We start from the raw sequence: 57671 nt of genomic DNA, 5'->3' as shown, positions 1-57671 counted from the left end.
CTCAGCCGCAATCGTGAAATCGTCGTTGTATTTGTAGCGGACTCCAAACCCGACGGGGATGGCCAGCGTCACGAGGGAGTATGGCTTGGCATAGTTGGGCTGTCCCTGCCCTTCGGTACCCAGCGGTTGCAGTTTTACCCAACGGCGTCCGCTGTCGGTAGCATCGGGGTTGTTGGGATCCACGTAATCAACGGGTGTGCGGGCTTCGGGGCTATGGGCCACCAGAGCTAACCCGGCAAATACATAGGGCGATACTTTGGCGCGTTGGTTGGAGTTGCGGCCATCCGGGCGGAACTTGTAAATTCCCGTCAGGGCAAACTCTTTCAGGTCGTTGCGGAAATGCAGGTTTCGGGCGTACTGCACCGGGCCACCTCCATTGCCTTTATTGAACGTGTAATCGTCGCCCGCAATACGTGCCCAGGTGAAGCCAGCCCGGGCGGCAATGCGGGGCGTAAAGTGCCGGGTGTAGTGCAGGCCAGCATTCCAGCGAAGCATGATAAACGTAGCTTTGGGCGCAGCCCGGTAGCCGGCCAAATCGCCGTAATAGCTGGACGTACCTACGCCTACGCCGACTTCAGAGTACGGGGCAAATTGGGTATTCGGTCGGCGTTGCGCCATACTCTCCTGAATGCCCGCGCTCACTAACAACGCCGACAAAATACCCGAGGTCAATGCGTGTATACGCTTCATATATTGAGGATAAAACCACTACGAACTGATTATCGACCGAAGTCGACTATTTCCGAAACGGCTATGAACTGAATTTTATTGGAAATCTCGTACGAAAATTATGCCAAAGGGATAAGGAGGTAGGAGATAGGAGTGAGTAGTGAGTAGTTGCTGACGCACGAGTATTGCTTACGCGTCAGCAACTCCTCACTACTCACTCCTGTCTCCTCACTCCTTCAATTCCGAATATCGAAGCCCCAGTTGAGTTTACTGCGCAGAGTGTTGAGGAAATTGTCGTCATTGAGTTTGACAAGCCGGGCCGAAAAGTCGGCTTTCTGCACACTCAGGCGGGTCGAGGCATCGACCGTACGGGAGCGAGAGTCGAGGGCGACCAGGAAATTGCCACTCCGGCTCGAAACCTCAAACGAAAGCTGGCAGGAATCCATCACGACCATGGGACGCACGTTCAGGTTGTGCGGGCTGATAGGGGTGATAATGAAGTTATTCGTGTGAGGCAACAGCACCGGTCCTCCGCAACTGAGCGAGTAACCCGTTGACCCCGTGGGGGTTGATATAATGAGCCCGTCGGCCCAGTAGGAATTCAGAAACTGCCCGTCGAGGTAGGTATGCACCGTAATCATCGACGACATTTCGGTGCGGGTAATCGTGAAATCGTTCAGGGCGAAGGGGATGCCTTCAAAAATATCCTTGTCGGTTTGCAGGCTCACCAGCGAGCGCTCATCAATCGTGAACTGCCCGTTTACAATGGCGTGAAGCATGTACTTGATAGCCGTAGGGGCCACCGTTGCCAGAAACCCCAGCCGCCCGATGTTGATTCCGACGATCGGAGTTTGTCGGGCACCAACGTGGGCAACGGCCTCCAGCAGCGTACCATCGCCCCCGAGACTGAGCATAAAATCGGCATCAAAAAGCTCTTCGGGCGTGCGGTAGGTGGACTGGAAAGGATGGGCAACGCCCGCAAAGTTGAGAAACTCGTGGTAGCCGTGCGAAATCTGTACTTCCGCCTGTCGCTCGACCAGATCGTCGAACATGGCTTGCACGTACGGCTTGGTTTGTACGCTGAAATTACGCCCGTGAATGGCAATTTTCATGAAAAAACGTTTTCAGTACTCGGTTTTGAACCCCAACGGTAAACCGGAACTCTAAACCGAGAACTCTAAACTACGTATTAAGGTAGCGCAGCAGCAAATCGAGCCGCTCCTGATCAATACTTTCGATGGGGGCATTGGCAAAAGCCGCTTCGATGTTGTAGCCAAAGCGTTCGAGGGTCGAAACAACCGGGCCAATGTCGCGCCGGTTCAATTTCAACGTAAGCCGCGACTTGTCGGGCATGCCGTAAGCCGCGCTGCTAAAATAGCTGCTGATTACTTTCGTGTTGTTCGACTCAATCAGGCGGCTAATTTCGGCCAGTGAATAGTCGCGCTCGTCGATGGTCAGAATCAGAATGGCCCCGGCCTCGGTCATGCCCAGCTCGTTGGCGAAGTTCTTGAGTAGTTCGTTGACCGATACCGTACCCATAAACTCCTTGGCGTCGTTGAGCACGGCCAATACTTCGAGCCGGTGCTCAAGGGCTACGCTCAGCAGCTCAAGGGCGTGCTGGGTTTCGTAGACGTACACTTGCTCAAACAACCGCATCACTTCCGAGAGCGGGCGGTCTTCGTCGGCCACGTCCATCAGCACATCTTCCGACAGCAAGCCTTTGTACTCCGTCTGATCGGTCAGCACCATCTGGCCGATGCGGTGTTCCTGCATCCAATTCAGAGCCTCCCCGACGGTGTCGGCAGGCTTCAGCGCTGGCAGCATAGGATCGATCAATTCAGCAGCAAGCATAACGGGCACAAACAGCTGGAAAAACTGTATGAGGGAAAACTAAGAAAAAGTTGTCAGAGTTTCCAAAAGGTTATTGTAAAAGTTAGTGGGGTAGCAGAGCCGTCGGCGAAACGTAGGATTTTGGTAAGGCCCGGTTGAACACCATCTGGTGTAAGGCATTCTAAGGTTACATCAAGTTATCTGGCCTGCGGGTCTCTTTCTGTCAACGCCGTAAAGGGAGCCAACCGTATGTCAGGCGGCCAATTCGCGCAGGGCTTTTACGAGCGTATCCAGCTCGGCCGTGGTGGTGTACAGGTGCGGGGTCACGCGCACGCCCTGCACATTGGCCCGCTCAATGCCCACCGTCCAGATTCGGTATCGGTCAAACAGGGTTTTGGCCAGGTCGGTCGGTTTCATGCCGCGAATACCCACGTTGGCAATGCCACACATCCGGGCCGGGTAGGCGGGCGTGTTGACTATAATATTGGGCACCGACCGCACTTTCGAAGTCCAGTAGGTTTGCAGGTAGCGCAGCCGGGCCTCTTTGCGGGCAATGCCGATCATCTGGTGAAACCGAATGGCATCGGCCAGGGCGAGGTCGGTATGGACGGGGTGGGTACCAGTATGGTTTAGTTTACGGATGTCGTCGTCGGCAAAACCCGCATCGCCAAACATAGGCCATAGCCCCTTCACCTTGTCGCGCCGAACGTAGAGCATCCCGGCACCGAGCGGGCACCCCAGCCACTTGTGCAGGCTGCTGCCGTAGTAATCGCAGCCGAGGTCGGGCAGCCGGAAATCGAAATGCCCAACGGCATGCGCCCCGTCGACCATCACTTCCACGCCGTGCCGGTGGGCCATATCAGCAATTTTCCGAACGGGCAGAATCTGACCCGTAATATTCACGATGTGGCACAACATCAGCAGTCGGGTCCTGGGCGTGATGGCCTTTTCGTAGAGGCTCACCAGCTCGTCGTCGGATTGCGGGTGGTTGGGCAACTCCACCTCCCGGTTCACTATACCGTACCGCCGGGCCTGTTGGGCAAACATATCGAGCATAGCCCCGTAGTCCTGCACGGCCATCACGGCCTCGTCGCCCCGTTTCCAGTCGATGCCCGAAATCACGGTATCGAGCGATTCGGTCGTGTTACGGGTGATAATCAATTCGTCAGACGAGCAGCCTACTACTTCGGCCAATTGTTTCCGAACGGCGAGTTTATCGTCGAACTGCCGGGTTCGCATATAGTACGACGACACCCGGTTTACGGTGCGGGCGTGGTTCACCAAGGCGTCCATCACCTCGTTGGCAGCCAGGATGTAGTAGCCGTTTTCGAGGTGGATAAAGTCGTTGGTGACCGTAAAGTGCGACCGTAGGCTTTCCCAGAAGGCTTCTTCGCGGGCTACGGTATCGGCCGGGAGGCCCTCGATGGTTTGTAGCAGGTTGTGGAGGGGCGTAAACGGCAGAGCCGCAAGGCCCGTAAAGGAACGGAGAAAGTCGCGCTTGGTCATACGTGCCGTACCCGTAGGCGTGAGGCTACGGAAACGGCTGTAAATAACGGAATTTAGGCAGAATGGGCAAGGCGGTATCAGGGGGTTACTTCGCGGGCAAGTGCCTGCAGGCACTCAGCGCAGAGGCACCCCTTGTAGCGAGAGGCTATGTATTCGCGTTGGGCGGGCGTGAGGGGTACAGCCGCACATTGGCAGGTGCGGATGGCAGCGGCCCGGCACGCAAACGGCCGGTGACAGCGCGGGCAACGGGTTGGTTCGGATGGGAGCATGGCGTCAGAAGTTGAGGAGGGTTAGGTTGAGCAAAATTACAAGGTAAATGTGCCGTAGCCTCATTCGGTGAGGCCAATGGGGAAACAATACGGCCTGTTGGGTTGCCTATTCATTGATAAGTAAGGCTATACACAACTGGCAAAGCCTGGCTCTGCTGGAGTCAGGCTTTCTCTTTTTCGGGCGCGCCAGTGCGGTCTACGAGAGCGCGGGCGGGGGCGGTGTGCGCGGAGCCCCGGCCGGGCGGGAGGTATCGTGCGGCAACGGAATAAACTCGACGTTGTCGTTGGGAGGCAACGCAATACGGCCCGCTTCCCAGTCGGCCTTGGCCTGTTCAATCCGGTCCCGGCGCGATGATACGAAGTTCCACCAGATAAACCGTTCGCCCAGTGGTTCTCCGCCCAGCAGCATGAGGGTACAGGTTTCGTGGGCTATCAGCACCGGATCAATGCCGGGCGTAAACACCAGCAACTGCCCCACGCCATACCGGTGTCCGTTGACCTCTACGCTACCTTTGGCCACATACGCCCCACGTTCGGCATGGCCGCGTGGCAATCCGAACCGCGTGCCGCCCTGCAACACCACATGGGCATAAAACAGGGGCGAGTGTGTTTTTACCGCATTGGTGAGCCCGAAGGCGTCGCCCGCAATCAGGCGCATCCAGACACCCTTGTCCGTAAACACGGGTAGGATTTCGGGCTGGTAGTTCTCAAAGGTGGGGGCGCTTTCTTCGTCAGCTTCGGGCAGGGCCACCCACGTCTGAATCATCTCCAGCTTCCCCCCGGCCAGCATGGCGGGGTCTTCAAACCGTTCGGAGTGGGCAATGCCGCTGCCGGCCTTCATCCAGTTCACCTCGCCCGGCCGGATCACCTGCTGCACCCCAAGGCTATCGCGGTGGGTCACCTGCCCATCGAACAGGTAGCTGACCGTAGAGAGCCCAATGTGTGGGTGCGGCAGTACATCCATGTCGGCCACCCGATCGGGGATGATGTTTACCGGCCCGGCATGATCCATGAAAATAAACGGCCCGAGCATCCGCCGAAGCCGGTAGGGCAGAATCCGCCGGACACTGAATCCGTTGCCGAGTGAGGCCGTACGGGCGTCGATGATCTGATCGAGCATAGGGTGTGGAGTTAACCGATTCGGACCGAGGTCATGGTGAGTGAACCGCCCACGGCCCGGTCGTTAAAAAACGATACAGCGTCTTTACCCGTCCGTAGTCCGAGCGTGTACAGCAAGGGCAGGTAGTGTTCGGGGGTAGGAATAGCAAGGGCTCCTTCGCGGCCAAGGCTGCTGTAGTTTATGAGGGGCTTTACGTCGTTTTGGCTGATGAGCTGCTTAAACGTATCGTTGAGGCTGATGGCCCAGTCATAGCCGTAGCTCGGTTCGTTCAGTTTGTCCCAGGCTACCATCCGCAGGTTATGCACCATGTTGCCGCTACCCATAATGAGCACGCCTTTCCGGCGGAGCGCGTACAGCTCACGGGCGAGGTCGTAGTGGTACTGCGGCCCTTTGGAGAAGTCGATGCTCAACTGAAGCACCGGAATATTGGCCTGCGGGTACATGTGCCGCACAATAGTCCAAGTGCCGTGGTCCAGCCCCCAGTCGTGGTTTAGCTCCACCGGCGTCGACCGGATCAGGGCGGCCGTCTCCTTGGCCAGCGCCGGGTTGCCGGGGGCGGGGTACTGCACATCGAACAAGGCCTGCGGGAAACCACCAAAGTCATGAATGGTCTGGGGTTTGTCCATCGCCGTGATTTTGGTGCCCCGCGTAAACCAGTGGGCCGACACCACCAGCACCGCCGTAGGGGTTGGCATCTCGGTGGCCATCTGTTTCCAGCGTCGGCTAAAATCGTTGTCTTCGATCCCGTTCATGGGCGAGCCGTGGCCCACAAACAAAACGGGCATCAGGGTTTCGCCTTCGGGCAGTGTATCGGTAAATTGCTTGAAAGCCGATAAGGTGTTCATACCAAGGGCTCCGGTCAGGAGCGTTTGCAGAAAGTGTGTACGTTTCATGGTGGTCTACAAACACAACAGCGTAGCCCCGCCAACTGGTTCGGAGCTACGCTGTTAAGGACTAATTCAAACGCAACTAAGTAGAGCAGAATTAAAAGTAAAATGAATAATGTAAAATGTATAATGAAATGGCTGATTGTCAGTAGGTAGTACAATCGTTCATCTTACATTATTCATTCACTTATGTACTGTGACGTGATAGAACGCGGATGACACCGATTGAGTTGATATACGCGGATTACTAAAGGGAATCGGCGTATATCTGCCCAATCCGCGTCATCCGCGTTCTATTTGTTTCACTTAGCCAATTTCTTACCAAAAGCACTTACAACGGTTTTCCCAGGGCCAGTTCGAGCAGCTCTTTGTCGGGGTTGTTTTTTACCTGACACGTATTGTCGAACAGCATGGTGGCACCGGTTTGCGGGTTGTAAGCCGGCCAGTTGGGCAGGCCTTTGTGGTTGGGGTTGCCGGTGCGGGCAAACGCCAGCCAGGCCCGACTCATGCGGTCGGCGAGGAGGTGGGCCTCTTTGCCACCGCCCGTCATCTCTTCGCACCGGCTGATGTTGTCGAATACAAACGGCAACTCCATGCAGTGCATCGACTTGTACATACCGTCGTTTACGGGCGAGGCCCAGCTAAACAGGTACATGTACACAGGTGCGGCATCGGCCACGGCTTTTTGGTTGGCCTGCCGAATAGCCCCCGCCCGGAAGTTGATGTCTACGTCGAGGTAGTCCGATGCTTTGGCGGTTTCGGGGTACGCTTTCCGAACGGCAGCCATGTACGCATCGGTTTTGTCGCCCATTCGCTTTTGCAGGCTTGCTTTGGCATTGTTCAGGTCGGTTTCGCGGTTGGCGGGGTTAAACGGACCAAACTCGGTTTTGGTTGAGCCCACCAGCAGCGGGATATTTTTAGCCAGTTCGCGGGCGGCTGCTTCGCTCGGCTGGTAGGGCAGAAACAGGCCATCCAGTACCGGCCCCCAGCCCAGCCCAAATCCCGAACGCTCTTCAGGTTTCAGGCTTTCGTTGACCTTGCGCAGGGCCCGCTTGCTGGCGGCACTCAGGCGCTCATACGACATAGTCTGCAGCGAATCAACCTGCGAAGGTTGCAGCTTCAGCTCGTCGAGCATGGCGGCTCCTACTTTTTGGGCCAATGCCCGGCTCGTGAAGCTGCTTAGGTAGCTGCCACTTTGCACAATCGCTTTGTGGAACAGCCCTTTGGCCGACGGCGCATTCATCAGGGTGGTCACTTTGCCGCCCCCGCCCGACTGCCCGAAGATGGTGACGTTGTTGGGGTCGCCCCCAAATTGAGCAATGTTTTGTTTCACCCATTGCAACGATGCAACCAAGTCGAGCATGCCTGCATTCGCGGAGTTTTTGTATTTGTCGCCAAACGACGACAGGTCCAGAAAACCCAGCAGGTTGAGCCGGTGATTGACCGTCACGACGACCACATCGCCTTTTTTGGCCAGATTCTCACCATCGTACGACGGCAACTCCACCGATGAACCCGCCGAGAACCCACCGCCGTGGAACCACACCAGCACCGGCCGGGGCGCTTTGCCTGCTGTCAGTTGGGGCGACCAAACGTTCAGGCTCAGGCAGTTTTCGTTCATGTAACCCCAGTTGTGCTGAAACGAGAACTCGATCTCATCATTGACCGTGGTGGTGGGGTCGATGGGGCAAACCGGCCCGTAGGTTGTAGACGAGCGCACGCCCGTCCAGGCGTCGGGTTTGGTAGGGGCCATAAACCGCTCCGCTTTGGCGTACGGAATGCCCTTAAACGTGTAGGTGCCGTTGTGAATGTAACCGCGCACCTTGCCCGACTCGGTAGCCACCACGGCTACATCTTTACCCGCTACAATGGGCGTAGGCGTTTTTGGGGCTTGCGCCTTAGTGAGCAAGGGCATAGCCAGTGCGGCCAGCCACAAAAGGGTTTTGGAGAACTGCATAAACATTGGGGTTGTACGTGAAAACTGAAGGGGTATTAGGGACGAATCATGGTTTTGAACAGGAAATCGAGCGCGGCCTGGTCGGGCAGGGGCTGGGCATTAATCTGGGTGTCGAGCATCAGCACCTGTTTCGAGGCTACCGAGTACACGGGCCACGTGGGTAAGCCTGCGCCGTTGGGGTTGCCGGTGCGGATAAAGTTGGCCCAGTACGCCGACATCTGGCGGGCCAGTTCGTCGTCGGCGGGTTGCAGGGGGCGTAGGCTTTTGTCGATAAACCGCAGATTGTCGTAGGCGTAGGCTACCTCGCCGGTATGGAATGCGCCGTACTGGGCGTACTCGCCCGTGGCGGGTACTTTCCGCCGGAACCGGTACACAAATACGGGTTTCCCCTGCCCACTCTGAAGGTTAGCCCAGGCGTAGTTTTGCGCCCCGAAAATCATATCCCGCGAAACCCGCATCTGTGAGGTAGCCGCTTCGGCATCGGTGGTAGCGGGGTAGTGTTTCAGGAAGTCGGCCGCGTTGGGGCCTTGCTGTTGTTCAATCTGCTTCCGGTACGCGTCGGCGGTTTGGGGTGGCCCAAAGCGCATCCCCTCGTCTTCGTTCCAGCCGGTGAGCAGGGCCACATCGTTTTGTTTCCGGTCGGCAAAAATGGCCGGAATCGGTTCGGGCAGCACGTACCCGTCCACAATTGGCCCCCGGATGCTCTGTGCTTTCTGAATAATCTGACTTGCTGGCAACGCCCGGAGGTCGGCCAGGCTGGTAGCCCCGAGGGCCTGCGCCAGTTTCAGGCCACTTTCTTCGGCTTGTGACAATGAGGGGCCGGGCGCGGCCATGTTGGCACCGCTTTGGGCGATGGCCTTCTGAAAAAGCCCTTTCGCCAGCGGAGTAGCCACCAGACAGTTCACGCTCATCGACCCGGCCGATTGCCCCGCGATGGTGACGTTGGCGGGGTCGCCCCCAAACTGAGTAATGTTTTGCTGCACCCACCGGAGGGCTGCTACCTGATCCATCAGGCCGTAGTTGCCCGATGCCTCCCGGCCCGACTCGCGGGTGAGTTCGGGGTGGGCAAAGAAGCCGAGTGAGCCTACCCGGTAGTTGAAACTCACAAATACGATGCCTTTGCGGGCCATCGCTTCGCCGTCGTAAATCGGAACCCCACTGCCTCCACTATTGAAGCCTCCGCCGTAGACCCACACCAGAACGGGCTGTTTCGGGCCCGACCGGCGCTGTGTCCAGACGTTCAGATAGAGGCAATCCTCGCTTATGGGTTCTTTCGGAATCAGGTATTCGGCACTCCACGGACCAAACGGCGCAGGTACGCCCTGCACGGGGCTTGGCCCGAAGGCGTCGCACCGGCGCACACCCGTCCAGGGCTGTACGGGCTGCGGGGCTTTCCAGCGCAGGGCACCTACGGGCGGGGCCGCAAACGGAACCCCCCGGAAAATCTGAACATCGCCCTGTGCGCTATACGTCCCTGATATACGGCCACCGGTTATGGCAACGGGGTCGGTATCGCGCAGGGTAGGCCGAAACGCCAGCGTAGCCGCTACTGCCAGCAGGCCACCGAGCAGGGGTAGGAGTGTCTTTTTCATCAGGCGAGTTAGGGAACAAGCACCCCGTTGGCGGTTAGAATTTTGCTGAAGAACAGAACCTGGTAGGGCAGGGCGTTGTCCCAGTACGCCCACGTATGCGCGCCCGGCCGTTCGAGGTAGTCGTGCGGAGTTTGGTTGGCTACCAGTTGGCGGTGCAGATCGCGGTTGCCTTCAATCAGAAAATCGTCGACCCCAATGTCGAGCATAATGGGCAGCTTATTGGCTTTGATTCGCTCGGCCAGCGTGACCATCGTGTAGTCGGGGTAGGGGGCATCGCCCGGTTGGGGTGGCCCCAGCAGCCGGGCCAGGTTGTCGGCCCGCGATTTGGCAAACTCGGCCGGTACTTTCCAGGTGGCCGTGTTGATGTTCATTACTCCACTCATGCTCCCGGCCGCTGCGTACAGCTCGGGGTGGCGGCTCGAGATGAACAGGGCTCCGTGCCCACCCATGCTCAGGCCCGCTATCACGCGGCCTTTTTTGTCGCGTACGGTGCGGTAGCTGTTGTCAATTTTTTCGATTAGCTCTTTGGAGATAAATGTCTCAAACTGACTCGACTTGACCAGCGGACTATCGAAATAATAGCTCGTAGGGTCGCCGTCGGGCGTGACAATGATGAGATTGTATTGATCAGCGAGCCGGTGGAGCAGGGTTTTGTCGGGTGTTTTGGTAAGCCAGTCGCGGAAACTGCCCGAGCCGCCATGCAGCAGGTACAGGACCGGAAAGGGCCGGGCGTCGCGTTTTTTGGCTTTCACGTACCGGTCGGGCAGTACCACGGCCGCCCGCAGCGTACGGTTCATGCTGGCGCTTGGCACATCAATGGTATCTACTTTGGCTGCCCACACCGACCCTGCCAGCAGGTAGGTCAAGGTCAGGAGCAGTAGTTTGGCAATGGGGGTTTTCATAGGTTTGTGGTTGATTGTTTTTGGTTTATTGTTTGTCGTTTTTGATTAAGGGGTTGTTTAAGAATCAGAGTGTTGTGCTTTGGTTTGTTGGGGTTTCTACCAAAACCTTCCATCGGAGCGCCGACTCCCATACCCCCAAAACTTCAGTACTGGACCTTCGGACTTTAGACGCTGGACGTTAGACTTACTACCATTCTGTAGGGAGGTCTAACGTCTAATGTCCAACATTTAATGTCCAGTACGGAGACCCAAAACAAAAAACGATAAACGAGCTCAGGGAACCAGCGTACCGTTGGTGCGGAGGATGTTGCTGAAAAACAAGACGTGGTAGGGTAACGAGTTTTGCCAGTAATCCCAGGTGTGGCCGCCGGGCCGCTCGGTGTAGTCGTGCTCTACTTTGGCGTACACCAGCCGCCGGTGTAGCTCGCGGTTGGGCTCAATTAGAAAATCGTCGACACCACAGTCGATAATCAGTTTCTGGCCGTTTGCCTTCATCCGGTCTACCATATTCACCACTGAGTTGGCTGCGTACAGGTCAGGAGTAGCTCCCAGCGACCCCAGAATCCGGCTGAAGCCGCTTTCCACGGCTTTTTCAAACTCAGGGTTGATGCGCCAGTTTTTGTAGTTCAGGTCGAGGGCACCGCTCATGCTACCGGCCGCGCAGTACAGCTCCGGGTGCCGGGTAGCGAGGTACAACGCGCCATGCCCGCCCATGCTCAGACCCGTAATGACCCGGCCTTTGCGGTCGCGGATGGTGCGGTAGGTGTTGTCAATTTTCTCGACCACTTCTTTCGAGACGTAGGTTTCAAAAAGGTTGTCTTTCTGCACCTGACTGTCGAGGTAACCACCCAGCCGGTCGCCCTCGGGCATCACAATAATGAGGTTGTACTGATCGGCCAGCCGGTGCACGGCCATTTTGTCGGGTGTTTGCTTGAGCCAGTCGCTGAATTGGCCTCCGCCCCCGTGCAACAGGTACAGCACCGGGAACGCGGTTTTGTTTTTGGCCGCCGATTTGTACGATTCGGGCAACACCACAGCCGCCCGCATGGGCCGTTTCATGGCCGCACTCGGAATGTCGAGGGTGTCGGCCTGCGCGCACCAGCCCAGCAGAGGCAGGCAAAGCAGCGCGAGTAAGGTAAGGGACTTTTTCATGGTTTCTGCTTACAGGGCTACCCACGCGCCTACGTGTAGCCGCACCGGCCCAATCAGGCCCGCTTCGAGTAGGGGGGCATTTTTATCGTAATGTTTCCAGGTTGTAAAGGTCACGCGGCCGTCGGCGGGTTTGGGCTTGCCTTGTTTGTACCAGTCGGGCAGGGTCTGAATGGCCCCGTTCGACAGGCTGGCGAACCCGCCCGCCCCGGCTCCGGCCGTAAACGAGTCGGCATCGGGCAGTTGGGCGTCGCCAATGAGCCGGTTGGGCCAGCCGTTGGTCACACGGACTTCGAGTGTATTGGCCCCGGCTTTCAGGGCGTCGGTCATGTCGAGTTGGTACGGACGCTTCCAGAGTGTGCCCAGGTCTTTTCCGTTGACGCGCACTTCGGCAATCACCTCTACCCGGCCCAGATCGAGTATCACCCGGCGGTTAGCGGTCAGGCTTGCCCCCGGCATGTTGAACGTTTGGGTGTAGGTGGCCGTCCCCGAAAAGTATCGGACTCCCGGCTCCGAATGCCGATGCAACGACATCAGTTTGGGTAGGGTAACCTGAGCCGGCGCGCCCCGGTTGGCCTGAAAAGCCACCGTCCACGGGGCCGTCAGCTCAATTGGTTTGGGTAGCCCCGACACGTTTTGTACTGAATCACGACCGGTACTATCGAGGAGAGTGTACCGACCATTCTGCCAGATCAGTAAGCCGGCCTTTTCAGTTGCGGCCATATCGATGAGTCGCTTTTCGGGCGGGAGGGGCGGGGTGCCAGCCGCAGCCTGTGCGATGCGTTCGGGCGTGAGGGCTTCGGGGTTGAGTTGGGGCTCGGTCATGTCGCCGTTGTAAAACGAAGCCCCGTCGCTCAGCCGGGCCTGGCCGAGGGCCGGGTGCACAATAGCCGTTCCTTTCTTCCCCTGTTCGATCAGCTTGCCGTTTACGTACACCGCGGGGGCACCGTCCTGATACACGACGGCCACGTGACTCCAGCCCGAAATAGCGGTGGGGGCTGCCAGCACGAGCACAGGTTTACCCGCGCCCCGTTCCCAAACGGCCACCCCGTTGCGCCCGACCGTGAGGCCGCAGGTAGCATGACCCACACCGTACAGGGCCTGCCCCGACGCCGGGTAGATGGCGTAATTGTCGGTCCAGGGGTCGGCAATGCCCTCCATAAAGTTTCGGGTCGTGAGCATGATATTCAGCTCAGGCTTGGCCCAAAAACTAAGGGTAAATGTATTGGTCACCGAATCGTACCGCTGAGTTGGTTGGGTACGGGGCGGCTGTGTACTCAGAATGGGCGTTTTGCCCGCCAGCACCGACTGAATGCGTCGGGCCGGGGCCACCGACCGAAATACCACAAAGATTGAGCCCGATGGCCCCAGCGTGAGTGGCACCTGTACCCGGCCGTCGGCAAGGTCGTACACGCCCACGGGGGCGATGGTGCCCGTGTCGGGGTCCCACAGTTCGGGCTGTTGGTTGGTCACCCGGAAGCTGACCAGCAGGTTTTCGGTGGTTCGGCGCTGATTGGCCAGAAAATAAACCTCCGCGTTGCCGATTCGGCGGTGAATAGAAGTTACCGGGGCATCGCCCGATGAAGACCACACAACGACGTCGGGCGTGATACCCAGTTTTGGCAGTAGTGGGGCGAGGGGCTGTGTGCCAAATACCTGCCCTCGGCCGGGCCGGTTCGGCATAGTGGCCGAGGCTGTCCCCCAGATTTCGCCTACCAGTTGCCCAAATTCAGTAGCGGCATTGGCCCCCCCGCGCAGGCCCAGCCACCGTTCGGGGCGGTTACCGACCACGGTCAACCCCTGCCGCACCAGCTCGCGCAGCTTGCGGAGAAGTGCCAGACTCATTGCCTTCGTATCCTGCAATACCAGCACCCCGTAACTTAGTCCGTCGGGCAGGGTCAGGCGGTTGTTCCGAACACTCGCCCGAGTCAGTAGAGTCTCGCCGTTGATCAGGTCATAATCGTAGCCGACGGGCGGGGGCGGCACCAGGTTTTCGGGGTTGACGAGGGCGTATCCATTGCCGTCTTCACCCGTGAAATACGCGATGTCGGCTACAAAAAGGCCTTGCTGAAGCAAACTTTGGCACCGCGACAGGTAGCTGATCCAGGCTTTGGCTGGTTTCCACCAGGTGTTCGTCCGGTCGAAGTGAATGCCCCAGGGCCCCATGGTCATGCCGGGTTCGGCGGTGGGGTGGGGCTGATGCGCGTACCGGTGAAAAATGACCCGGTTGAGCCCTTCGGTAAACAGCTTGTCGCCCAGCGCTTTCATCGCAAACGGGTACTCCTGCCACCGGGCCGACTCCGGCTCGGCCGTGAAGGCTTCGGCACCGACCACCTGAAAATCGCCGATGCGCTGCCCGTTGATGTGGGCAATCGACGCGGCCAGTTTGGTGGTTCGGCGCATGGTCCAGTTGTTCTGGAAAATGCTCGACAGCCCGTTCCAGAACTCACCCATGTTCACATCCACCCGCGCTCCAATCTGCATCTCTTCCATGGGTCCCCGGTCGTAGGGCTCGGTGTACGAAATAAGGCCGTGCTGGTGGCAGAGCGCGGTGAATTGACCGTAATAATTGTCGGCAATGAGGTCGGCCTGTGTCCGGCGAAAATCCCACAAAAACCGCTCGGTATCGTCGACAGAGCCAACAATGCGGCCTGTCAGCGCCGGAAAATAGCGGAATAGCGGGTAGCCGTTGCGTTGTCCAAAGGTCAGCTCGAATCGGGGTGTCCAGTTTTGCATACCCACCTCGTAGCTGTCGATCAGCAAACCCACCTTGCCGGCCTTAGCCAGCGGTTTGAGGGTAGGCAAGAGTTGTTCCATCATCTTGTTGAAATGGAACGTAATGGCCGTGGCGCTGAATTTGTCGCATTCGAGGCCCACGCCCGTGTCCGGTGCCGACCGGTTGAGGCTTCCGGTAGGGGTGTAGCCTATGCGGAGGACTGTCCAGCGTCCGGCGGGGGCGTCCCACGTGAGCAGGCCGTTCTTGTCGACCCGGCTCGTTAAGTCGATAATCGAGTCAGGCGCAATGGTCGACTCGGCCAGCACGGGTGCCGTTTGAGGTTGCATCCCGGCTACCCCGGCAAAGGTGTAATTGGCTTTTTTGCGCCAGTCGGTCAGGCGGGTAGCGCCCGAAAAGCTCAGTTGTGCCAGTCGGACGGGTGCGGCCGCCGACAGCCGGATGTACCGGACAGCGGTGGCCCCAAATTCCAGCACTGTAACCCCATCGGTCAGGCTTCCGGTTACCAGCTTGCGAAACTGCGTGCCGTCGTCCGAGGCTTCGACGGTTACGGCCGGCCCTCCGCCGAAACCCCCGCCCCCTGTACCGATCCGGGTGCCAGCAAAACTTACCGAGCTGATGGTGATCGCCAATTCGAGGGCTATTTGCAGGTAGGTGGTAGGCGTGTCGAGGGCGACGCCGGTGGTTAGTTGGGTGGGTGTAATGGGCTGGTTACCAAGTATCAGCGATTGGGCCAGTTTGTCCAGAGCGCCTTCGCCAGGCAGGGCCGGAAACGCTACCACCGCTACATCCTGATAGAAACCCAGTTTGGCCGCCGGGTTTGGCAGGACCACCTGCACAGGCCCGCCCCCGGTAAGGCCGGTTTCGCTCCAGGTGAGCTGTTGCATGGCCAGTTCGGGCGTAATCCACGGCCCACCGCTCGACGACCAGCCGGGGCAGTTGTGCATGGTGAACTCAAGCCCCAGCCGTTCGGCCTCGCGAATGGTGTGCTCTTTGAGAGCCAACCACTCCGGGCTCAGGTACTGAACAGGCCCTTTGGGAATACCCGTGCCCGCGTCGAAATTCTGAAACCCGCCCAGCCCGATTTGCTGCATGGCTTCCAGGTCGAGCGTGATGCCTTCGCGGGTCACGTTGCCGTTCATCCAATGCCACCAGGTTTGTGGCCGAGCTGTGTGCGGAGGGGTCTGAAACCGCTCAACGAGCGTGCCGCCCTCGGCCGCCTGCTGCCCAAATTGTACCAGACCGCGCGGGGTAATGAGCGCGACAAGGCCCGCCGTTGAGGTTTTTTTTAGAAATTGTCGACGTTTCATCGAAAAGGCATTGGATTGGGCCGATAAACTGTCCGGGACCTGTTGCTTACGGGTAAGCAGGCCAATGGTTTATCTTTACGTCAAAAGTACGTAAAGGTGTTATTTCTCCTATCTTATCCTTCCTTGATTGTAAAATTTTATGATGGATTATAATCAACCGACTAAAAATTTCCAGAAAGAAGTTGCTGAGCAGTGTATCCGCTACCTGTCTATCGACGGGGTTATTTTTGGTTTTCACCAGAATCAGCTCAACGTGCTGCTTCTGCGCTGGAAAGGAACAAATGAGTGGTGTTTGCCCGGTGGATTCATCAAAAAAACGGAGTCGGTTGACGAAGCGGCCGAGCGTGTGATGCAGGAACGGACGGGCCTAAATGAGCTATTTCTGCAACAATTTTACGTATTTGGTGCAGTGGTTCGGTACGATCAGGACGCGGTTTGGCGTAAAATCAACCTGAACGTCGATGCGGATAGCTGGTCGGAGCGCACCATTTCGATTGGCTACTATGCGTTGGTGGAGCACTCTAAAGTGGTGCCTACGCCTGATTTTCTGACTGAAGAATGCCGTTGGTGGCCGCTCGACGAAGTGCCCGGCCTACTTTTCGACCACAACCACATTATCGAGGTGGCCACTCGGGCGCTGCGCCGTCAGCTCAACGATCAGCCGATTAGCCACCTTCTGCCCGAATCATTCACTATTCCTGAGCTGCAACGGCTGCACGAAACGATTCTGGGCCACTCGCTCGATGCCCGTAATTTTTACAAGAAGATGATGGCGTCGGGTATGCTCGAACGGCTGTCGGAGCGTCGGGCCGGTACCCCCCACAAGGCCCCATATCTGTACCGGTTTGTGTAAGGCAGAGTTTTTAATGGAGAATGGAGAATGAATAATGGACGATGGACAATGAATAATGTATGATGAATGGTGGTGTTATCGGCTGTTTATCAATAAATTGATTATTACATTACACATTACAACAAAAGCTTGCCGCGTGGCTTCAGATTGAAACCTCACGGCAAGCTTTCGTTTAACTAAGTAGTCAGACAGAATTAAATGTAAAATGTACAATGAGATGGCTGATTATCAGCAGGGAATACAATTGTTCATTATGCATTTTACATTGTTCATTCACTTATACCCAATAGGCCGAATCAACGCTACGCCAGTGCGTTTTCTTCGGTCTGAATCGGATGCCGGGCGAGCCAATCGAGCAGAAGCTCGTTGAACCGCTCGGGGTTCTCCATCATGGGTGCGTGGCAGCACTTGTCGATAAAATGCAGTTCCGAGTTTTTGATCAGTCGGTTGAACTCGTGCGCTACTTCGGGGGGCGTAATGGTATCATTGAGGCCCCAGATGAGCAACGTCGGTACGTCGATTTTGTGCAGGTCCTTAGCCACGTTGTTGCGTTGGGCCGACTTGGCAATCTGCACAATGTTCATGCACTTGGGAATACTGCTCGTAATCTCAAACACCTCGTCGATCAGCTCTTTGGTAGCCACCTTGGGGTCGTAGAATGTGTAGGCCACGCGCTCGGCAATGTAGTCGTAGCTACCGCGCTTGGGAAACGAGCCGCCCATCGAGTTTTCGAACAGACCCGAGCTACCTGTCAGCAACAGGCGCTTTACCATATCGGGGTGTTTGAACGTGTACAGCAGGCCCACATGACCGCCGAGCGAGTTGCCGAGCAGCGTGAGGTCAGTGAGATTCCGATACGCCACAAACTTTTCGATAAAGGCAACCAGGCCCTCCAGGCTGGCCTCGCGCATGGGCATATCATAAATAGGCATAACCGGAATCACCACCCGGTACTGCGTCGAAAACGTCCGGATAACACCATCCCAGTTGCTGAGGGCCCCAAAGAGACCATGTAATAACAACAGGACATCGCCCTGCCCCTCGTCGATATAACGGAACCCTTCTTCTTCCCGAACCACGTAGGTTGCTGATGAACTCATAAGTAATGCTGATTCTGTACGGTGTCTGGATTGGTAACTGACCCAAAAGCAAATTGTCTACAGAAAGTTAATCATGTGCCTACACTATAAACCGGTGAAGAGAGACCAAAAACGCACACGGCGGCTAAGGCAATTTACTCAAATGGCTCCCGGTGTAGGCCTTCTGTGTCGTAAACCTAAGGACAAAATAAAGCAGTCTAAGAATAAGAATGAAATACTTTTTTTTGATTGCTGATTATCAGTAGCTTTTGTTTTTGTTGGCCCTGAAAAATTCTATTCTTCTTGAAAAATTACTAAACCTGCCCGTTTCCTCGCTCATATTGGCGTGCACACACTAATTTTGGCGACCAAATCTGACGATCTATGTCCAAGCAACCCATCCTTATTGTCGGGGCCGGAATGGCCGGTCTTAGCTGTGCCGTTTACCTTCAGCAGGCTGGTTACGATACCCTCGTTCTCGAAGCCTCCGACGGGGTAGGCGGGCGCGTTCGTACCGACGTTGTCGATGGATTTCGGCTCGACCGGGGCTTTCAGATTCTCCTGACGGCGTATCCCGAAGCGGAGCGGTTGCTGAACTATTCGGCCCTGCAACTGCGGGCGTTCCGGTCGGGGGCGTTGATTCACGACGGACCCAACGGCTGGATGAAACTCCTCAACCCGCTCCGCGAACCGGCTACCGTGTTTCAAACGCTCGGGTCGGCCGTGGGTACGCTCACCGACAAAGCCAATATTCTGCCACTGCTTCGGCATACACAGGCCTTGCCCCTGGACGAGCTGTTTCGGCAGCAAGCTACCACAACCCTCGACCATCTGCGCGAAGAGGGATTTTCGGACCAGATGATCGAGCGGTTTTTCCGGCCGTTCTTCGGGGGGGTATTTCTGGAAGATGACCTCCGCACATCGAGTAATTTCTTCGATTTCTGCTTCCGCATGTTCTACACTGGCGATGCGGCCGTGCCCGCGCTCGGCATGGGCGAAATTCCGGCGCAGGTTGCGGCCCGGTTGCGGCCCGGCAGCATCCGGCTCAACAGCCCGGTGGTGCGCGTAAGTGCGGGCGAGGTGCAACTGGTATCGGGTGAGGTGCTGACGGCCCCTGCCGTGGTCCTGGCCGTTGATGCGGCTCCGGCGGCCCGGCTGCTGGGGCGGCCCGAATTGCCTTTAACCGCTTTTACGCATACTACCTGTACGTATTTTGCCATGCCTGAGGCCGACAAGCCAGCCGTTAAGCAGGGCGAGAAACTCCTGATGCTGAACACCAAGCGGTCGGGGGCGGTGCACAACCTGGCCGTCATGACCGATGTGTCGGCCGAGTATGCGCCGGCTGGGCAGGCGCTGGTGTCGGTGAGTACGCAGGGACTGGACCAGGTTGATGAGCAGACCCTGACCGGGCGGATCCGGCAGGAGCTAACCGAGTGGTTTGGTGAATCGGTGAGCCGGTGGCGCCATCTGCGTACCTATCATCTTCCACAAGCGCTGCCCGCTTACGGTCCTGATAAGGCCCATCAGCCATTGCAATTGGCCGATGGCCTGTTCCAGTGTGGCGACCAAACGGCTTATCCATCGCTAAACGCGGCCATGCAAACCGGGCGTGAAGTAGCCGAACGGATTATAGCCGGGTAAACGGGTTGGCCGAGGCTCAGCCCAGGGCCTCGGCCATCGCCAAGCCTGAGAGATAGGCCCCTTCAACGTTTCCCGGCCCGAAGCCGTCGCCCCCCACCAATAGCGGGGCGTCGGTATGAGCCCGTAGGAACGGTTCGGGGTGCCGGGTTTCGGTGAGGCTATACCGCCACCGATGTACCTGAAAACTGACCACCTGATCGGGAGAAACCACCGAAACTACTGATTGCAGCAGGGTTTGGCCCACCGTGGTCAGGTCGTCGTCGAAATGGGCGAGGCTAAACGCACTCCCGGCCTGAATCGTGACTGACGGCTGATTGGGCGAGATACCTTTCTGATAATTGTCGGCTACCCACGCTACCGGGCCTTGTTCGGGTCGGAATGCCCCCGGTTTCGGAATGGCGGTTGGTGCTGAGAGTACGGCTATTACCGCAATGCAGGGCGTGTAGGTGATGGCTTGCAGGGCGTTCAGGTCGATGTCGGTGGAGTCGAGACCGCTGTCCTGAAGCAGGGTAAGTACCTGCGGAGCGGGCATGGAGAGCAGTACCTGATCGGCTTCAAAGGTATGGCCGGTTTCGGCAGTGGCGCGCCAGCCGGGTGCACCCGCACGGTCTATTTTTTCGAGCCGAACAACCCGCTCACCCGTTACCACGTTAAGTTTCTGAGCCAGATACTTCGGGATGGCACTCATTCCGTCGCGGCCGATGTACGGCAGCCGGTCGTTGTCCGGACCCGCTACGGGCCAAATGCCCGCTACACTGTTCAGCAGGAGTTCTTCGACGAAGACCGAAAATTTGGGGCTGTGGGCCGTGAAGTACTGAGCACCGTGGTCGGCCCGGCTCTGTTCCATACGGCGGGTAGCCATTCGGCCGCCTACGCCCCGACCTTTGTCGAGAACCGTGACGGTATGGCCTTTTTGCATAAGTTTGCGGGCAGCGGCCAGGCCAGCTATGCCCGCGCCAATCGATAAAATTGAAGGCATAAGACGGGGGTAATCATCGGAAATAACCACGTGTAGGGCCGCTTTGTTATACCCATAATGCGCCGAATTACGCCTTTTTCGCTCTTCGTATCGTTTCTGATTGTGCTGCCTTTGGCCGTGCTTTGGCTATTTCCGGCAGTGTTGCGTTGCCTCACGGTCGGATACGATGACGATTTCGTAGCGGTTCAGTCGGCTGGTAATCAGGTGTATATCAGCCGGCAAACGCCCGCCCGCCAACGGCAGCGGCTGTTGCAGAACGACCGGCAGGCCACCGATCGGATTCGGCAGTTCTGGGGCGACAAAACCGGGCGGGCCACCCTTATTTACTGCCATTCCGTGGAACAATACGCCCTGTATTGCGGCAACGGTTCGGCCGAATCGTCGGCGGGCTGTAGCCTGGGTACGCCTTGGGGTAGCTCGTACATTGTGCTTGGCCCCGAAGGCAACAGCGCGGACGTGATCGCGCACGAGCGATGCCACGACGAACTGCTGGTCCGCGTGGGCTGGTGGCGCACCCGGCAGCAGATTCCGCAGTGGTTCAATGAGGGACTGGCGCTGATGGTCGATTACCGATTTACCGATCCACACACCGACCGGCAGCAACGGGCCCGCGATTTCCGGGCTGAGTGGGAATACCGGGCCTATGGTCGGCAAATGGCTTTGTCGCTCACCGACCTTGAATCGATGCGCGATTTTTTCGGGGGCGACTATCACCACGTTATGCTGGCCTACTACACGGGGGCGGTCGAGGTGTCGCGCTGGCTGGCACGGGTAGGGGATGCTGGCCCGCGCGAATTGGCCCGCCGGGTAGGGGCTGGCGAAGCGTTTGGTTCGGTTTACGGCCCGGTTCCGGCCACACTGTATGTTCCAGAAACAGACTCGTTATACCAACATGACACACACTGAATTTATGCATTCACTGGCCCAGTCGGCCCCGGCTTCGGGTTGGCCGCCTGTGCTGACGGCGCTTTGGTACGATGCCAACGGCGATTGGGAGCAGGCGCACAACATTGCGCAGAGCCGCGAGGGTACCCGCGAGTATGACCGTTTACACGCATACCTGCACCGCAAAGAAGGCGACGAGTGGAACGCGGGTTACTGGTACCGCCGGGCCAAATCGGAGGTGTTCAGAGGTTCGCTCGATGCCGAATGGGAAGAATTGGTCAAGGCTACGCTGGCGGGGAACTAAGCGTTAAACGTTGTGCCTGTATTTTCCCTGCCAGTGGTCGCAGACCCTGGCAGTGGAAATTATTAGTAGTGGAGTGGTCGCAGACCCTGGCAGTGGAAGTTGCTGGTTGGATTCAGTAATCCAATCCATTTGGGTATTCGGAGGTAAGTTTTCAGAAAACCTCTCTCCCTGAACCCCTCAATTCCCCAAAAAGGAGCGGGGTAACTACTGTACAGGCCTGTTGGCCAATACGGTAGTTACCCCGACACCCCGTCTATTGATGAATTACACGGTTTCTTCTTGTTGGAGCAGCTCGGCTACGGGAACCAGCGGTAAACCGAACGCATCGGCTACGCCTTTGTACACCACTTTGCCTTCTACCACGTTCAGGCCGGCTTTCAGCTCGGCATTGTCGCGGCAGGCTTGCTGCCAGCCCTTGTTGGCCAGTTGCATGGCGTAGGGCAGGGTTGCGTTGGTCAGGGCCAGTGTCGACGTGTAGGGTACGGCACCCGGCATGTTGGCCACGCAGTAATGAACCACCCCGTCGATAATAAAGGTGGGGTTCTCGTGCGTGGTGGGCGAGCACGTTTCGATACAACCGCCCTGGTCTACCGCTACGTCGACGAGCACCGTACCGGGGCGCATCAGCTTGAGCATGTCGCGCGTGATGAGGTGGGGCGCTTTGGCACCCGGAATCAGCACAGCCCCGATAATGAGGTCGGCCTGTTTGATTTCTTCCCGGATGTTGTACTCGTTCGACATGATGGTGTCGACGTTTTCGGGCATAATATCCGACAGGTACCGCAACCGGGCCAGGCTGATGTCCATCAGGGTCACGTGAGCACCCAGACCGGCGGCCATTTTAGCGGCCTGCGTGCCCACAATACCGCCACCCAGAATAAGCACACGCGCCGGCTTCACGCCCGGCACCCCGCCGAGCAGAATACCCCGGCCTTTCAGGGGCTTCTCCAGATATTTGGCACCTTCCTGCACGGCCATCCGACCGGCTACTTCCGACATCGGCACGAGCAGGGGCAGGCTCCGGTCGCTTTTCTCAACCGTTTCGTAGGCCAGACATACCGCTCCTTTGGCAATCATGGCGCGGGTCAGTTCCTCCGACGATGCGAAGTGGAAGTAGGTAAACAGAAGCTGATTCTCGCGGATCAGGTCGTACTCAACCGCAATCGGCTCCTTCACTTTCATGATCATTTCGGCAATTCCGTACACCTCCTCAATAGTCGGAAGCATTGTGGCACCAGCCGCAACGTACTCTTCGTCGGGGAAACCGCTGCCTTCGCCGGCAGTAGCCTGTACATACACCGTATGCCCATGCTTCCGTAGTTCCGAAACGCCAGCGGGCGTCAGCGCCACACGGTTCTCATTATTTTTGATCTCCTTGGGAACACCAATAATCATGATCGTCTGTTTTTGCAATGAAGTCTATAAAGAACAAAAGTACAATCGCCTACTTTATTTCTGAATAAGTCAGAAAAAATGGGATTAAGGTCTTATTGGTTGCGTTTTGGTAGGAATATTTCCTGAAACTGGCTTTATTTGGTTTCACTTACCAGAACGTCGTTCGGTTGGGAGATCAACGTCTGTAAGCCTATCCTGTATGCTCGACAAAATAGACCGGCAGATTATCGCCCTGCTTCAGCAAAATGCCCACCTGACCAATGCCGAAATTGGGCAGCAGATCAACCTCTCCAAGACGCCCGTACACGAGCGCATCAAGCGGCTCGAACGCGAAGGCTACATCGACCGGTACGTGGCCCTTGTGAGCCGACGCAAACTCGGCAATCTGCTCACGGTGTACTGTCAGGTATCGCTCGACAAGCAAAACCGTGACACTTTCGCCCATTTCAACGAGATCGTGCGGACCCTCCCCGAAGTGCTGGAGTGTAATCTGGTATCAGGTTCGTTTGATTACCTGGTGAAGGTGATTGTGCGCGATATGGACCATTACAACCGGTTTTATCAGGAAGAGTTTTCGGTCATTGCCGGGGTGCAGCACATCAGCAGTTTTTTTGTGATGGATGAGGTGAAAAACACAACCGCTGTCCCGGTAGCGCTGACCTAAGCCTGCTTCATGTGTACCGGAAAGGAGCGTATATCACCGTTTTGGGTATTTGGTATGACAATTGCGAGGGGCTTGAGCAGGTGCCTGATTGGGTGCCTGCCCACTCTGTTATCATTCGAGAGTCAGCTCCATGCAATTACGTTTACTCGTCATCATTTGCCTGTTGGGCACGTCGGTATTTGCGCAGGCCCCCAAGCCGTTGCTGTACCGGCAGGAGTTGAAAGGGTTGGCATCTACCGCAGGTGAGCTGCCGTTCTGGTTTCGGGCCAACCAATACGGTGTGGTGCCCCGGGCCGAAATGCTTTACAGCCTGCGGTCGGCCTGGCAGATCGACTACCGGAAACCGCCTAAAACGCGTGGAGATAGCCTTTGGGCCAGGCTGCAAAAAATAGACTGGGGCTGGGGCCTCGAAGCCGTAGCCAACTACGGCCCCACCACCCGGCAGGTGCTTTTGCCCGAAGCCTACGTGAAAGCCCGCTACGGGGCATTTGAAGCCTATGCCGGTCGACGCCGGGAGGTGTTTGGCCTGGGCCCCGATTCGGCCCTGAGTTCGGGTTCGTACAGCTGGTCGGGTAATGCCCTGCCTATGATCAAGGTGCAAATAGCTATCCCGCAGTTTTGGCCCGCCAACGGCCGGTTGGCTATTCGGGGTACCTTTGCGCAGGGCTGGTTCGACAACGGCTTTGTCCAAAACTCCCTGCTGCATCAGAAATCGGTATACGTTCGGTGGGGGCGCCCCGGTGCGGTGCTGAAACTGTACGGTGGTTTCAACCATCAGGCGCAGTGGGCCGGGCGTACCAAACGCCTGACCAACGAGTTTATCAAAGGAGATCAGTTTCCGTCGTCGTGGCAGGATTACTGGTACACCATAGCCGGTACGAGCCTCAATACGGTGCGGGGAATCGACACGACGCGCTACAGCACCTTTGACCGGGGCAACCGCGTGGGCAATCACCTGGGTACGATTGATCTGGGGGCCGAGGTCCGGCTCGGGCCGGTGTCGGTGATGCTCTATCGGCAGAGTATTTACGAAGATGGCTCCCTGTTTTACCTGATCAATATCGACGATGGGTTGCACGGACTGCGGCTACAAAACCGGAAACCCAGTACCGGTGGCTTCCGGCTGAATACGTTGGTGCTGGAGTTTCTGAACACCTACAGTCAGGGCGGCAATGCCTTTGTCGATGGCGACCCGAAACGCCGGGGCCGCGACGATTATTTCAACCACGGGCAGTATCGCGATGGCTGGTCGTACCGGGGCCGCTCGCTTGGCACCCCGTTTATTGCCCCCGCTACCGACCTCGACCCTGAGTTGCCTTCGTACCTGTTTACCAACAACAACCGGGTGCGGGTGTACCATGCCGGGCTGTCGGGGCAAGTGGCCGACGCCGTTCGGTTTTCGTTCAAAGCATCGTACAGCCAGAATGCCGGTACGTATCAGGTGCCTTTTCTGGGTGAGCCCACGCAGCAGTCGGGGATTGCCACGGTGAGTGTCCGGCTCCGACCGGCGGGCGTTTGGCTCAACACGGCCATTGCCGCAGACCGGGGCGGCTTGTACGGCCGCAACACGGGTTTTTCGGTTAGTTTGGTAAAGTCGGGCGAGTTATAGGGGTATAAAAATCCCCGTTTCTATACCCTTTGCCTATGTAAGACTCAGAACAACAGAAACGGGGTAGACCTAAAGACCCTTGATACTACGTTACTTACCCACTGAAATCAGGTTGGCAAACAGCCGGTACGCGCCCGGCACCCCGGCGGGCAACTGTCGGAAAAACGCCAGACCCGTGTAAATAAAATGACCTTTGCCGTGCCTGGCGTAAATCAGGCTCCCGTTTTTGGGAGCCTCGCCCGTGTCGGCGGCACTGAAAATGGGTTCGTAGGCCTTATCGAAATCCACAGCGAAATAAAGGCCCCGCTCCTGTACCCATCCGTCGAAATCGCGCTCGGTGAGCTTGTTGGGTGTATTGAGCAGCGGGTGTTGCGGGTTGATAAACGTCATTTTGGCGTCTTCTTCGGTCACCCGGTCGCGGCCGACCGTAAACGGATAGGGGCCCAGTTGATTCACCTTCAGCCCGTTTGACAATACCGCCGAGCCACCCGGCGTCACGTACTGCACAATCATGGTGCCGCCGTTCTGCACATACTGCAACAGTTTGGCCTGATAAAATTTCAGGTAATCTTCGGTATTATAAGCCCGTACGCCCACCACAATGGCATCAAACCGGCTCAGGTCTTTGTTCAGTTCGATGGGGTCGAGCAGGGTTACGGTGCAACCCATCTGCCGGAGGGCCGTGGGTACTTCGTCGCCTGCGCCCATGATGTAGCCAATCTGTTTGGCGGTGGTTTTCACGTCGAGCTGTACCAGTTTGGCTTCGCTGAGGGGGAAGTTGGTCTGGGTCGGAATGTGCTTGTAGTCGACCAGGCGGATACCGCGTGTAAACTGTCCGTTGGCGGTAGAGGCTACGGCCTGAATCCGGTCAATGCGGTCGGTGGCCGTTGTGGCTCTGGCTGTTGGCGTGACTGTAAACGTCAGCCGGGCTTCCTGCCCTTTGTCTTTCAGCTCAAACGGAGCATTGGCGGGCGTAATGTTCCAGCCTGCTGGTACCGACAGCGACAAGGTGCCCGATACCCCGGCCCGGCCGGCTTTTACCACCGTTTCAACAGTTTTAGGGCTGTTGTCGGCAAAGGCGTAGACCTTTTCGGCCACATTAATCATGACATCGGGCTGCACCACAAATGGTCGGTAAATTTCACCATCCACGGGGTCGGTAAATTTGTAAACCCACGGCCGTGAGAACGTAAATTGTTGCCCCGCAATATCAAACGTAAACTCGGTAGTCAGGGCGGGCGGGTTTTCGGGCAGGCCAATCAGGCGCTGATCGTCGACCTGAAACAAGCCTTTCTGCATAGGTTTTTCGAGCCAGTACGGTTGCGAAATAGCCTGTTTGGCCGGAATGGTGAGTTGAGCCGTCAGGGGCACCACCTCATTGGGCTTGAGGGTCAGGTTCAGGGTGGTATCGCGGCCGGCTTGTGGGTCACGCACGCGCAGCAGCCGAACGGGCACCTCGGTGGTTCGGCCCACCACAGTACTGTTTACCCGGATGCGTTCGCCGGGTGTAGCTGCATAGTCGGCGGGGTTGGTTTCGAACCACAGGCCCAGACACTGCTGAATGAGCAGCTCTACATCGGCCAGTTTGGTCCGCACGTTAATATCGGTAGTGTCGAGTTTGCCCAGCGCCTTGTGGAGCTGCACCAGCAAAGGTACCGAAGCGGCCGGGCGGTCGGGTCGAAACTGCCCGATCAGTTGGTTTACCAGCGTTTGTACCGACTCACTCCCTTTGATACGCTTCCAGGTCATATCGACCCCGTCGAAAGGGTCCTGCTGCATGGGGTCGCCGGCTTTGGTGAGCAGGTAGTCGATGCGGGCGCCCCGGTTGGCGGCTACCCCGAATCCCTGACTTTTGTGCTGACTGCGGCTCTCGGCGGCAATTTCACCGTACGATTTACCCAGCAACGGATTGAACAGACCCGTTTCGACGCCAATCAGGTTGCCGGCCTCGTCGGGCTTTTTGTTGCTCATAAACGCGCTCGGAATAAACACGTTCCACATAATCCGCCTGGGTTGCCAGGGCTTGGTGTAGGCCAGTTGCTCGGGGAATTTGGTGGGGTCGGCTGCAATTTTGAAAGCCTCTTCGGCCAGGTACCCTGAGGCACTGTGGTGCCCGTGACCCGCACGGGGGTCGGGCGGAAACCGGGTGATGATAACGTCGGGGCGGAACGTGCGGATACGCCAGACCACATCGGCCAGCACCTGGTCGCGGCCCCAGGTACGCACGGCCTCGTCGGTCGATTTAGAGAATCCGAAATCGTAGGCCCGGCTAAAAAACTGCTCGGGGCCATCCACGCGCCGGGCCGCCAGGAGTTCCTGCGTCCGAATCAGGCCGATGTATTCGCCCTGTTCGGCTCCAATGAGGTTCTGGCCACCGTCGCCCCGCGTGAGGGAGAGGTAAGCCGTGCGGGCCAGCCGTTCTTTGGCCAGATACGAGAGCATGAGCGTGTTCTCGTCGTCGGGGTGCGCGGCCACGTACAGCACCGAGCCCACTACGTTTAGTTTTTTGAGGTTGAGCAGAATCTCACCGGGAGGAGCGGGCCGGGCCGGGCCGTAAGGCACCTGAGCGGAGGTCTGAAAAACAGATACGAATAAAAGGCAGGCAGTTGACAGCGAGCGAAGTGTTTGAAGCACGGTCGTAGCAGCTTGTGGGTTATGATGGACGTAAAGATACGATTTTTCGGGCGTGAGGGCGGTAAACAGCAAGGGGCCAAACCGGTTCGTTTCGGTCTGACCCCTGGTCGATCATTACTGGACATTTGTCCAGTAGTAAGGAATTGGCACGCGGACGACGCGGATTAGACGGATTTTCGCGGATTAACAAAGGTAATCGGCGTACATCTGCCCGATCTGCGTCGTCCGCGTTCAATTCATATTAAAATGGCATGCAGAGTTAGTCGAGCTTCATGATTTTAAACGTCTGCGTTGGGCTACCCTGCGGAGTTACCTGCCAGAGATAGATACCCGTGGGGAGTTGCCGCAGGTTGAGCCGCAGACCGGTTGGCGTGGCTTCCGGGGCCGACACGTTCAGCTCGTAACCTGACGCCGACAGCACCCTACTGCTCCAGGTGGAGTTGGCCGCGCCGGGCCAGCGTAGCTGCACCTCGTCGGTGGTGGGGTTGGGGCCTACTACCCACTCCATAGCGGACTCAGCCGCCGGGGCCAGCCGGGCCGAGGTGCCCGAGATAGAACCGCCCGTGCAGGCCCCCCGTATGTTCCAGACAAGCGACACCTGCTTACCATCCTGCCGGGCGTAGATCGTGATGGTTTGGGCATCGCGCCGGATGCCCTCGCCGATGACGTGTGTGGGCGTGGTGGTCCAGCCGGTAATACCCGGAGCCATATATTCAACGACGCTCCCGGTGCCACCGATGGTCGAGAAGGTAACCTGCCCCGACCCACAGTTGTAGATCGGTACGAGTAAAACCAGATCGATACTTGCCGATGGTGTGCTCGGCTTCGGGGTCGATTCGCTCGCGGGGGGCGTGGTGGTTGAGGGCGGTGTAGCTGGGGCTGATCCATCGCAGGCCGCCCGGATGTTCCAGTTGAGCGAGATCTGCACACCGGACTGCCGGGCGTAGATCGTAATGGTTTGGGCATCGCGCCGGATGCCTTCGCCAATCAGGTGTGAGGCATTGGTCGTCCAGCCGGTAATACCGGGTGCCATAAATTCTACGGCGCTGCCGTTGCCGCCCGTTGTTCGGAATATAGCCGCCCCCGTCTGGCAGTTATAGAGTGGCGTTTGCAGCGCCAGAGCTCCGCCCGTGATCGGTGGTGCGGGCGTCTGGGGCGCGGTGTTGGATGCGGGTTGGCCCGTGCTGGGGGGCGTGCCGGGCGACGTTGTCGGGGCCGAGCCATCGCAGGCCGCCCGAATCCCCCAAATTAACGAGATCTGCCCGCCCGACTGCCGGGCGTAGATGGTTAGGGTCTGGGCATCGCGCCGAATCCCTTCACCAATGGTATGCACGGGATTGGTGGTCCAGCCCGTAACGCCCGGAATGGCAAACTCGATTCGGGTGCCGTCGCCCCCGCTTGTGTTGAGCACAATAGCCCCCGTCTGGCAGTTGTAGGTTGGCGTGGTCAGGCGGAGCGCGTTGCCCACATTTTCTTTCGACGGATCGGGAGTGGTGGGTGTTTGGGCTACCGGGTCGGTTTGGTTGGAGGCTGCGGGCGAGGCCGGGCCGTAGTTGGGCAGCGAGGGTTGCGACTGCCGGAAGTAGTCGGTGGTCAGCGAGCTGTTCCAGAGGTCGGCCAGGAACCCGTACGCATTTTCGGTAAAGTGCAGCTTGTCGGCGCGGTAGCTGGGACCGTAGTATGGGTCTGTGTAGGGACCGGCAAAGGTGTTGCTCGTGCTACCGATGAGGATATTCTGCGCCGTAATGATGTTGGGGTCTACTTCTTTACCCGTGTAGAATGGGTAGTAGGAAGCCCGCGCAATCATCCACGAGAGGTTCCCGAAACCGCTGTCGTTCCGGGTTTGGCTAATCACCACGCGCATGTTGTTTACGTAGCCCTCGGTGGTCTGGTACGAGTTGTCCGACTCGCCCTGATGCCATAGAATGCCCCGGATACCGGTTTTTCGGCCGTAGACCTGCAAGGCCAGCCGGAGTGGCTTGTACGGGATATTGCCGGTCCAGTCGCGGCCACTTACGTTTTCAACCCCCTGCGCGGCTTCGCGCCAGTTGTTTGTCGATGCCCCCGGCCCGGCTGCGCCCAGAAACAGGACCGGAACGCCCAGTTTAGCCACCAGCCGGTCGCCCAGCCCACCCCAGATGTAGAGTGGGTTGCGGGGGGCACAGTTGGTGCCGGGGCCAGCCTGCGAGAACACCATTGGCAGGGTACTTTCGCTCACGTGCCCTTCGAGCCCCGGCCAGTAGTTGACTACCGACACCCGGTCGTCGGCGGCCGGTAGTCCCTTGCCGGGTTCGCCGTAGTTGTTCGATTGGCCCGAAACAATGAATACTTCGCCAACGCCGATACGCTCGCGCCGTTGCCGGGCTACTTCGGTACTACCCGCGAGGGCAACAACCTCGAGGTCGTAAAAACCGCCCGTAGCTTGAATGTTGATCTGAAATGTGCCGTTGCTGAGCGAACCTTCGCGCCAGTCGGTGGTTTGTCCGCCCTGCCGCGCAATCAGCCGTCCCTGTATGCGGGTGGCTGAGCCGGGTGCCTGCCCCCTGACCGGGACAATGGCTGTGTTGGAAGAAGAACGCTGGAAAACCATCCGGCTCACCGGTGAATCGAGCGTTAATGTTTGACCCATGAGTTGAAATCCTAATAAACTCAACAGGCTTACTAAGAGGTAGTTGCGCACGTTCATGGACGTATCTTGTAGTTTTAAATCAAATGGTAGTTGAAACAGGGTGTATTCACTTGCATTAATTATTCGGATTCTGTTTTGTTCCAAAGGGTTGTAGAGGTAAAGCGTAGTTTTGATTAAACGGCGTGTTTTGTTTAAGATGACCTCTACAAGGCCTTGATAGTGAGGATAATTTGTTTTGATGCCGTTTGTTTAATTTTTTGTGGACAAAAGGCCGCTTTTTTACCGATCGTTTTGTGGAGGCTTTTGTATTAATTAATCCACAAAATAAGTAGATTATTTAGCCGATAGGACAAACAAAAAGGCCGGGTTCATCAGAACCCGGCCTCTCAAAAGCGCGTATGTGCGGTGCTTTTATTTTTTCGTCACCCGAACAGAGATCCGGCGGTTTTGCGCGCGGCCCTCTTCGGTGTCGTTGCTGGCTACGGGGTGCTCCTGACCGTATCCTTCTGATTCCAGCCGGCCACCGTCAATGCCAAGCTTTACCAGTTCACCTTTTACCGAAGCAGCCCGGTCGCCCGAGAGTTTCAGGTTGCTGTTGGCGTTGCCGGTGTTGTCGGTATAGCCACCCAGCTTGATGTTTACGTTGGGGAACGCCTTCAAAATTTCGGCAATGTTTTTCAACTGCTCCTGCGATTCGGGCTTCAGTGTGGCGCTGCCCGTTTCGAACGTCAGCCGGTCAAAATCAAACCAAGTCTCCTTGTCAACAGCCTTGTCCGACTTGATAAAATCGAGCAGGTTGGCCTCGATGCCCTCGGCGTTTACACCTTTCAGCGACACGCCCCCGTCGAGGGTCAGGTCGGTGAGTTGCACATCGGCGTTCGGCGTCGATACGTCGGCATTGTCGGCAGCAGTCGATTTTTCCAAGTCCACCCCCTGCACACCGCCAACGGCTTCGATGCCTTCGGTAGCATGACCCGCGTGGTCACTTGATTTGATAGCGATGTATGGCGCAATCACGAGCGATACAATCGACATCAGCTTGATGAGGATGTTCATCGAAGGGCCCGACGTGTCTTTGAACGGATCACCGACGGTATCGCCCGTAACCGAAGCTTTGTGCGGCTCCGACTTTTTGTAGTACGTCTGTCCGTTGATTTCAACGCCTTTCTCGAACGATTTCTTGGCGTTGTCCCAGGCACCACCGGCGTTGTTCTGGAAAATACCCATCAATACGCCCGATACCGTAACCCCGGCCAGCAAACCACCGAGTACTTCGGGGCCAAAAATGAAGCCCACAATCACCGGCACGGTCAGGGCAATAGCGCCCGGCAGAACCATCTCCCGAATAGAAGCCTGCGTTGAGATAGCTACGCATTTTTCGTACTCAGGCTTACCGGTACCTTCCATAATGCCCGGAATTTCACGGAATTGCCGACGTACTTCTTCAACCATGCTCATAGCGGCCCGACCTACGGCGGCAATCGCCAGCGACGAGAAAATAAACGGAATCATGGCCCCCACAAACAAGCCCGCCAATACGTCGGCCTTGTAAATATCGATAGCCGAAATGCCCGAAATACCGACGAAGGCTGCAAACAGAGCCAGGGCCGTCAGGGCAGCCGAAGCAATAGCGAAACCTTTACCCGTAGCGGCTGTAGTGTTACCCACAGCGTCGAGAATATCCGTGCGGCCCCGTACCTCTTCGGGCAGGTAGCTCATTTCGGCAATACCACCGGCATTGTCGGCAATCGGCCCGAAGGCATCAATGGCCAGCTGCATCGCCGTAGTGGCCATCATACCCGCGGCCGAAATAGCCACGCCGTACAGACCCGCAAAGTGGTATGAGGTATAGATACCAGCCGCCAGCACCAGAATAGGCAGTACCGTAGACTCCATACCTACCGACAGACCACCGATGATGTTGGTAGCTGCCCCCGTAGCCGACTGACGAATAATGGACAGTACCGGCCGGCGACCCATAGCGGTGTAATATTCGGTGATGATCGACATCAGCGCGCCCACAACCAGACCCGTAACAATCGCGTAGAATACATCCATCCGGGTAAACTCAACCCCCCGAATCTGCATCGTAGTGTCAGGCAGCATCGTGGTTACGAGGAAATACGAAGCAATCACGGTGAGGATAATCGAACCCCAGTTGCCCATGTTCAGGGCACCCTGTACGTTGCCATTGTCGTCTTTCACGCGCACGAGGTAGCACGCCAGAATCGAGAAAATCAGGCCCAGACCGGCAATCACGATGGGCAGAACAATGGGAGCATGGCCCAGAATCGGGTCGTTGGGGATAATGATTTCGCGACCCAGTACCATCGTGGCCAGAATCGTAGCCACATACGAGCCAAACAAGTCGGCACCCATACCAGCTACGTCGCCCACGTTGTCGCCTACGTTGTCGGCAATGGTAGCCGGGTTACGCGGATCGTCTTCGGGGATACCGGCTTCTACCTTACCCACGAGGTCAGCGCCTACGTCGGCCGCTTTGGTGTAGATACCACCCGCCACGCGGGCAAACAGGGCAATCGACTCCGCACCGAGCGAGAAACCGGCCACTACTTCGAGGGCGCGTTCCATCTCGATACCATTCACGTTGCCAGAACCGCTAACGAAGTAGTTATAGACAATAATAAACAGCACGCTCAGGCCCAGCACCGCCAGACCCGCCACACCGATACCCATAACCGAACCGCCCGTAAACGATACATCGAGAGCGCGGGTGAGGCTCGTGCGGGCCGCCTGCGCCGTCCGTACGTTGGCTTTGGTGGCGATTTTCATACCGATATAACCGGCAAGGGCCGAGGTGAACGCACCAAACGCAAACGCGATACCAATGCTCCAGTGTGAGTTTTCGACCAATGAGCCTGACCACGACAACAACACGGCCACAATAAGCCCGAAAACGATCAGAACGCGCCACTCAGCTTTCAGAAAGGCAATGGCTCCATCGGCGATGTAGCCGGAAATCTCCTGCATCCGGGCGTCTCCGGCATCCTGCCGCGAGACCCACATAAACTTGGCGGCCATCACGACCAGACCAATCACGCCCAGAATGGGAACAAGGTAAAGACTCGAATTCATGCGAAAAAAGTTGAATAAAAGTTAATAGGCTTCGATTGTTAGCGCCCAAATATAGCGGTTTGCCGTTCGAATCGACAAGAAATTGCCCGTGTTATTGGCTTCAGGCAAGGATAAATTGGTTTTTATGGTGAGGTAACGGCCCCTAAACATGGTCCTAAAAGAGGTTTGTCGCTCATTTTCACGGCAAACCGCCCAAAAGCGGTAAGCCCGGTCATCGGTAAGCCCTGTCTGAGCGTATATTTGGGCACTGTCTTTTCCCTGCTTATGCGCTCCATTGTCATTATTGGCAACGGAATTGCGGGTATAACTGCCGCCCGCGAAATCCGTAAACGTTCCGACGATTCGCTTACCGTCATCTCGTCGGAAACTGACCATTTCTTTTCCCGCACCGCCCTGATGTATGTGTACATGGGGCAGTTGGAGCCGCATCATCTGAAGCCCTACGAGGATTGGTTCTGGCCCAAAAACCGGATTAACCTGCTGCGGGCGCATGTGGAAAAAATAGACTTTGACCAGAAAACTCTCTTCCTTTCCGAACGGTCGGAAGGTGAGCGAAGCCGTGAGATGCCCTACGACGTGCTCATACTGGCCCTTGGCTCAACGCCCAACAGCTTAGGGCTGCCCGGCGAGCAGCTGGCCGGGGTGCAGGGGCTGTATGGCCTGCCCGACCTGGCCCGTATGCAGGCCGATACCGTCGGGGTGCGCGAGGCTGTTGTGGTTGGGGGCGGGCTCATCGGGATCGAACTCTGCGAAATGCTCCTGTCGAAAGGGATCCGGCCGACGTTTCTCGTTCGCGAAAAAAGCTACTGGAACAGTGTCTTACCCGACGAGGAGTCGGCGCTCGTAACAAACCACATCCGCGAACACCACGTCGACCTGCGTCTGAGCACCGAACTGACCGAGCTGGTTGACGATGGCTCTGGCCGGGTGGGGGAGGTGGTTACCTCGGCGGGCGAAACCCTACCGGCGCAGTTTGTAGGGGTATCGGTGGGGGTACGGTCCAACATCGATTTTCTACGCCATACGGCCCTCGAAACCGACCGGGGTATTCTGGTGAACCCATATCTGGAAACGAACCTGCCCGGCGTGTATGCCATTGGCGATTGTGTGCAGCACCGGACCCCTCCGCCGGGCCGGAAACCGCTCGAACAAATCTGGTACACGGGCCGGATCATGGGCGAAACGCTCGCCCAAACGCTCACGGGAAACCAAACGGCCTACCAACCGGGCGTATTTTTCAACTCGGCCAAGTTCTTCGACATCGAGTACCAAACGTACGGCATGGCCCCGGCCCGGCCCGCCGAGTTTCCCGACTTGCAAAGCTTCTACTGGCAGCACGAAACCCGCAAACTGGCCCTGCGGATTTATTTCCGGGCCGATACCGGCGCGGTGGTGGGTATGAATACGCTCGGTATCCGGCAACGGCAGGCGGTCTGGACCGAATGGATCGCGACCGAAAAGCCAATTGGCGTGGTGATGGGCCATTTGGCCGACGCTAACTTCGACCCCGAATTTTTCCGGCGGTATGAGCCTGATATGGTCGCGCAGTTTGCCCGGCAATTTCCGCAGTGGCCGGTCGAAACACGGGCCAAAAAACGTTCATTTTTCAGTTGGTAAGGGTTCCGCATGAATGTTTTTCTCCTCAAAATAACCCTGATGCCGTCGATTATTGCCCTGGTTACGCTGGTTGCCCGGCGTTGGGGCAACCGAATTGGCGGGCTCATTGGCAGTATGCCCTGGATAGCCGGGCCTATTCTTTTCTTTTTTATCCTCGAACAGGGCAAAGCCTTCGGGGTGCAATCCATCGAGGGCGTGCTGATTGGGGTTTTGTCGCTGCTCGGCTTTTGTTACACATACACCGCCCTGTCTAAGCGATTACCGTGGTTTCCTACGTTGCTCGGTGCGTACGTGCCTTACGCGGCTACGGTCTTGCTTTTCAGTTACCTCCGGCCGGGGCTATGGCCTTGCTATCTGCTCATTCTGGGTGGGGTGTTTGTTACGTTGCGGTATTTTCCCAAACCCACCACGGAGCCGGTCAAACCCCGACGGTTACCGTTCGAGATTCCCATCCGAATGGTCGTGGCTACCGTGTTTGTGGTTCTGATCACGCATCTGGCCGAAGTGCTGGGGCCTACCTGGAGCGGTATTCTGACGCCCTTTCCGATCATGACGTCGATTCTGGCCATTTTTTCGCACACACTACAGGGAAGTAACGCGGCTATTCATACGCTACGCGGGCTGGTAATTGGCCTGTTTGGGTTCAGCACCTTTCTGTTTTTACAGGCTTTTCTGTTGCCTCATTTTTCGGTGGCGGTTTCGTTTGGGCTGGCGTTGGTAGTCAACGCGGTTATTAATATGGTAGCCAATCGGGTGTGGTAGCGGAATAAAGCGCTCTCATTCCAACCGTTTCGGGTCTGATGGAATCTATACAGCAACGGCAGTTCAAATGCATAATGTATAGTACTGGACATTCGGACTTCAGACACTGGACATTAGACTTACTGCCTTTATAGATGGAGGTCTAACGTCTAGTGTCCAGCATCTAATGTCCAGTACTGAGTGTACATTACCCATTGTGCATTCGCTTACGAGGGGCCGTTGTTTATAAACTTGTCAGGTAAACATGAAAAAGGTATGGTTTGCAGGATTACTGCTTGGGCTGGCCAGTTGCGCTGGCAACGAGATGACCGCTAACCCGGCGGAGGTCGACGTGGCCTATGCTGAAACCCAGTGTGCTGATCCGTGGCTGCGCCCGACTAACACCAGCGCTATTGGGTACGTAGCCGACGATATGCGGGCTACGGCTATTCTGGGTTATCTCAAAACGAACGGCGTCCCCTCAGCACGCGATGTCCGGTTTCAGACCCCGCCCCCGGTTGGTTTCAACTGCCAGGCATGTACGTGCCCATCGGGCCGAACAATTCGGGTTACTATCAGTTCCGTTGATTTGGAGAATGCCCGAAAAATAGGCTTTAAACGCGAATAACGCGGTTTTTCTGGTTTTGTAGCCCGATCGGAAGCGGTATGCCCGGTCGGGCTTTTTTTGTGTTGGTAGGAGCAGGAGTTGTCAACGACCGTAAATCGAGTTGATACAAAGCCGATGCACCCATCGGTAAAAAGGGCCGATTCGTCGGTGTTTGTTACCATTCCCTCGGTTTAATGATCGGTGGGCGCAACGTCTGTCGTATTAATCGTGTACTAATGATTAGTTAGCGTCCGGTACAAACCGGAGTCTGCTTCTATCCACCATGAAATCAGGAGTAAAATGCAGCAGTCTTACTTATCGGTTGTTCTGATTACGCTTAATGCCGAACGGACTCTACCCCGGACGTTGGCTTCGGTAGCGAATTGGGCCGATGAAATTGTGTTGGTCGACTCGGGGAGTACCGATGCCACGCTCGACATTGCCCATTCGTACGGGTGCCGGGTGTTGCACCGTTCGTTTGATGGTTTCGGGACCCAGAAACAGTTTGCCGTTGACCAGGCAACCCACGACTGGGTGCTTCTGCTCGACGCCGACGAAACGCCCGACGAAGCCCTGAAAGGGTCAATTATGGATGTACTCCGGCAGCGGCCCGACCCTCAGCAGGGGTTTTGCCTACCCCGGAGTTTGGTGTTCATGGGGCAGTTGTTGCGGCATGGTGGCGAGCAAAACCGCCCGGTACTGCGGCTGTTTAACCGGCAGCACGCTCATATCTCGCCCGCCCTGGTCCACGAATCAGTAGTGACCACCGGCCCCGTGACTGTGCTCCAGGGAACGCTTTGGCACGATAGCTACGGTTCCCTACACGAGTACATTACCAAAATGAATCAGTACACCTCGCTCAACGCCCGGCAGATGGGTGGGCGTCAGCGCAAGCAGGGTGCTTTGGAGGTTTCGGTACGGTTTGGGTTCAAGTTTGTGAAGGTCTACTTGCTCAAAGGCAGCTTTCGCGATGGCCTGCCCGGCTTTGTGTGGGCCTTCTTTTCAGCCGTTTACCCGGTTCTGAAATACACCAAACTGTACGAGGCCACCCAGAAGAAAACGAAAAAGGAGTGGATGTCGGGCAGCAAACGACTGTCTGTCAGTGGTTTCTGAGGAATAGTTCTTAAGTGAAAATAGACTGGGGGTTAGACTTTGCTAGAAAGAAGAAAGTCTAACCCCCAGTGTCTTTTTTCCACCTACTACAAATTCTTACGCTTCAGTTCACCGACGGCAAAGTTGGCCGCGCGGGCTGCCAGGGCCATAAACGTGATCGAGGGGTTTTGTGAGCCCGTGGAAGTCATGCTGGCTCCGTCGGTCACGAATACGTTTTTGCACAGGTGCAACTGGTTGTGCGCGTTCAGAAGCGACGTTTTGGGGTCGCGGCCCATTCGCACTCCGCCCATCTCGTGAATATCCAGACCGGGGTTCCGCTTATCGTCCGACGGCCGGATGTTTTTACAACCCGCCTTGTCGAGCATCTCGGCGCCCTGCGTCAGAAAATCTTTCATCATGTTTACGTCGTTGTCGGTGTACCCCACCGACGTTACCAGCTGCGGAATGCCCCAGGGGTCTTTTTGGTCGGTGCTAAGCCGGACGTGGTTTTCGTAGCGCGGTACGGTTTCGCCCTGCATCATCATGTACACATGCCACGGGCCGGGCTGGGTGAGGCTCTCCTTAAAATCGGCCCCAAACGTGGCTGTTGTGGGTTGCCCTGTGCCTCGGCCCGCACTAAACGCCACCATGTAGCCGCGCTGAAAATCAGGCATCTCCTGCTTGTCGACGTTGCGGAAGTTGGGCATAAAGGCCGTGGTGGGGCGTCGGCCGTAGTAGTAGCCATCTTCAAACCCCTCGTAACTGGCATTGAGGCTGCCCCGGTAGTTATGAAACGCCACGTAGCGGCCCAGCAGACCGTTGTCGTTGCCGAGCCCGTTGGGAAACCGGCGCGACGTGGAGTTGAGCAGAATCAGATTGGAATTAAGGCAGGCCGCATTCACAAAAATCACCCTGGCAAAATATTCGGTGGCTTTGTTCGTAACGGTGTCGATGACGCGCACCCCCGATGCCTTACCTGCTTTCTCGTCGTAGATAATCGAGTGCACCACCGAGTTTGGGCGCAAGGTCAGCTTGCCGGTTTTGGCCGCCCAGGGTAGGGTGCTGGAGTTGCTGCTGAAATAGCCGCCATAGGGGCAGCCCCGATAGCAGAGGTGCCGCGCCTGACACCCGGCCCGGCCCTGCGCGTAGTGAATGGGTTGCGGGTCGGTGAGGTGCGCGCACCGACCGATAATTACGTGACGGTTTTTGTAGTTAGCAGCTACCGATTTCTGGATATGTTTTTCGAGGCAGTTCAGTTCCCAGGGCTTCAGAAACTCGCCGTCGGGTAGGGTTTCGAGACCGTCTTTGTTGCCGCTGATGCCCACAAATTTTTCCACATGGCTGTACCAGGGGGCCAGGTCGTTGTACCGGATAGGCCAGTCGACGGCAGCCCCGTCGCGGGCGTTGGCTTCAAAATCGAACCGGCTCCACCGCTGGGTCTGCCGCGCCCAAATGAGCGATTTACCTCCCACCTGATACCCCCGAATCCAGTCGAACGGTTTTTCCTGCACGTAGGGGTGCTCAGCGTCTTTGACAAAAAACTGCTGGGTAGCCTCGTCGAGGGCGTAGCATTTGGTGGCAATGGGGTTGGCTTCGTCGAAGGCGAGCGGCATCCGGTTACGGTGCGGAAAATCCCAGGGGTTGCTCGTAGCGGTGGGGTAATCGGTAATGTGCCGAACGTCGCGCCCGCGCTCCAGCACCAGGGTGCGCAAGCCTTTTTCGCACAGTTCTTTGGCCGCCCAGCCCCCGCTGATACCGGAGCCAATCACAATGGCGTCGTAACGGTGTTGTGATTGGTTATTATGCTCTTTACCGGGTCCGTTGATATACATAGTGGCGTTGATTTATTCGATTTCAACCTGAAAAGGCAGGGCATACTGGTAATTAATGGGCGTGCCGTTGACACGGGCGGGTTCCCAGCGCGGCATTCGGTTGAACGCCTTCATCACGCTCGTGACGTATTCGCTCATTTCTTCGGCTACGTCGGGGGGGGTAGGCCGCGAGGTAACCTCTACATTCCGTACCCGACCGTTGGCCAGCACCAGAAACTTCACCGTGAGTTGCCCGGCGTTGAATTTCTTGCGTCGTAACGATTTGGGATATTTGACGTGATCGGCAATGTACATCATCAGGGCATCATGCCCGCCCGGAAACTGCGGTTTCTGGATGGTTGGATCAACGAGCGTGTCGGTCTTGGCCGAAGCCGCCCGGCCGCGCATTACATCAACGGGGCCTTGCGCACACACACTGAGAGCATACCCCCAAAACAGGGGAATCAGGAGAAACAAACGAGACCAAACAGGGAAATTCATGGGGTAAAGATACCCAGATTTTGCGCAGGTGGTAGTGCTTCGGTTAGGCAGCCGCTAAGTAAATGCACAATGTAAAATGTATGATGAATAATAGGTTTGTCTGTTGACAGTCACCTGTTTCGTTATACATTTTACACTGTTCATTATACATTTAATTTTTCCTGACTATTTACTGAAGTATAGCCACGGGCCACTGCCCCAACAGCGTGTTCAGGTCAAGTTCTGAAACAGTCGCGCCGGTGAGAACGCTGGTCCAGTTGTTCGGGGCTCCGTCGGGCAACAGAACCCGCGTGCCCTGCCAGTCGAGTTGGGTTGGGTCGGTTATCCCCTGCTCGCGGCATAGGCGGGCTGTGTACAGAGGCACAACCACCACCAGCCAACGATCTTCGTGTTGCCGGGCAAATGCCAGCGCGTACTCACGCAGAGGGCCGTTGAGGGTAAGGGGAATATAGGCCCCGTACCCGAACAGATCGGGGTTTTGCCGACGGGCCTGCAAGAGTTTGTACGTCAGGTAAAACTTAACCTCACCACTCCACCGTTCGCGCCATAGGGCTGTTGGGTTGGTCGTGTCTTTGTTTGCCTGCGCGAGCCACGCCCGGCGCTGATCAAAATCGACGGGTCGCCGGTTGTCGGGGTCCACAAAGCTCAGGTCCCAGCCCTCGGCGCCCTGATACAGGTCGGGTATGCCGGGACAGGTATTCTTGAGGGCTACCTGTGCCAGCGAGTGGGTGATGCCCGCATCGGCAATACGGATCAGAAACGACTCAAACCGGTTCCAGAACGGCCGACTGGGGTCGAGCAACCCGCGGGCAAACGCCCTCGTGGCTTCAATGTAGGCATCGTCGCCGGGTTTGTGTTGCTCCGAAACATGCCGTTTGGCTTCGTGCAGGGCCTTTTGCAGAAAACTGTCGAACCGCTCGGCAATAGTATCCGGGTCATCGCCATCGGCCGTTACACGGGCTACGGCAATAGCCTCGCCCGTACCGGTGGGCATGGGATAACTCGCCAGCAGCGACTGGTACAGCAAATATTCGTCGTTGGGGTCGGGGGCGTTGTCTGTTTTCAGGTCGGCGTTGAGCGTTTGCCATTCCTGTACTTCGGCGAGCCACTCGTGTGGCAGGGATGTGAGCACGTTGAGCCGGGCGCGGGCATCTTCGCCCCGCTTGGTGTCGTGGGTCGAGAGGCCGTTCATACTCAGTGGTAGGTGCTGCTGCCGCTCCTGCATGGTCTGGTGAAAATCGGCCACCGACAGCCCGAACCGCCCCGGTGAGTCGCCTACTTCGTTGTGCCCAATAAACCTGTTGTAGGTGTACATGAGCGTGTCTTCTACGCCTTTGGCCATCAGTGGTCCCGTAAACTGCATTACCCGACTGTAAAACCGCTGGGCCCGGTCGCGGTAGTCCGCATCGGCCACGGGTGGCTTGGTCAGCAGCACCTCTTCCAACAGATCGCCGGCCGATTTTAGGTCCGGTTTTTCGGTGCGGATGGCCGTAAACAACTTTCGCAGAGCCGTTGCCTCGGCGGGTTCGAGCGGCAGTTGGTTGCCGTAATAGCGGTACACCGGGCAGTGAATGAGCAGCTCGCCAATGGCCAGCCGAAGCGCGGCATCGGTTACCCCGGCGTCGGGTTCGGCCAGGTTGAGATCATGGAAGTGGTCGAGGAGGTTGTTCAGTTCTCCGCCCATGTGCGCGTACAGGATGTAAGCCTTACGGTCGCGGATGCGTTTGTCCATGGGCGTATGCGTACCCACGAGCGACTCGAAAAACTCGGTCAGCGGAGCCTCGCCGGTAGGGTCGGTGAGGAGGTTGTTCACCTGCGCCAGAAAATCGTAGCCGCTGCTGCCCTGAATGGGCCATTGAGCGGGCATGGGCTCGTCTGCCTGCTGAATTTTTTCGACCACCACGTAAGCTTCTGGGCCCACCAGCTCGCGGAGTCGGTTGAGGTAGGTTTCGGGGTCGTACAGGCCATCGACATGGTCGACCCGAACGCCCTGAAACAAGCCTTTTTTGACCAGTTTGGCAATCAGGTCGTGGTACTGATCGAACACGTCTTTGTTCTGCATGTTGAGGCAGATCAGCCCGTTGACCGTAAAAAAACGGCGGTAATTGATCCGGCGCATCGCTTCGGTCCAGGCACAGAGTTCGTAATGCTGCTCATGCACCAGCGCGGCCAGCGTTTCGGGCTGGTTATTGACCGCTTGCAGCCGGGTATCAATCCAGGTCCGGCCGCTGTCGGTTTTGGCCAGAGCTGTCAACTGAGTCAGGCATTCGTCCCAGGCAATGGCCAGCGTTTCGGGCTCGTCAATGGCGTGTAGCTGTTCCAGGAGAGCAAGCCATTGATGTTGGGCGTCGGTTTGGGCTTCGGGCCCCAGCACCGTGACGTACGAGCCGGGTTTGAGCGGAAACTGGTTGTCGAAACACTGGAGCATGAGCCGGTCGCGGTCGTAAATCACACGCAAGGCCCCCTGTTCGAGCGTTTTTTCGAGCGATTCGCCCAGAAAGGGGGCCATGAGCCGCCCGTGGTACATATCGCTGGTATAGGTCAGGTCAAAAAAGTCTTTGTAGCGCGAGAGAGGGCCTTTTTCGAGCAGGTCGACCAGCCAGGTATTGTGTTGGTGAAACGCCATGTGGTTGGGCACAATGTCCTGAAGCCAGCCCATGTCGGCGTCGTTCAGTTGCCGGGCAAGGGCTTCGAGCTGCTCGGTTGTGCCAATTTCGGGGGCAATCCGGGCCGGGTCCACGCCATCGTACCCGTGCGTACTGCCGGGGGTAGCTTCAAAGATGGGCGCTGCATAAATCGTTTTGATGCCCAGATCGCGCAGGTAGGGCCAGAGCTTTTCGACGGCCGCCAGCGGAAACGAATCGTTGAGTTGTAATCGGTAGGTACTGAGAGGGTTGTACATGAGTATTGAATAGCGTTGAGTCCATAAAAAAAGCCCGCATGGGGCTTTTGTACTACTGTCACAAACGCGGTGGTGAGTGGCGTGTTTGAAAAAGTTATCGGCTGGGGGCTTGCCCCAGCTCACGTTACATCAGCTTATCGAGCGTGATGGGAAGCTCGCGGACGCGCTTGCCCGTTGCGTGAAAAATAGCGTTGGCAATGGCGGCCGGCATACCCACAATCCCGATTTCGCCCACGCCTTTCACGCCCAGCGGGTTCACCACATCGTCGTGCTCTTCCACAAAAAGAACATCCAGCTCGTGAATGTCGGCGCAAACCGGAACGTGGTACTCGGCCAGGTTATGGTTCATAAACCGGCCGTAGCGGTGGTCCATCACGGTTTCTTCTTCCAGTGCTTTGCTGATGCCCCACACCATACCGCCGATAATCTGGCTGCGGGCCGTTTTGGGGTTCAGAATCCGCCCGGCGGCAACGGCCGTTACAGCCCGTGTCACCTTCACTGTACCCAGTTCTTCGTCTACCTGCACCTCCACAAACACCGCCGAATGAGCGTAGCGGGTGTATTTGCCTTGTTTGAGGGTGTTGGTCATCGAGGTAGCCGTTGTCCGAATAGCCCGACCGCCGTTCTGATCAACCAGGGTTTGCAGGTCGATGCGGACTGAGGGGTCCGCTTTCAGGCGCATCTGTTTCTCCACGAAAAATACCTCGTCGAACGTTGCTTTGGCAAAGGGCGAGTTTGGCATTTTCCGGGCGATTTTAAGTAGCTCCTTGCCGAGGTCTTCGCACACGATCTTGACCGCCGAGCCTACCGTACCGGCCGTAAGTGACCCGCCCTGAAACGGGGCCAACGGCATGTCGGAATCACCGAGCCGGAACAGCACATCCTCAACGGGCAGGCCCAGCGTATCGGCTGCAATCTGCGTCATGATCGTGTACGTGCCGGTGCCAATATCGGCGGTGGCACTGCTCACGCGTAGCTTGCCGTTTACCGTCAGCACGGCTTCGGCGCGGGCCGGGAGCTGATTGGCATCCCAAACGCCCGTGGCCATGCCCCAGCCAATAAGGGTGTGGCCCTCGCGCATCGACCGGGGCTCGGCTGAGCGGTTGGCCCAGCCAAAGCGTTCGGCGGCCTGTTGGTAGCAGGCCCTGAGTTGCTTGCTCGAAAAGGGTCGCTTCTCGTTCGGGTCTTCTTCGGTGTAGTTCTTGAGCCGGAGTTCGAGCGGGTCCATGCCAAGTTTGTACGACAGCTCGTCCATGGCACATTCAATAGCCGACATCCCCGTGACACCCCCCGGTGCCCGCATATCGAGTGGCGTGTACTGATCGAGCGGTACCACTTTGTAGTCGAATTGGGCGTTGGGCGCCTTGTAGAGTGCCCCCGACCAGTTTACTACCACTTCGATATAGTCTTCAAAGCGCGAGGTTTCGGCCGTAGCGGTGTGCCGCAGTGCATCGAGCGTACCATCGGGTTGGGCTCCCAGATCGATGTGCTGCACCGTGGCCGGGCGGTGCCCAAACGTAAACATCTGCTGACGGGTGAGCGACACCCGTACCGACTGTTTTAGTTCGCGGGCCGCCATCACGGCCAGAAATAGCTGGTATTGGGGGCGCAACCCCGACCCGAAACCACCGCCTACATAGGGCGAGATCACCCGCACATCGCGAAACGGAATGTTGAACACCTGCGAGACGTAAAACTGACTGTTGGGGGCACCCTGCGTTTTGTCGTAAATGGTCAGTTTACCGTCTTTTCCGTACACCACTGTCGAGCTGAACAGTTCCATCGGGTTATGGTGCTCAAACCCGTGCACGTATCCGGTCGAAAGTTGTACGGGTGCCTCGGTAAACGCCTTGTCGAAATGACCGCGTGCCTTGGGCGGGGGCGGTTTCAGGAGCGAGGCCAGTCCGCTCGCGGGTTTGCGGGCTTCGTCGAGATGATGCTGCAAATCGGTTTCGTGCGGCTCCTCGGCGTACTCAATTTTGACGAGTGAAGCCGCGTACCGGGCCTGTTCGAAGGTCTCGGCCACCACGAGGGCCACAGGTTGCCCGTTGTACTTGATGCGGTTGTCGTGCAGCGGCCGGAAGGGCGAACCCGGCGGGGCATCCAGATCTTTATAGCTCATGTCGAACCAGGCCAGCTTGGGCCGGTTCTGATGTGTGAATACCTTCACTACGCCGTCGAGAGTGAGGGCCTCGCCCGTGTCGATATGAGTGATGCGGCCCTTGGTGACTGTGCTCGATACAACAACGCCGTGGAGCAGGTCGGGCGCGGTAAATTCGGCGGCATACTTGGCCTTGCCCGTTACTTTGGCCCGGCCGTCGACGCGGCTAATGGGTTTTCCAATTACCTGATTGTGCATAACGGGGTTATTCAGTTGGTTCAAGTTTGGCTGCCTGGCTCAGAGCGCGTACAATGGCGCGTTTGGCCAGCTCAATTTTGAAGGTGTTGTGCCCATACCCCTGAGCCCCGTTGAGCAGGGCATCAGCAGCCCGCCCGAAGACCTCGCGGGTGGGTCGTTGGCCAATGAGCAGAGCCTCGGCTTCGGGTTTGCGCCAGGGCTTGTGGGCCACGCCCCCCATGGCAAGCCGGGCACTGCTTATCTGATCGCCCGAAGCGTCGGACCGTTCGAGTTCGAGTGCGGCTGCTACCGACACCAGCGCAAAGGCATACGAGGCCCGGTCGCGGAGTTTGAGGTAGCTGTAGTATTGGGCAAAGCCGTTGGGGGGCAGATCAATAGCCGTAACCAGCTCGCCCGGCCGGAGCGTGTTGTCGTGCTGGGGAGCATCGCCCGGCAGGCGGTGAAAATCAGCAATCGGGATTGTGCGCTCACCCGCCGGCCCCGATACCCGGATGACGGCTTCGAGGGCCGCCAGTGCCACGCACATGTCGGAGGGGTGGGTGGCAATGCAATGCACGTTGCCATCGGCCGACTCGGTACCCAGAATTGCGTGAATCCGGTTGTAGCCGTGCAACGCTCCGCAACCCGCCGGACCCTGACTGGGGCCGCTGTGTCGTTTGTTGCAGGGCATGGAGGTGTCGTAAAAATAGTAGCACCGCGTACGCTGAAAGAGGTTGCCGCCGTTGGTGGCCATGTTGCGCAACTGCGCCGAAGCCCCCGCCAGAATCGCCTGCGACAAGAGCGGGTAGCGTTGCTCGACCAGTGGATGGTAGGCCGTGTCGGCATTGGTGACAAGAGCTCCGAGCCGGAGGCCACCATCTGCAAGCTCTTCAACGGTGGCCAGCGGCAGGCGGTTGATGTCGACAAGTGTAGTGGGTTGCTCCACCTGCTCCTTCATCAGGTCGATCAGGTTGGTGCCGCCCGCAATGAATTTGGCGGCATCGGGTTGGGCGGTCAGGTCGCGCACGGCTGCGTCGACGCCGGTTGGACGTAGGTACTGGAATGGCTTCATCGGGTCAGGCGGTTGGGTTTAGTTGCATCACATCCCGAATGGCATCGACAATATGGGGGTAGGCCCCACAACGGCAGATGTTGCCGCTCATGAGTTCCCGGATATCGGCATCGGTTTTCACCCGCCCTTCGTTGATCATTCCTACGGCCGAGCAGATCTGCCCCGGTGTGCAGTAGCCGCACTGAAACGCGTCGTGGTCGATAAAGGCCTGCTGTACCGGGTGAAGGTCGCCGGTTTGGGTATCGGCCAGCCCTTCGATGGTAGTGATCTGATGGTCTTCGTGCATCACCGCCAACGTCAGGCAGGAATTAATTCGTTTGCCATCGACCAGCACCGTACAAGCCCCGCACTGCCCATGATCGCACCCTTTTTTTGTGCCTGTCAGGTCGAGGTATTCACGCAGGGCGTCGAGGAGCGTGGTCCACGGGGCTACGTTGAGCTCATAGTCGGCTCCGTTGACATTGAGCGAGAAGGAACGAACACCGGTACCGACGGGCTCGGGCGGGGCCGGGTGCGGCTTGGTGACCGGCGTTGGGAGAGTTGCCGTTTGCATGGATAGAGACATTGATTAGTCCATGCAAAACGTGGGGTACAAAGTGATGTTTCAGAAAGGGCTGCAATGGTCCGGCTATCTGCACGAAGTAACTGACAGGATTACAGGATAGACAGGATTTAGAAGCTGTTTGAGTTATGAATTTGATCCCGAAACCTGCGCTTTTTGGCCAAAGCAATTAACTCAAACAGCTTCTTATGTAGGCCCAGGACAATCGTGTTTATCCAGTAATCCTCCGGGCCGTCCCAAAAAATCTGCCGTAGTCAATTTGTCCTATATCTAAGGCTCAGATGTACTTCTTGAACATCAAAGTTTTAGTTTGATTCCGAGCTGGTTGAGCCGCCCGGCTACCCATACGCACAGGAGCGCAAACGCAAACGATTTGGCCAGTCCCACACCGCCCGCCAGCAGAAACGCGGGTAGGTGCAGCCCCAGCCCGACCACCAAGGCGTAGGCAAAATGGGGCATCAGGTAGCAAAGCAGGGTGTCGGTACCGGCGGGTTTGATGAACCGGAACCAGTATTTTTTGCCGGCTACATCAACGAGCCAGTACAAGGCCGTAAAAGCCAGCAACGTAAAGGCACTGCACAGAAAGAGCCAGGCCGGGGTAGCTGCCAGTTTGGAGAGGCCCCAAAAAGGGCGCGTGTACACCGACAAGCCAATCAGCACCCCGCTCATGACCAGAAACCCGATCGTCATGGGGCGGGTCAGTTGGTGCAGGTGGCAGTAGCGAAAAACGGTGGCTGTGAGCACTCCACCGAGGGTTAGGCCGGCTAAGGTTCCGCCAATGATTGGCTCAGGAATTAACAGCAGGGCTTTCGGGACAAGGCCCGCCCCAAACGCCATGCTCAATCCACAAAAAGCAATCCACACCAGAGCCAGTATGGCCATGCGACCCCGCGCCAGCAAGGTGGTGACGGCACCCACCAGATACGACCAGCCAATCAGCCCCAGAATACCCCACCAGTGCGATTCAAACCGGGCGGTGCCATCGCCACCCCGGTACAGAATGGCCAGGGTTAGCAGCGTGCCAGCCCCCAGTAATCGGGCCCCGGTCGTTAGCCATTGGGGAGCTGTTTCTGGATAGGTGTTCCAGATCAGGATAAACGAAATACAGGATAGCGTGTTCCAGACTAGCCGGTGCATGCCCGTAGCGGCCTCGTTGATCGACTCGCCATTGACGAACCAGAGCCCCATAACCAGCAGGGCGATGGTGCGGCTCAGAATATGGCCCAGAATGGCCCGGTCAGAGTCGCCCCGACTGCTACGATGGGCAATGGCGAACGGGGTAGAAAGACCAACAATAAACAGGAAGGCCGGAAAGATGACGTCGGAGAAGCCGATACCGTCAACGCCGGGCGCTACGTGTTCGAGCCAAACCGGTACGCCCGTGAGCGACCATAAATCGTTGACGAAAATCATAAGGACCATCGTGATGGCCCGTAGAACATCGATGGAACCGACGCGCAAAGCCATCGGGAGGGTAGGAGTGGCCGGAGCCTTAGGCAGTGAAGTAGACAGCATAGGTTGGGCGTATATCCCCAAAAGTACCGGAGCCGTCTGGTTTAATGAACGGACTCAGGCAATTGCCTCTACGCGGTACTCTATTCTGTTGAACGTAGCGGAGTCGCCCACGCGCTTTCCCAGCAACAGGGCCCCGATGGGCGAGGCTGGCGATACCGCGAAATAGTCGGTGCCGTCGAGGAGGATTTTGCCCGCGCTTATACTGATGTAAAACCTGCCCCGCGACGTTTTTACCAAACTGCCGGGAATGGCCACCGCCGACTCCGTAGCGGGGTCGAGTTTTTCCAGATCGGCTTTCATGCGCTGGGCTTCGGCGAGGAGCTGGGCGTGGCGGTCGCGTTCGAGCTGGGCCATGGCCCGGCCGGTTTCATACTTGTCGCCCGCCGAACTTTTGGTTTCGGAGTTGGCCGATTCCTGCGCGGCCTGCATGGCCTCGGCCGCATTGTCGATGCGCTCCTGCACGTAGGCGAGGCAACGGTCGTATAGTTTAGCTTTGAGCGAAGTAGTCACGAGGGAAGCGAGCGAATGGAAACTTAAGATGTTCGGTTTATTTTTCGTAGTACGTTTTTTGCGTCGGTATGATTCCTGCCCACCTGCCAAACCTATACCTGCCGGATTTCGTTTATACACCGAGTAGAATAGTACAATTTTGTACTATATTGCCGAGTAGAGCGTAACGACTTTTGTTATCGAATGAAATACGGACTAATCCGCCAACTGATCGACTATGCCGAGGCCTACGAGCGCGAAACCGCTCACACGGGTGGGGCCGCCGAAGTCACCGATTCGGAAATGGTGTATTTTCTGGCCTGGCTGAATGAACGCGTAGCGGCCGAAAAACAGGCCGATCAGGCGGCCGATGGCCCGGTGCAGTCGGTTTCGGGCGCGGCACCCGATACACTCATTGGCAAGCTCGTAACCTACCTTTACCGATATGCCCGCTCGCTGACCAAACGCGCCCTGAACGATACCCCGCTGGTTAGCTCCGACGATTTTGCGTACATGATTTCACTGATGTACAAGCCCTTGCAGACGAAAGTGGAGCTGATTCAGTACAACATTCATGAGAAAACAACGGGTATGGAAATTATCCGCCGACTGATTGCCAACGGGTTGGTGGAACAACAAAACGACGAGACCGACAAACGCAGTAAACGCCTGAAACTGACCGATGCGGGTGTAGCTATGTTGCACCAAATCTGGCCCCGAATGGTGCAAACCTCAATCCTGATTGGCGGGCCTCTGTCCAATACCGAGAAGTTGCAGTTGGTGGGCCTGATGGAGCGGCTGCATCAATTTCATAATCCTATTTTTCTGAGCGACCGGTCGGAGTCGACAGAAGAGCTGGTGCGGGAGCTACAGAAAAAATAGTACGAAAACGTCCAACATTTTTTGGGTTAGCGTGTTAATGTTCCGAATCCCATTCGGTACTTAACTCATGCGTTTTTTATACAGTCTGGTCTGTCTGCTGCTCATCGGCACGGTACAGGCCCAAACCCCCGACCAACGGGTTGGGAATATCATCGGAACGGTGCGCGACGCGGCCACACAGGAGCTGCTTATTGGCGTGACCATCAAAGTGGCCAACGGTACACAAGGGGTAGTGACCGACACCGAAGGCCGGTATAAGCTGACCCTGCCCGTGGGTACCTACAACCTACAGGCTTCGTATGTGGGCTATCAGTCGCTTGAGAAGTTCAACCTTGTGGTGACGTCGGGCAACGACAATCAGGCTAATTTTGAGCTGACCGAAGAAAATCAGCGGCTGTCGGAGGTGACGGTTAAAGCCAACCGGGCTACCGCGGCCGCGTCGACTATCTCAAGCCCCAATTCCATTCAGCGGCTTACGACCGAAGAAATCAAGACCAATCCCGGCGGCAACTTCGATATTTCGAAGGTGATTCAGACCCTGCCGGGCGTGGGTGGCTCGCCGGGCGGCCTCCGCAACGACATCATTATCCGGGGGGGCGCACCCAACGAAAACGTGTTTTACCTCGACGGGATCGAGATTCCGGTTATCAACCATTTCCAGACGCAGGGTGGCACAGGTGGCCCGCAGGGAATCCTGAACGTGTCGTTTATCGAAGACGTGACCTTGTCGTCGAGCAGTTTCGATGCCCGGTACGATAACGCTCTGGCGTCGGTGTTTCAGTTCAAGCAGCGCGAGGGCAACCGCGAGCGGCTTCAGGGTAACTTTCGGGTAAGCGGCACCGAACTGGCCCTCACCACCGAGGGGCCGTTGTCCGAAAAAACGACCTTTCTGGCCTCGGCGCGTCGGTCGTATCTGCAATACTTTTTCCGGCTCATCGACCTGCCCATCCGGCCCAATTACTGGGATTTTCAGGCCAAAATCACCCACCGGTTCAACAAAAAAACAACCCTGACGGCCGTAGGCGTGGGCGCGCTCGATGAGTTTAGTTTTGCCGTGCCCCGCGAGGTGACGCCTGACAAAGAATACACCATTCGGCGGGCTCCGCTTATTAATCAATGGAACTATACGGGGGGGCTGGCCCTGCGGCACCTGATCGAAAATGGCTACCTCAACATTGCCCTGAGCCGCAACGCGTTCGACAATGCGCTCGATCGGTTTGAGGATGCCCGGCAAAACGACGAGTCGGCGCGGGCGTTTCGGTTGCGGTCGCGGGAGATCGAAAACAAGCTCCGAATCGACGTAAACAAGTCGGTAGCGGGCTGGCGGTACTCGTACGGGGTATCGGCGCAGTACGCACAGTTTACCAACGACATTGCGGGCAAGATTCGGAATGCCGTGTTCGACCCGTCGGGGCAGCTGGTGTCGCCCGAAGTTCGCATCCGGTCGAACACGAGTCTGGATCTGGGCCGCTTCGGGGCGTTTGTGCAGGTAAACCGCAACGTGCTGAACAACCGACTGGGTGTTTCGGCGGGCTTGCGCACTGACATGAACACGTTTACGACCACAGGCATGAATCCGCTGCAGACGCTGTCGCCCCGACTGGCGTTGAGTTATGCTCTCAACGAGCAGTGGAACCTGAATGCGTCGGTGGGTCGCTATTTCAAAATGCCGATTTACACGGTGCTGGGCTACCGCGACGCGCAGGGGCAGTTTGTCAACCGCGACAACCGCTACATTGCCTCAAACCATTACGTGGCGGGTATCGAGTTTTTGCCCAACCCCACGCGCCGGTTCACGGTCGAGGGTTTCTTCAAACAATACAGCAACTACCCGGTGTCGGTACGGAATGGTATCTCGCTGGCTAATCTCGGGGCCGACTTCAACGCGATTGGGAATGAGGCCGTCACGAGCACCGGCAAAGGACAGGCCTACGGGGTGGAGGTATTTTTTCAGCAGAAATTGGTCAAGAACCTGTTTGTGGTGGCCTCGTACACCTACGTGCGGAGCCTGTTTTCGGGAGCCAATGGTGTGCTGGTACCCTCGGCCTGGGACAACCGGCACTTGTTTTCGGGCTTGCTCGGGCGTAAGTTCAAACGCGGCTGGGAAATGGGCCTGAAATACCGGTTTGCGGGTGGGGCGCCCTACACGCCGTTCGATATTCCGGCTTCGCAGGCTAACTTCCTGGCATTGGGGCAGGGAATTCCCGACTACTCGAAGCTGAACACCCTGCGACTGAGCCCCCTGAATCAGTTCGATTTTCGGCTCGACAAAAAGTGGAACTTCCGCCGGACGACGCTCGATCTGTTCCTCGATGTGCAGAACGCCTTTGTGCTGCCCACGCCCGGCCTGCCCGACTTTGTGCTGAGCCGCGCCCTCGATGGTTCGGGCTACCTGACTACCGACGGAGCACCCCTACGCGCCAACGGCAGCAATGGTATCCCGGAGGTGTTGCCCAACAACAACCCATTCGTAACCCCGACTATTGGGTTTATGGTAGAGTTTTAGGAAGTTGCTTTACTGTAATTAACCACCCCCTAACCCCCTCCTGAAAAACAGGAGGGGGACACGATAATGCCAGCCTTGACTCACGAGAGGTTTGTTTTACAGTTACACGTTAGAAAACTGTCGACACGATAACGCCAGCCTTGAGTCATGAAAAAAGAGCATGTGGTAGCACTGTCTGACTGATGAGATTTTATCTACGGCTTGCTGGCGGGGGTAAAAGTGAGCTTTATCTCCTCGAAATGTCCCCTGTAGTGGTACTGCCAGTCTGGTAAGTTTCCCCCTCCTGTTTTTTCAGGAGGGGGGGCAGGGGGTGGTACTCAGATAAACCTTTTCTCCATTCGTTCAGTAGATTTATCTGAACAACCCCAAAACCACAGCGTTGGAAGCTTGAGATCGTTCGTTTCAAGCTTTCAACGTTATGGAGAATCAGATTCCGCCCCAGCATCAGGACCCGCAGCCGGGCATTGAAGGGCAAATGACCCCCGAACCGAAGTACATTCGGTACAATTACCGGGGGGCCAACAAGCTTAAAAATAAAGTGGCCCTCATCACAGGGGGCGACTCGGGCATTGGCCGGGCCGTGGCTATTCACTTTGCCCGCGAAGGGGCCGATGTGGCCATTGTGTACACGCCCCGCGAGCAGCAGGATGCCCAACACACCAAAGACCTTGTGGAGGCCGAAGGACAGGATTGCCTCCTGCTTTCGGGCGACCTGACCAATCCGGACTTCTGCCGGCAGGTGGTTGAGGATACCGTCCGCGAGTACGGCCAACTGAATATTCTGGTCAACAATGCCGGGATTCAGTACCCCCACGACCACTTCGAGCAAATCCGCGACGAAGACCTGCTCAAAACCTACGAAACCAACATTTACTCGTTTTTTCGGGTCACACGGGCAGCCTTGCCCCACCTGAACGAGGGCGACGCCATCATCAACACCACGTCAATTACGGCGTATCAGGGTCGTGCCGACCTGATCGATTACTCATCGACCAAAGGGGCAATTATGGCCTTTACGCGGGCGTTGGCGGGCAACCTGGCGTCGAAAAAGATACGGGTCAACGGAGTGGCTCCCGGCCCCATCTGGACTCCGCTCATTCCGTCGTCGTTCGATAAGCAGAAGGTGGCCATGTTTGGTAAAGATGTGCCCATGAAACGCCCCGGTCAGCCCTGCGAGGTGGCCCCGGCATACGTGTACCTGGCCTCCGACGATTCGTCGTACGTGACGGGCGAAGTAATCCATCCCAACGGTGGCACCATCATCAATGGCTAACGAATCAGTTTGATACAAGACGTTATGGAAGACATGAAACTAGAAACCAAACCCCAGCACCAGGATGCACAGCCGGGTTTGGAACACCAAATGGACCCGCGCCCGATTTACATTCGGGAAGGCTATGAAGGGGCGGGTAAGTTAGAAAACAAGATCGCGCTCATTACCGGGGGCGACTCAGGTATTGGGCGGGCCGTATCGGTGCACTACGCCCGCGAAGGGGCCGATCTGGCCATCATGTACCACCCCCGCGAGGAGCAGGACGCCCAGGAAACCAAACGGCTGGTCGAAGCCGAAGGGCGTCGGTGCCTGTTGCTGCCCGGCGATTTGCGGAGTATCTCGTTTATCCGGGAGGCCGTGGGTAAGGTGGTGAGCACCTACAAGCGGGTGAATATTCTGGTGAACAATGCCGCTAATCACGTGGAGCAGCAGGAGTTTACGAACATCTCCGACGAGCAGATGAAAGATACGTTCGAGATCAATATTCTGGCCATGTTCCGGCTTACGAAAAACGTACTGCCTCACATGGCGGCCCACGATTGCATCATCAACACCTCGTCGGTGGTGTCGTACCGGGGCAGCGAATCGCTCATCGATTATTCATCGACCAAGGGGGCTGTTACTTCGTTTACGCGGTCGTTGTCGCAGAATCTGGCCGACCGCGGCATCCGCGTGAATCAGGTAGCGCCGGGCCCTATCTGGACTCCGCTCATTGTCTCAACCAAGACCCCCGAAGAGGTGGCGAAGTTTGGGCAGGATGTGCCGCTTGGCCGGGTGGGTCAGCCCGCCGAATTGGCTCCGGCTTACGTGTTTCTGGCTTCGGAAGATGCCAGTTACATTACCGGCCAAACCATCCATGTGAACGGGGGTGAGGTGGTAAACTCGTAAAATAATGTGAATTAAGGATACGGCTCGTCGTAACTGATTGTTTGATAGTTAGTAGCTGACGCGCGGGGCTTCGACAAGCTCAGCCTGACCACAAACTTGAGAGTACCCAGTCAGGCTGAGCCTGTCGAATCTGAACGCCGAAGCGAACCTACGCGTCAGCTACTTTTCATAGCACACGTTTTTCATTGGTAAACCTCCGACAAATCCAGATTGAATTCTTTTTCGATAGCGGTGATGAAGCTTAACATCTTTCGGTGCCGAAGCAAATACGCTTTTTGCTGTTCTTTTGAGTACTGGGCGTCGGCGAAGGTTTGGCGGAGCAGGTCAATATGATTGGCCCGTTCCGAGTAAAGCCATTCGTCATTTATCGAAAGATAGTCTATCAGTTGCTGGGCCTCCGTATCGGCCTTATCGACCGGGCTGTAGTCGTTGTCGATGTATTCAACACGGTTTTCCAGTTCGACCCGATTATGAAAAAACAGGCTCTGGAAGAAAGAAGCACCAGCAAATTGTTTGTCTTTCCGAAGCTTTGATAGGTTCGCTTTTCGGATAGCCGCGTAATAGTTGAAATAATCGTCGTGCCACTTTCTGGTGGAATCAAAGTGTTCAATTTCAGCACTCTCGGTGTCCGTAATGTATTTTTCCGTATAGGCGCAAAATTGTTTCTGCTCGGCCAAAAGCCGCTGCCTGAGTTGCTGGTTTTTAGCTGAATCGTTCGAATAAACTAAGCCATCTGAGAGGATGGCCGACTGTGGATTTTTCGGCAAAAACTTCATGGTTACGGCTTGGGCTGGTCGCGGGGGAAATTATACTCCTGTCCGATTTGGAGCACTTGAGTAACGAGGGCTTCTTTTTGGTCTTCGTCGGCGGTTTGTCGTAATTGACGTTTTAAGTTGAGGTACTTCTCCCACATTTCGACGCCCGCCGTAGGCATCAGGCTGCTAATCTCAAAATCCTTGATCAACACATCGTTGGGGTCGTCGCCAATGGGGGCTGTACCCCGCCGGGCCGTTACGAAGCCGTCGTCGGCCCATTCGAGAATCACGCGTTCGTAGGGCTGAAACTGTGCGGCCACAATGGGGTTGTGGGTGGCAAAGAACATCTGCGTGTTCCGGTGGCCGTTTTTGTCGGTGGTTACTTCTTTGTAGATGTCCAGCAGATCGAGCAGGAAGTCAGGAAACAAGCTGTTTTCGGGCTCGTCGACAAACAGAAAGCCGTTTTCAATCTCCCGGTTGAAATAGAGTGAATAAATATGTCCAATCCGGAAAATGAAGTTGCGAATACCGGTACTAAGTTGGTTGTAATTGATTCGCTCGCCCGTAGCTTTCAGCTTGATGTAGGCATACAGATTATCCGTGAGCTGAACGGGTAGCTTAGCATTATCTACGTCGAACTCCAGGCCTGCTTTCTCCAGAATCCGGTTCCAGATATGGGCCAACCGGTCCAGAATTTTGGGGTTTGCCGAATCGAACTCATCAATCAGTTGCCGCTTGGTTTTGTTCAGGTTCTCAGGCTGATTTTCAAATTCGTTGCGCTCTCGCTCGCGTTGGGCTGTGTGGAAGATTAAATTCTTCCAGAATGTAGCCACGTTTGATTGATTGACGAGTTCAAGCCCAACTCTACTTGTTTGAGGAGTGTTAATCACGTCATTTAGCCTGCCAGAAGGTACATCGGTTGTCTGTTTATAGCTGTTGACGTCGGACTCTGCCTCAACTTTTACCACTAAAGAGTTTCCGTTAAGAGGGGTTTGACAGAAAATCTCACCCAATCCGCTCTCAACATCTGGTAGTACAGTATGTGGAGTTCTGATAGGAGTAGGAAAGGGAGTTGTCAAAAGTTGATTATCCCATGTATTGTTAGCTCTAAAAAAGCTCTTTCCTAATGTACGGCCGAACTTATACCGTCTATTTTCATAGTCAAGTTCTATTGTTAACAGAAGGAGCTTCTGGTTTAGCGTAGTCTCTCTTGAGAATCCAAAGGTTAATATATCCAGCAAAGTCGATTTGCCGGTGCCGTTGCTGCCGATAAAGCAGATTTGCTCCAGCGGCTCGCCGGTCTCGGGGTGCGTAAAATCAAGTTCGAGGTGTTTGAACTGTTGGTAATTCTCGATAACAACCTTGCAAATCTTCATATCTAAGGGCCGAGTAGTCGTCGTGCCTGGTCAAGCATCGGGTGGCAAGTTAATGAACAACCGGCTGGATTCCTTTCCGTAAACATTCGCCGTCGACACCCGGTTTATAATGGGTGTAAAGCTATTTTACACTACACGTTATGAAAAATACAGAATTACCAACCGACGGCTCGTCGGCGGCTAACCCGTCGGCACCGGTTTCCCCCAACGACTACACCACCCGCCCCGGCAAACCCTATCCGCTGGGCGCTACCCCCGACGCCGAAGGCACCAACTTCGCTCTTTTCAGTGGCAATGCCACGGCCGTTTACCTCTGTTTGTACGATCCGCAGGACCCCGGCCGCGAGCTGGTGAGTATCCCCGTCACGGAGCGTACGGAGTTGATCTGGCATATTTACGTCAACGATATTCAGCCCGGTCAGTTGTATGGCTATCGGGTGGATGGGCCGTATGACCCCGAAGCCGGCCATTATTTCAACCCCTACAAACTTCTGCTCGACCCGTACGCCAAGGCGATTCATGCGCCTGTGGTGCACGACGACTCGTTTCTGGGGTACGACTACAAAGAAGAAGGCGAAGAGCGCGTGCTCGTGATGGACACCGAAGACAGCGGCCCCCATATGCCTAAAAGCATCGTGGTCGACTCGACCTTTGACTGGGAAGGCGATACGGCCCCCGACGTTCCGATGGCCCGGTCGATTATTTACGAGGTCCACGTGAAAGGGTTCACCCATCAGCACCCGACCATCCCCGAAGAAATTCGCGGCACCTACGCCGGTATGGCCGCCCCCGAAAGCATCGATTACCTCAAAAAACTGGGCGTAACTGCCGTGGAGCTTCTGCCGGTGCATCAGTTTACGGACGAGAGCTACTGGGGCTACAATTCCATCGGCTTTTTTGCCCCGCAAAACACGTACTCGGCATCGGGCATGATGGGCGGGCAGGTGACCGAGTTTAAGGAGATGGTGAAAGCCCTGCACAAAGCGGGTATCGAGGTGATTCTCGACGTGGTGTACAACCATACGGCCGAGGGTAACCAAATGGGCCCGAC

General features: G+C 56.8%; 43 protein-coding genes (2 of these 43 running past the window's edge). 15 read left to right on the top strand and 28 right to left on the bottom strand.

Annotation, left to right across the window (positions count from 1 at the left end):
• From RUDLU_RS0109480 to RUDLU_RS0109425, 12 genes are all read right to left on the bottom strand, one after another.
• On the bottom strand, positions 1–690 hold the 5' portion of the coding sequence (locus RUDLU_RS0109480) for a DUF6089 family protein (RefSeq protein WP_027302909.1). Its footprint begins 297 nt before the window's first position; 690 of the gene's 987 nt are visible here — the first part of the coding sequence; it begins with the start codon at positions 688–690; its stop codon lies off the left edge, out of view.
• A gap of 215 nt (positions 691–905) precedes the next feature.
• Entirely contained in the window at positions 906–1781 is an 876-nt protein-coding gene (locus RUDLU_RS0109475) for an NAD kinase (protein WP_019988138.1), read from the bottom strand.
• 70 nt (positions 1782–1851) lie between these two features.
• Positions 1852–2520 carry a CBS domain-containing protein gene (locus RUDLU_RS0109470; RefSeq protein WP_019988137.1) on the bottom strand — a complete coding sequence of 223 codons (669 nt, stop codon included), beginning with the start codon at positions 2518–2520 and terminating at the stop codon, positions 1852–1854.
• Between the two features lie 231 nt (positions 2521–2751).
• Positions 2752–4005 carry an aminotransferase class V-fold PLP-dependent enzyme gene (locus RUDLU_RS0109465; RefSeq protein ID WP_019988136.1) on the bottom strand — a complete coding sequence of 418 codons (1254 nt, stop codon included), beginning with the start codon at positions 4003–4005 and terminating at the stop codon, positions 2752–2754.
• A gap of 77 nt (positions 4006–4082) precedes the next feature.
• The gene (locus tag RUDLU_RS29250; RefSeq protein WP_083940552.1) at positions 4083–4274 is read right to left on the bottom strand and encodes a cysteine-rich CWC family protein; all 192 of its coding nucleotides are present in this window, start codon (positions 4272–4274) and stop codon (positions 4083–4085) included.
• A 196-nt stretch (positions 4275–4470) separates the two neighbouring features.
• Entirely contained in the window at positions 4471–5394 is a 924-nt protein-coding gene (locus RUDLU_RS0109455; protein WP_019988135.1) for a pirin family protein, read from the bottom strand.
• An 11-nt stretch (positions 5395–5405) separates the two neighbouring features.
• Positions 5406–6239, bottom strand: a complete 834-nt coding sequence (gene ygiD / locus RUDLU_RS0109450) for a 4,5-DOPA-extradiol-dioxygenase (RefSeq protein ID WP_019988134.1) — start codon at positions 6237–6239, stop codon at positions 5406–5408.
• Positions 6240–6612: 373 nt separating this feature from the next.
• Entirely contained in the window at positions 6613–8244 is a 1632-nt protein-coding gene (locus RUDLU_RS0109445) for a carboxylesterase/lipase family protein (RefSeq protein ID WP_019988133.1), read from the bottom strand.
• A gap of 29 nt (positions 8245–8273) precedes the next feature.
• Complete coding sequence (locus RUDLU_RS0109440; RefSeq protein ID WP_019988132.1) at positions 8274–9830, bottom strand: carboxylesterase/lipase family protein; 1557 nt, start codon at positions 9828–9830, stop codon at positions 8274–8276.
• 8 nt (positions 9831–9838) lie between these two features.
• Positions 9839–10732: an alpha/beta hydrolase gene (locus RUDLU_RS0109435; RefSeq protein ID WP_019988131.1), complete on the bottom strand. Its 894-nt coding sequence runs from the start codon at positions 10730–10732 to the stop codon at positions 9839–9841.
• Positions 10733–11005: 273 nt separating this feature from the next.
• Entirely contained in the window at positions 11006–11884 is an 879-nt protein-coding gene (locus RUDLU_RS0109430) for an alpha/beta hydrolase (RefSeq protein WP_019988130.1), read from the bottom strand.
• Positions 11885–11893: 9 nt separating this feature from the next.
• On the bottom strand, positions 11894–15925 hold the full coding sequence (locus tag RUDLU_RS0109425) for a glycosyl hydrolase (protein ID WP_019988129.1): 4032 nt from the start codon (positions 15923–15925) through the stop codon (positions 11894–11896).
• Positions 15926–16064: 139 nt separating this feature from the next.
• Here RUDLU_RS0109425 and RUDLU_RS0109420 point away from each other — a divergent pair, with 139 nt between their 5' ends.
• Positions 16065–16778, top strand: a complete 714-nt coding sequence (locus RUDLU_RS0109420) for an NUDIX hydrolase (protein WP_027302907.1) — start codon at positions 16065–16067, stop codon at positions 16776–16778.
• Between the two features lie 302 nt (positions 16779–17080).
• Here the strand turns inward: RUDLU_RS0109420 and RUDLU_RS0109415 are convergent, their stop codons facing one another.
• Positions 17081–17878, bottom strand: a complete 798-nt coding sequence (locus tag RUDLU_RS0109415; RefSeq protein ID WP_019988127.1) for an alpha/beta fold hydrolase — start codon at positions 17876–17878, stop codon at positions 17081–17083.
• Between the two features lie 363 nt (positions 17879–18241).
• Between RUDLU_RS0109415 and RUDLU_RS0109410 the strand changes: the two genes are divergently transcribed.
• Entirely contained in the window at positions 18242–19498 is a 1257-nt protein-coding gene (locus RUDLU_RS0109410; protein ID WP_027302906.1) for an NAD(P)/FAD-dependent oxidoreductase, read from the top strand.
• Between the two features lie 16 nt (positions 19499–19514).
• On the opposite strand, the gene RUDLU_RS0109405 is transcribed toward RUDLU_RS0109410, so the two are convergent.
• Positions 19515–20477 carry an NAD(P)/FAD-dependent oxidoreductase gene (locus tag RUDLU_RS0109405; protein WP_019988125.1) on the bottom strand — a complete coding sequence of 321 codons (963 nt, stop codon included), beginning with the start codon at positions 20475–20477 and terminating at the stop codon, positions 19515–19517.
• 57 nt (positions 20478–20534) lie between these two features.
• Between RUDLU_RS0109405 and RUDLU_RS0109400 the strand changes: the two genes are divergently transcribed.
• Complete coding sequence (locus RUDLU_RS0109400; protein WP_019988124.1) at positions 20535–21383, top strand: hypothetical protein; 849 nt, start codon at positions 20535–20537, stop codon at positions 21381–21383.
• Positions 21370–21666 (top strand): hypothetical protein, encoded by a 297-nt coding sequence (locus RUDLU_RS0109395; RefSeq protein ID WP_044129392.1) that lies wholly within the window; start codon positions 21370–21372, stop codon positions 21664–21666. The genes RUDLU_RS0109400 and RUDLU_RS0109395 overlap by 14 nt, the downstream gene beginning before the upstream one ends.
• 264 nt (positions 21667–21930) lie before the next feature.
• Here the strand turns inward: RUDLU_RS0109395 and ald are convergent, their stop codons facing one another.
• Entirely contained in the window at positions 21931–23061 is a 1131-nt protein-coding gene (ald, locus tag RUDLU_RS0109390) for an alanine dehydrogenase (protein ID WP_019988122.1), read from the bottom strand.
• Between the two features lie 199 nt (positions 23062–23260).
• On the opposite strand from ald, the gene RUDLU_RS0109385 reads away from it, so the two are divergent.
• Together RUDLU_RS0109385 and RUDLU_RS0109380 are read left to right on the top strand one after the other, a co-directional pair.
• Positions 23261–23725 carry an Lrp/AsnC family transcriptional regulator gene (locus RUDLU_RS0109385; protein ID WP_019988121.1) on the top strand — a complete coding sequence of 155 codons (465 nt, stop codon included), beginning with the start codon at positions 23261–23263 and terminating at the stop codon, positions 23723–23725.
• 130 nt (positions 23726–23855) lie between these two features.
• Positions 23856–25334 carry a capsule assembly Wzi family protein gene (locus RUDLU_RS0109380; RefSeq protein ID WP_019988120.1) on the top strand — a complete coding sequence of 493 codons (1479 nt, stop codon included), beginning with the start codon at positions 23856–23858 and terminating at the stop codon, positions 25332–25334.
• 90 nt (positions 25335–25424) lie between these two features.
• Here RUDLU_RS0109380 and RUDLU_RS0109375 read toward each other — a convergent pair whose 3' ends face one another.
• From RUDLU_RS0109375 to RUDLU_RS0109365, 3 genes are all read right to left on the bottom strand, one after another.
• Positions 25425–27968, bottom strand: coding sequence for a PIG-L family deacetylase (locus tag RUDLU_RS0109375; RefSeq protein ID WP_157580145.1), 2544 nt, complete (start codon positions 27966–27968; stop codon positions 25425–25427).
• Positions 27969–28227: 259 nt separating this feature from the next.
• The gene (locus RUDLU_RS28715; RefSeq protein ID WP_169578036.1) at positions 28228–30597 is read right to left on the bottom strand and encodes a sialate O-acetylesterase; all 2370 of its coding nucleotides are present in this window, start codon (positions 30595–30597) and stop codon (positions 28228–28230) included.
• Positions 30598–31008: 411 nt separating this feature from the next.
• A complete protein-coding gene (locus RUDLU_RS0109365; protein WP_019988117.1) occupies positions 31009–33693 on the bottom strand; it encodes a sodium-translocating pyrophosphatase in 2685 nt (894 codons plus the stop codon).
• Positions 33694–33957: 264 nt separating this feature from the next.
• Here RUDLU_RS0109365 and RUDLU_RS0109360 point away from each other — a divergent pair, with 264 nt between their 5' ends.
• The 4 genes from RUDLU_RS0109360 (at position 33958) to RUDLU_RS27220 (ending at position 37771) form a co-directional block, all read left to right on the top strand.
• Complete coding sequence (locus tag RUDLU_RS0109360; RefSeq protein WP_044130156.1) at positions 33958–35310, top strand: NAD(P)/FAD-dependent oxidoreductase; 1353 nt, start codon at positions 33958–33960, stop codon at positions 35308–35310.
• Between the two features lie 9 nt (positions 35311–35319).
• Positions 35320–36072 (top strand): hypothetical protein, encoded by a 753-nt coding sequence (locus RUDLU_RS0109355; RefSeq protein WP_019988115.1) that lies wholly within the window; start codon positions 35320–35322, stop codon positions 36070–36072.
• A 244-nt stretch (positions 36073–36316) separates the two neighbouring features.
• On the top strand, positions 36317–36679 hold the full coding sequence (locus RUDLU_RS0109350) for a hypothetical protein (protein ID WP_019988114.1): 363 nt from the start codon (positions 36317–36319) through the stop codon (positions 36677–36679).
• A 279-nt stretch (positions 36680–36958) separates the two neighbouring features.
• Positions 36959–37771: a glycosyltransferase family 2 protein gene (locus RUDLU_RS27220; protein WP_019988113.1), complete on the top strand. Its 813-nt coding sequence runs from the start codon at positions 36959–36961 to the stop codon at positions 37769–37771.
• Between the two features lie 86 nt (positions 37772–37857).
• Here RUDLU_RS27220 and RUDLU_RS0109340 read toward each other — a convergent pair whose 3' ends face one another.
• The 8 genes from RUDLU_RS0109340 to RUDLU_RS0109305 all read right to left on the bottom strand — a co-directional run bounded on the left by RUDLU_RS0109340 (position 37858) and on the right by RUDLU_RS0109305 (position 48961).
• Positions 37858–39582, bottom strand: coding sequence for a GMC oxidoreductase (locus tag RUDLU_RS0109340; RefSeq protein WP_019988112.1), 1725 nt, complete (start codon positions 39580–39582; stop codon positions 37858–37860).
• A gap of 12 nt (positions 39583–39594) precedes the next feature.
• Positions 39595–40062, bottom strand: coding sequence for an energy transducer TonB (locus tag RUDLU_RS0109335; protein ID WP_083940551.1), 468 nt, complete (start codon positions 40060–40062; stop codon positions 39595–39597).
• Between the two features lie 169 nt (positions 40063–40231).
• Positions 40232–42964 (bottom strand): malto-oligosyltrehalose synthase, encoded by a 2733-nt coding sequence (gene treY, locus RUDLU_RS0109330; protein ID WP_019988110.1) that lies wholly within the window; start codon positions 42962–42964, stop codon positions 40232–40234.
• 124 nt (positions 42965–43088) lie between these two features.
• Positions 43089–45323, bottom strand: coding sequence for a xanthine dehydrogenase family protein molybdopterin-binding subunit (locus RUDLU_RS0109325; RefSeq protein WP_019988109.1), 2235 nt, complete (start codon positions 45321–45323; stop codon positions 43089–43091).
• Positions 45324–45330: 7 nt separating this feature from the next.
• Complete coding sequence (locus RUDLU_RS0109320; RefSeq protein WP_019988108.1) at positions 45331–46374, bottom strand: FAD binding domain-containing protein; 1044 nt, start codon at positions 46372–46374, stop codon at positions 45331–45333.
• 4 nt (positions 46375–46378) lie between these two features.
• Positions 46379–46927 (bottom strand): (2Fe-2S)-binding protein, encoded by a 549-nt coding sequence (locus RUDLU_RS0109315; protein ID WP_019988107.1) that lies wholly within the window; start codon positions 46925–46927, stop codon positions 46379–46381.
• A 306-nt stretch (positions 46928–47233) separates the two neighbouring features.
• Positions 47234–48451 carry a DUF5009 domain-containing protein gene (locus tag RUDLU_RS0109310; protein WP_157580143.1) on the bottom strand — a complete coding sequence of 406 codons (1218 nt, stop codon included), beginning with the start codon at positions 48449–48451 and terminating at the stop codon, positions 47234–47236.
• Between the two features lie 54 nt (positions 48452–48505).
• The gene (locus RUDLU_RS0109305) at positions 48506–48961 is read right to left on the bottom strand and encodes a hypothetical protein (protein ID WP_019988105.1); all 456 of its coding nucleotides are present in this window, start codon (positions 48959–48961) and stop codon (positions 48506–48508) included.
• Positions 48962–49144: 183 nt separating this feature from the next.
• On the opposite strand from RUDLU_RS0109305, the gene RUDLU_RS0109300 reads away from it, so the two are divergent.
• The 4 genes from RUDLU_RS0109300 to RUDLU_RS0109285 all read left to right on the top strand — a co-directional run bounded on the left by RUDLU_RS0109300 (position 49145) and on the right by RUDLU_RS0109285 (position 54489).
• Positions 49145–49822, top strand: a complete 678-nt coding sequence (locus RUDLU_RS0109300; RefSeq protein ID WP_019988104.1) for a MarR family winged helix-turn-helix transcriptional regulator — start codon at positions 49145–49147, stop codon at positions 49820–49822.
• Positions 49823–49889: 67 nt separating this feature from the next.
• Positions 49890–52328, top strand: coding sequence for a TonB-dependent receptor (locus RUDLU_RS0109295; protein ID WP_019988103.1), 2439 nt, complete (start codon positions 49890–49892; stop codon positions 52326–52328).
• Between the two features lie 418 nt (positions 52329–52746).
• Positions 52747–53601: an SDR family oxidoreductase gene (locus RUDLU_RS0109290; RefSeq protein WP_019988102.1), complete on the top strand. Its 855-nt coding sequence runs from the start codon at positions 52747–52749 to the stop codon at positions 53599–53601.
• A gap of 24 nt (positions 53602–53625) precedes the next feature.
• Positions 53626–54489 (top strand): SDR family oxidoreductase, encoded by an 864-nt coding sequence (locus RUDLU_RS0109285; protein WP_019988101.1) that lies wholly within the window; start codon positions 53626–53628, stop codon positions 54487–54489.
• A 182-nt stretch (positions 54490–54671) separates the two neighbouring features.
• Here RUDLU_RS0109285 and RUDLU_RS0109280 read toward each other — a convergent pair whose 3' ends face one another.
• Both RUDLU_RS0109280 and RUDLU_RS29245 read right to left on the bottom strand, forming a co-directional pair.
• Positions 54672–55265, bottom strand: a complete 594-nt coding sequence (locus tag RUDLU_RS0109280) for a hypothetical protein (RefSeq protein WP_019988100.1) — start codon at positions 55263–55265, stop codon at positions 54672–54674.
• Between the two features lie 2 nt (positions 55266–55267).
• Positions 55268–56620 carry an AAA family ATPase gene (locus RUDLU_RS29245; protein WP_083940550.1) on the bottom strand — a complete coding sequence of 451 codons (1353 nt, stop codon included), beginning with the start codon at positions 56618–56620 and terminating at the stop codon, positions 55268–55270.
• Between the two features lie 140 nt (positions 56621–56760).
• On the opposite strand from RUDLU_RS29245, the gene glgX reads away from it, so the two are divergent.
• Positions 56761–57671, top strand: the 5' end (the start) of a protein-coding gene (glgX, locus tag RUDLU_RS0109265; RefSeq protein WP_019988097.1) for a glycogen debranching protein GlgX. 1234 nt of this gene lie beyond the right edge of the window; 911 of the gene's 2145 nt are visible here — the first part of the coding sequence; its start codon is at positions 56761–56763; the stop codon falls past the right edge of the window.

Source organism: Rudanella lutea DSM 19387 (genome assembly GCF_000383955.1).
In the GTDB taxonomy this organism is placed as follows: domain Bacteria; phylum Bacteroidota; class Bacteroidia; order Cytophagales; family Spirosomataceae; genus Rudanella; species Rudanella lutea.
The sequence above is the reverse complement of the archived record's forward strand: the minus strand, read 5'-3'. Positions and strand labels throughout refer to the sequence as shown.

Bases quoted from the DNA above. Each gene is read 5' to 3' on its own strand.
- RUDLU_RS0109475 (WP_019988138.1), bottom strand. From the start codon at position 1,781: ATGAAAATTGCCATTCACGGGCGTAATTTCAGCGTACAAACCAAGCCG.
- RUDLU_RS0109470 (WP_019988137.1), bottom strand. From the start codon at position 2,520: ATGCTTGCTGCTGAATTGATCGATCCTATGCTGCCAGCGCTGAAGCCT.
- RUDLU_RS0109465 (WP_019988136.1), bottom strand. From the start codon at position 4,005: ATGACCAAGCGCGACTTTCTCCGTTCCTTTACGGGCCTTGCGGCTCTG.
- RUDLU_RS29250 (WP_083940552.1), bottom strand. From the start codon at position 4,274: ATGCTCCCATCCGAACCAACCCGTTGCCCGCGCTGTCACCGGCCGTTT.
- RUDLU_RS0109455 (WP_019988135.1), bottom strand. From the start codon at position 5,394: ATGCTCGATCAGATCATCGACGCCCGTACGGCCTCACTCGGCAACGGA.
- ygiD (WP_019988134.1), bottom strand. From the start codon at position 6,239: ATGAACACCTTATCGGCTTTCAAGCAATTTACCGATACACTGCCCGAA.
- RUDLU_RS0109445 (WP_019988133.1), bottom strand. From the start codon at position 8,244: ATGTTTATGCAGTTCTCCAAAACCCTTTTGTGGCTGGCCGCACTGGCT.
- RUDLU_RS0109440 (WP_019988132.1), bottom strand. From the start codon at position 9,830: ATGAAAAAGACACTCCTACCCCTGCTCGGTGGCCTGCTGGCAGTAGCG.
- RUDLU_RS0109435 (WP_019988131.1), bottom strand. From the start codon at position 10,732: ATGAAAACCCCCATTGCCAAACTACTGCTCCTGACCTTGACCTACCTG.
- RUDLU_RS0109430 (WP_019988130.1), bottom strand. From the start codon at position 11,884: ATGAAAAAGTCCCTTACCTTACTCGCGCTGCTTTGCCTGCCTCTGCTG.
- RUDLU_RS0109425 (WP_019988129.1), bottom strand. From the start codon at position 15,925: ATGAAACGTCGACAATTTCTAAAAAAAACCTCAACGGCGGGCCTTGTC.
- RUDLU_RS0109420 (WP_027302907.1), top strand. From the start codon at position 16,065: ATGATGGATTATAATCAACCGACTAAAAATTTCCAGAAAGAAGTTGCT.
- RUDLU_RS0109415 (WP_019988127.1), bottom strand. From the start codon at position 17,878: ATGAGTTCATCAGCAACCTACGTGGTTCGGGAAGAAGAAGGGTTCCGT.
- RUDLU_RS0109410 (WP_027302906.1), top strand. From the start codon at position 18,242: ATGTCCAAGCAACCCATCCTTATTGTCGGGGCCGGAATGGCCGGTCTT.
- RUDLU_RS0109405 (WP_019988125.1), bottom strand. From the start codon at position 20,477: ATGCCTTCAATTTTATCGATTGGCGCGGGCATAGCTGGCCTGGCCGCT.
- RUDLU_RS0109400 (WP_019988124.1), top strand. From the start codon at position 20,535: ATGCGCCGAATTACGCCTTTTTCGCTCTTCGTATCGTTTCTGATTGTG.
- RUDLU_RS0109395 (WP_044129392.1), top strand. From the start codon at position 21,370: ATGACACACACTGAATTTATGCATTCACTGGCCCAGTCGGCCCCGGCT.
- ald (WP_019988122.1), bottom strand. From the start codon at position 23,061: ATGATTATTGGTGTTCCCAAGGAGATCAAAAATAATGAGAACCGTGTG.
- RUDLU_RS0109385 (WP_019988121.1), top strand. From the start codon at position 23,261: ATGCTCGACAAAATAGACCGGCAGATTATCGCCCTGCTTCAGCAAAAT.
- RUDLU_RS0109380 (WP_019988120.1), top strand. From the start codon at position 23,856: ATGCAATTACGTTTACTCGTCATCATTTGCCTGTTGGGCACGTCGGTA.
- RUDLU_RS28715 (WP_169578036.1), bottom strand. From the start codon at position 30,597: ATGGGTCAAACATTAACGCTCGATTCACCGGTGAGCCGGATGGTTTTC.
- RUDLU_RS0109365 (WP_019988117.1), bottom strand. From the start codon at position 33,693: ATGAATTCGAGTCTTTACCTTGTTCCCATTCTGGGCGTGATTGGTCTG.
- RUDLU_RS0109360 (WP_044130156.1), top strand. From the start codon at position 33,958: ATGCGCTCCATTGTCATTATTGGCAACGGAATTGCGGGTATAACTGCC.
- RUDLU_RS0109355 (WP_019988115.1), top strand. From the start codon at position 35,320: ATGAATGTTTTTCTCCTCAAAATAACCCTGATGCCGTCGATTATTGCC.
- RUDLU_RS0109350 (WP_019988114.1), top strand. From the start codon at position 36,317: ATGAAAAAGGTATGGTTTGCAGGATTACTGCTTGGGCTGGCCAGTTGC.
- RUDLU_RS27220 (WP_019988113.1), top strand. From the start codon at position 36,959: ATGCAGCAGTCTTACTTATCGGTTGTTCTGATTACGCTTAATGCCGAA.
- RUDLU_RS0109340 (WP_019988112.1), bottom strand. From the start codon at position 39,582: ATGTATATCAACGGACCCGGTAAAGAGCATAATAACCAATCACAACAC.
- RUDLU_RS0109335 (WP_083940551.1), bottom strand. From the start codon at position 40,062: ATGAATTTCCCTGTTTGGTCTCGTTTGTTTCTCCTGATTCCCCTGTTT.
- treY (WP_019988110.1), bottom strand. From the start codon at position 42,964: ATGTACAACCCTCTCAGTACCTACCGATTACAACTCAACGATTCGTTT.
- RUDLU_RS0109325 (WP_019988109.1), bottom strand. From the start codon at position 45,323: ATGCACAATCAGGTAATTGGAAAACCCATTAGCCGCGTCGACGGCCGG.
- RUDLU_RS0109320 (WP_019988108.1), bottom strand. From the start codon at position 46,374: ATGAAGCCATTCCAGTACCTACGTCCAACCGGCGTCGACGCAGCCGTG.
- RUDLU_RS0109315 (WP_019988107.1), bottom strand. From the start codon at position 46,927: ATGCAAACGGCAACTCTCCCAACGCCGGTCACCAAGCCGCACCCGGCC.
- RUDLU_RS0109310 (WP_157580143.1), bottom strand. From the start codon at position 48,451: ATGCTGTCTACTTCACTGCCTAAGGCTCCGGCCACTCCTACCCTCCCG.
- RUDLU_RS0109300 (WP_019988104.1), top strand. From the start codon at position 49,145: ATGAAATACGGACTAATCCGCCAACTGATCGACTATGCCGAGGCCTAC.
- RUDLU_RS0109295 (WP_019988103.1), top strand. From the start codon at position 49,890: ATGCGTTTTTTATACAGTCTGGTCTGTCTGCTGCTCATCGGCACGGTA.
- RUDLU_RS0109290 (WP_019988102.1), top strand. From the start codon at position 52,747: ATGGAGAATCAGATTCCGCCCCAGCATCAGGACCCGCAGCCGGGCATT.
- RUDLU_RS0109285 (WP_019988101.1), top strand. From the start codon at position 53,626: ATGGAAGACATGAAACTAGAAACCAAACCCCAGCACCAGGATGCACAG.
- RUDLU_RS0109280 (WP_019988100.1), bottom strand. From the start codon at position 55,265: ATGAAGTTTTTGCCGAAAAATCCACAGTCGGCCATCCTCTCAGATGGC.
- RUDLU_RS29245 (WP_083940550.1), bottom strand. From the start codon at position 56,620: ATGAAGATTTGCAAGGTTGTTATCGAGAATTACCAACAGTTCAAACAC.